A 57,671-nucleotide genomic window follows, 5' to 3' on the forward strand; every position below is an offset into this window, starting at 1 on the left:
ACGCCCTTGCCATTCGGATTATCTTCCCCTCAGTCAGGGTGATTCAGGTTTCTTTCAACCTGACGGGTTTGCCAGCTTCGCTGGGCAAACAAAAAAGCCGCTTTTTAAAGCGGCTTCTATTTAATAGCAGTATATATGCGCTAGTTGAGAGCGGACTCCAAAAAGGCCCACTGGTCGGCATACCCTTCTATTTGCATCCACGTTGGCGTACCCGCACCGTGACCAGCTCGAGTTTCAACACGAAGTAGAATTGGGTTATCGCAGCTTTGGTCAGCCTGTAGTTGAGCTGCAAATTTATAGCTATGCCACGGCACAACACGGTCATCGTGATCACCTGTAGTAACTAATGTAGCTGGGTAGCACGTGCCCGGCTTAGTGTTGTGAAGTGGCGAATAAGCATAAAGCGCTTCAAATTCGTCTTTGTTTTCACTTAACCCATAATCAGAGGACCATGCTCGCGCATTTGCACTAGGTGTGTGATAGCGAAGCATATCTAACACGCCGACTGCAGGTAAGGCAGCAGAAAAGAGATCCGGGCGCTGTGTTAAGGTCGCACCAACAAGCAAACCGCCATTCGAGCCACCTTGAATACCCATTTTTTCAGGCGTGGTGTAGCCACTTTCAACCAAATACTCGCCCGCTGCGATAAAGTCATCAAATACGTTTTGCTTATCTAACTTAGTCCCAGCCTTGTGCCACTGTTGCCCATACTCACCACCACCACGTAAGTTAGCTATGGCCAGTACATTGCCCTGCTCTACCCATACCATGCGCGATACTGAATAGCGGGGCAGCAGTGAAATATTAAAACCACCATACCCGTACAGTAATGTTTTATTATTTCCATCTAGCTTCAAGCCTTTTTTATGCACAATAAACATGGGAACTTTTGTTCCATCTTTACTGGTGTAAAAAATTTGCTTTGTTTCGTAGTCATCATAATTAACACCTGTATCGATGGATTTAAATAATGATGACTCGCCGCTTTTTACGTTATACGCAAATACTTGGCCAGGGTTAGTGAACCCCGTAAGTTTATAGAACGTTGTATCGGCATTTTTGCTTCCGTAAAACCCGCTAACACTTCCAATATCATTAAACGCAATTTCATCTATTTTCTTGCCGTTTAAATCAAATACACTTACCTGCCCTTTTACATCTTTTAGATACTGAGCAAAAAGTTTTTCACCCAATAGTGAAACGCTCGACAAGGTATCAGATGTACTTTCAATTACGGTTTCCGTTGCTTTAACGCCACCATCGAAATCAACCTTAATAACCTTACCTGTAGGGGCATTTGCTGTAGATGTGAAAAATAACTCGTCGTCATGCTCGCCAATTAGGTCGTAACGGCCATCCCATTTGTCGAAAACCGGAACGAGCTCACTGTTATCATTTACCAGCGATTTAGCATAAACACCATTCGCCTGATATCCCTCGAACACAGAAATGAGCAGTGTTTTGCCATCTTGAACAACCGAAGGATAAGGGTTCCATGTAGGTTTATTGTCAAACGCAAAAACCTTTTTGTCTTCACTTTGCGCTGTACCTATTGCGTGAAAATAGATAGATACGGTTTGGCTATCATCATACTTACCAGCTTCACTTTGGGGGTAACGTGAATAGAAAAAGCCGCTTTCATCTGGCAACCACGCGATATTTGAAAACTTAATGCCTTTAATAGTGTCAGTTAAATCCGACTTCTTACTGGTGTCACGAACGTGAATAGTTTTCCAGTCTGTACCACCGTCAGAAAGCATGTAGGCCAAGAACGAGGCTTTAGGGCTTAGTTCAGTTGACGCCATAGACACTGTGCCATCTTCACTCAATGTATTTGGGTCAATCAGTACTTCAGGCTCACCGTTAACGCCGTCAGCCATATAAAGCACATATTGGTTTTGCAAGCCGTCGTTATAAGAATAAAACAGCTTGCCGTTTACCATATATGGCGTTGAGTATTTTTCGTAGTCCCACAGCGCTGTTAGACGTTCTTTGTATCTTTCTCTAGAGGGCAATTCAGCCAGGTAAGGACGAGCAAGGGTGTTTTGAGACTCAACCCAAGCACTTACCTCTTCGCTCTTTTCTTCTTCTAGCCAGCGGTATGGGTCGCTCACTACAGTGCCATGATAGTTGTCTTGCTGAGTCACAGTTTTGGTTTCTGGATAGTCGGACACTTTTGGCATGCCGCCACTTTGTGATTCACCTTGCACTGAACTAGTAGATTCGGTATACGAGCTTGTACACGCCAAGGTTAAACCTGCTGATGCCGCTACTATGGCAGCGTATATTAGATTTTTCTTCATTTTTATTCCTTAAACGAAAAATGCCGGTTTCAACCGGCATTTTCTATTTAGCTTTCTGTCGTAACTTGCGTATGTTTTCGACCTTTAAACACGCTTTTTAGGTCATTTAAAATAAGGTACAGCGCTGGGACAAGCAGCAAGGTGATCACCGTGGCGAACAAAATACCGAAGGCCAATGAAATAGCCATTGGGATCACAACTTGAGCCTGTAAACTGCGCTCAAAAACAATTGGCATAAGCCCCATAAACGTTGTTAGTGAGGTGAGGATAATTGCTCTGAAACGCTGAGTACCTGCGCTAATAGCAGCATCCATTAGCGACATGCCTTCTTTGCGCGCACGGTTAACAAAATCCACCATGATCAAGCTGTCGTTAACTACAACCCCAGACAACGCAATTATACCGCAGATAGAAAGTACGCTTACCGCCATACCTAATACCAAGTGCCCCACAATGGCGCCTACGATACCAAAAGGTATAACCGACATAATGATGAAAGGCTGGCTGTACGATTTAAGTGGAATAGCAAGCAAGGTGTAAATGGCAAAGAGTGCAAATAGAAGCCCCTGCATTAGGCTGATCATAGCGTCAGCCTGCTCTTTCGAGTTACCTTGAAGCTGGAAGTCCACCTTGGGATACCGCGCTAGTAGATCCGGCATCAGATTTTCAATCACATCATTGGTTACTTCTGACGGGTCAAGCAACGCTTTATCCACTGCACCAGTTACGGTTACCGAGCGTTTACCATCGACACGAATAATTGAATCAAAGCCCTGACCAACTGTAAATGTCGCCACCTGCTCAAATGGAATTTCTTGCCCATTTGGCGCGCGGATACGCATGTTTTCAAGATGCTCTATAGAGCTACGTTCCGTTTTCGGATAACGCACCATCACTTTGATTTCTTCATCGTCACGCTGGATACGCTGTACTTCCGCACCATAGAAACCAAAGCGAACCTGCTGACCTAAATCACGCAAAGAAATACCTAGCGCATCAGCCTGAGGTTTCAGCGCGAGTTGAATTTCTTCGCTTCCGCCTGAGAAGGTGTCGTTAATGTCGGTAACACCTTCGTATTTATCCAACGCTTCTTTAAGTTCATCACTTATCGAACGAAGGGCCTTAATATCGCTTGAGCTAAATTCAAAGCTCAGGTCTGAACCACCACCTGGGCCACCCGGAGAGCTAATATTAAACGACTTAACACCTGGGATTTCTGGTAACTCTTGACGCCACATGGCTTGAATTTCAAAGTCTGTCAGCGTACGCGTTTCACCCTTGGTGAGCTCTGCGAAAATCTCGCCCCCAAGATTGCCGTTATCAAAGGCAATGGCGTGCTTTATAACGTTTTCACCCGACTCTTCAGCTACTTTTTCATCCATACGATGCATGGCCTCGCGAAGCGTAGTCAGTACATTATCACGCTGTTCAAGCGATGAGCCTGGCTCAAGCTCGAAACTTGCAATCATAAAATCGCTAGGAATATTCGGGAAAAATACAAAACGTACAATACCACCACCGAACAGGCCTACTGTGAGGATCAGCATAGCCATAAACACAGCAACAGTGGTGTAGCGATTTCGTACAGCTGTAGCCAAAAATGGCGCGTATTTATTGTTTATAAACGTCTTAATACCTTCGCTGAAGAAATCTCGGAACTTTTGAAATCTGTTCGCCTTTTCAGGATCGTATGGCTTAAGCTTCATGTGCACCAAGTGAGCCGGCAATATTAGTTTGGACTCAATGAGCGAGAAAATAAGGCACACGATAACCACCATACCGATGGTTTTCCAAATAATTCCAAACGGCCCAGATACCATCAGCATGGGCGAGAATGCTGCAATGGTTGTCAACACGCCAAATGTCGCTGGCATAGCGACCTTTTTGACGCCCGCTATCACGTTTTCAGCGCTATGGCCTTTTTTGTCTATTTCAGAATACGCCGATTCCCCCATGATAATGGCGTCGTCAACCACAATACCCAGCACAAGAATAAACGCGAACAGGCTAAGCATGTTGATAGACACGCCAACCATATCTAGCGGCATAACTAACAAGGTGCCAAGAAAACAAACCGGCAAGCCCACAATGACCCAAAACGCGAGCTTAATTTTTAAAAATAAAGAAAGTACCAAGAAAACCAGCAGCGCGCCGAAGAACATGTTTTCCAGCATCATGTTGAGTCGGTCAGCTAAGTAGAACGAACTGTCGCCCCACGTATCAGCTGTAATATGCGCCGGAAATTCCGATTTCTGACTCTCAATATAGGTATTAACTTGCTCAGAAATTTCTAATGCGTTTTGATCACCTACCGCACGCACTCGCAAACTAACAGCGGGTTTATCGTCGAATAGCGCATATTGGTTATTTTCAATAAAACCATCGTTGATATACGCCACATCACCTAATGTCACGCGCGTGCCGTTACCGTTTGTTACTAAAACAATCTGCGAGAAATCCCAGCCTGTATAGGCTTGCCCTTTCGTTCTAAGCAGAATATCGCCATTTTCAGTGCGAATTGAGCCGCCAGGTAAGTCGACGCTGGTTTGACTTAAACGCGCAACGACATCGGCGAATGTAAGGTTGTATTTTTGCAAATCGACTTCCGAAAGCTCAACGGAAATCTCATAGTCCCTTGCCCCAACAACTTGAACACTTGAAATACCAGGTAGGTTAGCAATGTCGTCGCGCAAATCTTTGGCAAACTCTTTTAGCTCCCGTTCAGACGCGTCACCGTAAACCGAGAGCCAAATTACGTCTTGTTGTATTTTTTGACGGTAAATAACGGGCTTTTCAGTGTCTGCGGGGAAGCTCGGAATAGCGTCAACTTGTACTTTTACTTCATCAAGTAAAGATTGAACATCATAGTCTTCTTCCACCTGAATACTTACCGTACCCATACCTTCAACGGCTGTGGAATTAAGCTGCTTAATACCCTCTAAGTCTTTAATTGACTCTTCAATTTTAAGCAGTACGCCCTCTTCTACTTCCTGAGGTGCGGCCCCCAAATACGGTACGCGAACATTAATAACGTCTATCTCGAAATTGGGAAATACTTGCTTCTGAATACTGAAGGCACCAAATAATCCGCCAACTACAAGCAACCACATCAGAAGGTTTGCAGCTACGCTGTTACGCGCGAACCAGGCAATAAGCCCTTTATTGGTATCAATACGGCTCATTCGCTATCACCTTCGGTGGACGTGCTCTCTACTTTATCAATATCTTCGCTAGCATCTGATTCAGCTGCATCAGAAAGCACTGGCTCATCACCTGGTAGACGAACTTTCATGCCATTATACGGGTTTGGTACGGCACTTCTCACTACCAGGCTTCCATGCTCAATACCAGAACGAATAAACACTTCTTTAGCGGTTGTGCGCGCAACCTCAACAGGCTTTATTTCAATCTCACGATTGTCGTTAACAGTCAGTACGGTATTGTCTAAACGTAAAATGCTACGAGGCAACACCACCAATTCTTCATTCTGACGAGACGTGATTTCTGCTTCTACAAACTGACCAAAACGAAGGGGGGCATTGTGTGAAGATTTCAGATTGTAAGGATCTTGTACTTCCACAATGGCATATACTACTCGGCTGCCTGTATCTAAAATACCTTCTGAACGCACCAGTTTACCTTCCCAAGTACGTTTCACACCGCCCACAGAGGCCGTCAACGAAACCGGAGCGCCGTCATTGGATTGTCCAGCAATATTGATAAACATTAAATCGCTGTCAGTAATAGGCAGCCTGACTTCTGCAGTATCGGTGGAGTAAACGGTACCAAGTACTGCGCCCATTGATACAAACTGACCCAGGTCAATATTACGTTCAACCACAATGCCATTATAAGGGGCTGTAATTTGCGTTCTTGCCAAGTTGCGTTTTGCGCGCTCTAGTTTGGCTTCTGCAGCTTTAACGTTTGCTTGTTCTTTTGCCAGTTGCGGCTTACGTAAACCCAACTCAGGCGGTGCAACGCTACTCACCGAACGCCATTCTTGCTCTGCTACTTTGCCGCGAGCTATTTCTTCTTGAAGCGCTGCTTGCGCTTGAGCTAATTCAGCCTCTGCAAGCTTAAGATCCGTGCGATAATCATCTTGTTCAAGTGTTGCCAGCACATCCCCTTTTTTGAACGTACCGCCAGCTATAAATACATCAGACAAACTCACTACTTGGCCACTGACCTGCGCACTTAACGCAGTTTTATTTCGTGGAACAACGTTACCCTGAGATTTTACGATAAAGCTCACGGCCTCTGCTGTTGCTTCTTTCGCTTCAACCAAAAAAGCTGGAATTTCCACGGGTACTTGCTCTGGTGGCTTACGTGATTTGATCATGACTGTCGCGGCGATAAACGCGACCAAAACTATGATTAGTGGAATGCCACTTTTCATCAAGATGGAGTTTTTCATTTACTATCCCTAGGAACGAAGGAAATCCACGCGAGTGAAACGGACGCAACGATGTATTGCACTTTCACATACCACCTGATAACCCACGAAAATCTATTATTATTGTTTCAACACTAGTGTACTGATTTGTGGTTATTGTGCCCACTTAAGATTGTTAAATTTTGTGTCTGTTAATTGTTTTTAAAATACACATAAAAATCAGCCGCCCTAATATAAAAAATTATCAAAAGAATACAAAGTAAGATTGATAATTATCAGATTTTCGTTGATTATTTAATCACTCATTGGTTATGAGTTAACCGGCGGTTGTTATTTGAGCTTAGTCTTTAATGCGAAGTAGCCTCGGGAATGATTTCGCTACGTTGAAGGGAAAACACATTATGAGTCTTAAGAAACAATACCTTAAATCAAAACCTCTGTGCAAAGTGACATTTCGACTAAATGCGGAAGCGGCGCAAGACGCCAAAGAAGCAGCGTTGTGTGGTGACTTTACTGACTGGAAATCACAGCCACTAACGATGAAGAAACTGAAAAGTGGAGACTTTACGTTAACGGTGGATTTAGAGAAGGATCACGAGTACCAGTTTCGCTATCTCATTGATGGTGAAAAATGGGAAAACGATTGGGAAGCAGATGCTTATATTCCCTCACCTGTGAGCATAGAAGACAACTCAGTGGTGCGCGTTTAAATTATTGTTCCATTAAAAAACATACCCGTAACTACTCTAGGTATTTTATAACGATTCCCTACAAAAAAGGCTGCGTATACGCAGCCTTTATCTTCATTTTGCTAAACCTTAAAATTCGATTTACAACGAATTTTCCAGCTCTGGAAGTACATCAAACAAGTCGCCTACTAACCCGTAGTCTGCAACCTGGAAAATTGGCGCTTCCTCATCTTTGTTGATAGCAACAATGACTTTAGAGTCTTTCATACCTGCAAGGTGTTGAATAGCGCCCGAGATACCTACCGCGATATAAAGCTGAGGCGCAACAATTTTACCTGTTTGACCTACCTGCATATCATTCGGAACGAACCCAGCATCTACTGCGGCGCGTGATGCACCAATAGCAGCACCTAGCTTGTCAGCAATGCCCTCAAGAAGCTTGAAGTTGTCACCGTTTTGCATACCACGGCCACCTGAAATTACCACTTCTGCTGCAGTTAATTCAGGTCGCTCAGACTCAGTCAGCTCTGCCGATACGAAATCAGACTTATCACTGCCTTTTACAACGTCCACTGCTGCAACTTCTGCGCTGCCGCCTGTTGTTGCAGCATCAAATGATGCAGCTCGTACAGTAATGACCTTCTTCGCGTCAGATGATTGTACGGTAGCAATAGCGTTACCTGCGTAAATTGGGCGTACAAACGTGTCTTCACTCTCTACACCAATGATGTCAGAGATTTGCGCTACGTCTAATAAAGCCGCTACGCGAGGCATGAAGTTCTTACCTGTAGTGGTTGCAGCAGCAACAATGTGGCTGTAGTCAGCAGCAAGTTCTACAACTAGATCAGCCGTATTCTCAGCAAGCTGATGCTTGTAAGCAGCATTGTCAGCAACAAGTACTTTTGCAACACCGTCAATTTGCGCCGCGGCTTCAGCTACTGCTTGGCAACCTTCACCTGCGACTAGCACGTGAATATCGCCACCCATTTTTTGCGCGGCATTAACAAGCTTATGCGTTTCAGTCTTTAAGCTTGCATTATCGTGTTCTGCATATACGAGTACGCTCATGAGATCACCTTTGCTTCATTTTTTAACTTGTCTACCAACTCAGCAACATCTGCCACTTTAATGCCACCCTCGCGCTGAGGCGGAGGCGTCACTTTTAGCACCTTAACGTTTGAGTCAAGTGAAACACCAAAATCCGCAGCCGCTTTAACGTCTAACGGTTTGCGTTTTGCTTTCATGATATTTGGAAGCGATGCATAACGCGGCTCGTTCAAGCGAAGATCTGTGGTTACTACCGCTGGAAGCGAAAGTGCAACAGTTTGAAGACCGCCGTCAATTTCACGGGTTACATTTACTTTTTCGCCGTCAACAACGACTTCTGACGCAAAAGTGCCCTGTGGCATGCCAGTTAATGCAGCAAGCATCTGTCCTGTTTGGTTATTGTCAGAGTCGATACTCTGCTTACCAAGAATAACAAGCTGTGGTTGCTCTTCTTCAACTACTTTAGATAACAGCTTCGCCACTTGAAGTGAATCAAGATTTTGGTCGGTATCGATTTGAATACCACGGTCAGCACCTAGGGCTAGTGCTGTACGTATTTGTTCTTGGCAGCTCTTATCACCAATTGAAACAACAACGATTTCAGTGGCCACACCTTTTTCTTTTAATCGAACGGCTTCTTCAACAGCAATTTCGCAAAAAGGGTTAATGGCCATTTTTGCGTTGGTAAGATCTACGCCAGACTCATCGGCCTTCACTCTTACCTTAACGTTGTAGTCGATCGCGCGTTTGACCGGTACGAGTATTTTCATATTTACCTCAATTGTTGAGTTCGTCGGTGTCTATTACGTTTCATTAATAATTAACTATTAATAATTAAAAACGTATTACTTCACCACGCTTTTTGAAACTTTAACAATGTGCTCTACGTTAAAAAAGAATCCGTGGAACGTACGTTTTTTAAAGGCTAGCCTTAAAACGCCGTTAACACCACGTTTACGAGCAGTTATAATACACTGCCAGTTAACGTTAACGTAAACTGCTTTGCAATGTACTTACTGTTGACGTAAACGTCAACCTGCATTACCTTGCAAAACGACAATTAATTTACATGTTTTTGACACAAAGCATTATTTGTTTCATCAATAGTGCATTATAAAAATACAAACATAAGGAGCCTCCCGTGGAACGAGAATCGATGGAGTTTGACGTAGTCATCGTCGGTGCCGGCCCAGCTGGATTATCAACGGCTTGTAAGCTTATGCAGCTTGCAAATGAAAAAGACCAAGAGCTAATGGTTTGTGTGGTCGAAAAAGGCTCCGAGGTAGGTGCACACATTCTTTCTGGTGCCGTGTTTGAGCCGCGCTCACTAAACGAACTTTTCCCTGATTGGAAAGAAAAAGGTGCACCTCTCAATACACCAGTAACTGAAGACCACATTTACCTACTTAATGATGAGACTTCAGCGAAAAAGTTACCAAACGCTATTACCCCGAAAACCATGCACAACGATGGCAACTATATTGTGTCTATGGGTAATGTGTGTCGCTGGTTGGCAGAACAAGCTGAACAACTAGGTGTTGAAGTATTCCCTGGCTTTGCGGCCTCTGAAGTTATTTACAATGAAGATGGCAGTGTTGGCGGTGTACTTACCGGCGACATGGGCGTGGGTGAAAACGGGGAACCTAAAGACGGCTACATGCCAGGTATGGAGCTACGCGCTAAATACACAGTGTTTGCAGAAGGCTGTCGCGGTCACTTAGGGAAAGACCTCATTTCGCACTTTAAGCTGGACGAAGACAGTTCACCGCAACATTATGCCATTGGCTTTAAAGAGATTTGGGATATAGACCCATCCAAGCACCAGCCAGGGCTTGTGGTTCACAGTGCAGGCTGGCCACTTGACGATGCAACAGGCGGTAGCTATTTATACCACGCTGAAGATAACCAAGTGTTCGTTGGCCTAATCGTAGACCTAAACTACGACAATCCATACCTAAGCCCGTTTGATGAATTTCAACGGCTAAAGCACCACCCCGTATTTAAACAGTACCTTGAAGGCGGTAAACGTGTCTCTTATGGCGCCAGAGCTATCGCTAAAGGTGGGTTTAACTCATTGCCTAAAATGACCTTCCCAGGTGGTTTACTCGTCGGCTGTGAAGCCGGAACGCTAAACTTTGCCAAAATTAAAGGTAATCACACGGCCATGAAGTCGGGCATGCTTGCAGCAGAGAGTATTTTTGAAGCCATTTCAGAAAATGCTGAGGCTCCAGTAAAAGAGTTAACAAGCTTTACAGAGAAATTTAAATCATCGTGGCTATATGACGAATTGTTCCGCTCTCGTAACTTTGGCCCCGCTATCCACAAACTCGGAAATTTCTGGGGTGGCGCATTTAACACGCTAGAGCAAAATATCTTTAATGGTAATTTGTTTTTCACCATGAAAGACGAACATAAAGACTACGCACAGCTTAAAGAAGCGAAAGATGCAAAAGAGATTTCATATCCTAGGCCAGATGGCGTGTTAAGCTTTGATAAATTGTCTTCTGTATTTTTATCTAATACAAATCACGAAGAAGACCAGCCTTGCCACTTAAAATTAAAAGACCCGTCTATTCCTTTGCAGGTTAATTTACCTAAATTTGCAGAGCCAGCACAGCGTTACTGCCCTGCCGGGGTATATGAAGTAATTGAAGAGGAAGGTGAAAAACGGTTCCAAATTAATGCACAAAACTGTGTTCACTGTAAAACCTGCGACATAAAAGACCCAAGTCAAAATATTAAATGGGTAGTTCCGGAAGGTGCCGGCGGACCAAATTACCCGAACATGTAATTTAAAGTATTAATTTGCTATTTAACGGATATTTTTAAAAAGCGAGCTTGGCTCGCTTTTTTTTTGTGCTACTTTTATTTATTATCCAATAGAAATTAAGTACAACGTATTAAGGTTAATTAATGAGCGATTTTTTAGATATTTTAACCCATGGAAGACGTTTACAAGGTGCTGTTAAGGAATTAAGCATTGAAGAACTTGAACAAGTTCAAGAAAAACTTAGCGGTATAATTGAGAAAAGAAAAGAAAAATTAGTAGAACAAGAAAAGCTTGAGAAAGAAAAATTAGAGAAGCTCGCTGCTATTAAAAAGCAAATGGAAGAAGCGGGTTTAAATGTTGAAGATCTACAGGCATTAAATGTAGAAACAAACAAAAAGGTTGGCAAAAAACGTCCGGTTAAATACAAGCTTGTTGATAGCAAGGGTGAAGAACACCTTTGGACAGGTATAGGACGCATGCCTCGCGTTTATAAAGAAGCGCTAGATAGCGGTAAGTCACTCGACGATTACGCCATTAATTAATTGATATTGTGAATTAAACAAGGCCTGTTTTTACAGGCCTTATTTTGTTTGAACAGCATGTTCAGAAACGGATAAGTATATTGTGAAGTTGAACTACAAACTTTCGGAATGCGCTTCTACCTCTCCTTGGCTGATTCTCATTCATGGATTATTTGGAAATGCCGATAATTTAGCCGGCATTAAGCGCCACTTTGAGTCTAATTACAATGTGATCAGCATTGATCTGCCTGACCACGGTGAATCCCCGTGGACATCTTCATTTTCTGTCGACGATGCTGCAAATGCGGTGTTCGAGATTATACAATCGCTTAATATTAGAGAATGCGCGGTTTTAGGCCACTCATTAGGCGGCAAAGTAGCCATGAGATTAGCCTTAAACCACGGCGACTTTGTTTCTCACCTCATTGTCGCCGATATTGCACCAGTATCTTACGACCATAGCCACCAATCCGTATTTGATGGACTCAAGGCCGTTCCTTTAGATGCAATTCAAAGTAGAAAAGATGCTGAAAAAGAAATGGCTAAACATGTGAAAGAGCCAGGCGTTCGACAATTCCTATTGAAGAGCCTATATCAAGATGAAAATGGCGATTGGAAATGGCGTTTTAATGTCGATGGATTAATTGCCAGTTATTCACACATTATTGATTGGGAACAAACAAATCAAACATTTGATGGCGTAACATTATTCATCAAGGGCAGTGAGTCTGATTATATTACGCCAGCCTATCGCGATGAAATAACGCGTTATTTTCCTAAGGCTAAAGCACATGTAATAGAAGGTACTGGCCACTGGTTACATGCAGAAAAGCCAGCGGTCTTTAACGCCGTTGTAGAAAGAACGCTCAATAAATCGTCTTAAAGAAGGGTTTTCATCATCATTTAAGATGAGAATGACTATTATTACCTATTTTTGAACGTTTTAGGCTCTTACAGGCGTATATACTGTGATATAGTTGCGCCAGATTTTTTTAAGTAACAACACTATGCTTGCAGAAAATTACGAACTCATTGAGTCCATCATGCTGTATGGCGGCTTATCTATCCTTTTTGGGTTGATGGGTTTTGCTGTACACGATGTACTGCGTAAGAACGATGTGCCACTTATTGGACGAGTGGTAACGTACGGTGTGCTAGGTTTAGGCGCATTAGGGTTTCTTGCGAAGGGCATTATTGAATGGTTTTGGCTAAGCACAGGCGTTTAATTAGTAACGATTAATAGAGGTTAGATATGGCAAGCGTTGGCCTATTTTTCGGAAGTGACACGGGTAATACCGAACATGTTGCGAAAATGATCCAGAAGGAATTGGGTAAACAGCTAATTGATGTTAAAGACATTGCCAAGAGCAGTAAAGAAGACATCGCTGAATTTGATTTGCTTATCTTTGGTATCCCTACGTGGTACTACGGTGAAGCGCAATGCGATTGGGATGATTTCTTTCCTGAACTAGAGCAAATTGACTTCAACGACAAGTTAGTTGCTATTTTTGGCTGCGGTGACCAAGAAGACTACGCGGAATACTTCTTAGACGCTATGGGTATGGTACGCGATATCGTAGAAGCCAAAGGCGCTATCTTAGTGGGTCAGTGGTCGACTGAAGGTTATGATTTTGAAGCGTCTAAAGGTATGGCTGACGACAATCATTTTGTTGGTCTTGGTATCGATGAAGACCGTCAACCAGAACTAACAGAATCTCGCGTTAAAGCGTGGTGTAAGCAAATTCACGATGAACTTTGCTTGGCCGAACTTGCATAAGCTTAAAAAAAGACCGCGTTTCTATCGATCTGCGGTCTTTTTCATTACTTCTCTTTTATCCGGTGCATGCTGAAGCAATCCCTCCTAGCGTTTAATCTGTCTTACGAAAGGTGCTGTAGCAATCATCATCATTAAAAAGATGATGCCAGATGACGGTGCGGAAACCTGTGTAGTTACTCTTGCACTCCTCGCGTCAACATTGGTAAGGTCATTTCCTTGGCCATCGCCCAATAACAAAACCGTCAAGTCAAGATCGGTAAACTCCCCCATTTCTAAATCAATCACGTTAAAAGTTAGAGAAGCAAGTGTAGTTACGGTTGATTGCAAAAACTCAAGGTCACTTGAAAATAGAAAACTGAATAAATTCAAGTTTATTGAGTTTCCTGCTGCGTTAAGCCCGCTCATGGTGTCATCGGTGTAAGCATCAGCAGTTAAATCAAAGAAATCATTTGTAATTATACTTCCTAGCGCGTCGCTGTAGTCAAAACTAACAAAGCTAAGCACCGTATTATCAAATGAAACGTCAACATCAAATACGCCTATCGTAGTATCGATTGGGTCGCCAAGATCACCTGCTATGAGGTCAACAGTAACCACTTGCCCTGTACCCGAAACCTGAATAGAGGGTGACAGTGCAATAAATACAGCGTGCACAGGTAACGAAGCCGTCGCAAATAAAGCAGTAATCGAAAACAGCATTGCTTTAATGATTTTTTTCATAACACTTTCCTTATAGTCTTTATTGCGGAGCAGTCACTGCACAGCGCGCATTGGTACAAGAATCTACACACGCTCTTGCATCGAGCCTGTTTATTACTCCATTGTTATCAATATCTAACGGATCATTCGCAGCTGCAGGTCCAGACGCCGAAATAATCAGGTTTAAATCAAATCTATCAACGAAGCCATCTTCATTAACATCACACGCACCAACCTCTGCCAGCGTAGCTAGCGCTAAGTCTGAAAAATGGGGGCTATCACCATCATCATTGGGACGAAGCTCTACCCTCATTTGCATGAATCGGCCCACTGCTCCCAAACCAGGATTGCCATTCGACGCATCTTGATAACTGATAAGCTCTAACTGGTTTTCAACATCTGACGCTCTGTAACGTACTCGAATGCTTGAACCTGGAGGGATATCGCCATCGGGTTCATTGTTCCAAGAAACCATATCCCATTCAGTACCGGGGCTACCACTATCTCTTGTCACTATCCAAATACCGCTTCTATCGGTTACATTTCGTGCAGCAAAGCCTGTAGAGTCACTGTAGGTGTAAGGGTTTGCACCGACGGGTTTAATGAGTAACTGATTACCTGTTGCTCCATCAAATTTCGCCACATTATTACTATTTAAGCCCATAACCCAAACATTTTGGTTACTGTCCACAGCTACCCCTACTGATGTTGAAGTTGGGTTCGGCGTAGACCAGACTCTTGTGCCGTCGGGCCGTGTTTTAATTACAGTGGATAATCCACCTATTAAGTTACCATCTCCATCTGAAGATATTCCGTATTGAGTATTAAAATTTGGAGCTAGCGTAAACTCACCAGTTAGAGGGTTTCCATCATTGGCAGGAGCGGCTCCCTCAGGTGCGTTAGGATCATATTCATTAAAATCTCGACCTGAGCGCCCGAAGTACACCTTATCGTTAGCCAACGCTATTCCATATCCACTGGCGCGAATAGACTTTGTCCCCAAGAAAGGATCACTTGCAGTGTTCACTAAGTTTGTATCAACTACAGCCATAACTGAAGAAAGCGTTGCGCTCCACAAGATTCCATCGCCGTCAATCAAGCAACCATAAGGCCTATGGCCGGGGGTTCCAATAGGTCCGTTCAGTACCGTACCATCGTCAGAATCGACTCGATAATATTCAGAAGCGTTATACATTCCCAACCAGATATTTCCATCTGGGGCAATACATAGTGAACGGCCTAACCCACGGTCCCCACCTATCTGTTTGACCCAAGCAATTCGTTCATCAACTATTTCATCTGCGTCATATATACCATTACCATTACTATCAACAGGCATTGGCATTTCGTTCGGATCGTTTCTATCAATAGAGCAATCTCCATTTACATCTCTTGACGTGTCAATGACCCCGTTGCCATTTCTGTCAATACCGCCCTCAGCCAAAATTTTCATAACACTAGGTGGCTTGTTGTCGAAATGACGGTTAGCAACGTACACGTTGCCTTCTATATCGACTGCTGTTCTTGAAGGAGCAGGTCCTGAGTAGGCTCCATGAAAGTTAGTAAAAAACCAAGTACTGTACCGTGCTTCTTCGCAATCAGTATCTGTGTTTATTTTTGATACCGAGTCCTCACCTGCATTTGCTACCCAAAGTACTGGAAAAGTAGAGCCTGTTTCACTAAGTACCAGCGATTCTGTAAGTGCATCGTATTCCAGCGAATTAAGGCTACCCTGCACAAAGTCGCTATCTATGGTGTAAACCACTTCCTGAGAAGAAACTGCACTTGAGGCAATTGCTAACGTCAAACCTAAAGAAACAAAAAGTGATGGTTTTGCTTTTCTAATCATTTTCATAATTACATCCTCTGTTTTCTCTATGCCTTATTGACGTGCACTAATTGATGACACTTCTTTTCCATCAATAACAGCTGTTATCCTCACTGTACTCGCGTCACTCAATGCTCTGAACGTTAATTCAAATTGGCCAGAGCTATCTGTATACACTGTCTCTTCAGATAAGAGTGCACCGGAAGAATCATCTAAGGCTTTGATATCAATGTAAGTGCTAGAAGGTGCACCTCCTCCACTGACTTGAATGTCTTCGTTCATGGATAATACGGATGGGGAATTTAGCCAGGCTGCCTCTGCAGCATACGCGTACAACGTTATCGAGTGTGCTGCGAAAACTATCCCCGAAAGGGCCAGTAATTTTCGCTTCATTGGAAAGTCCTTTATGCAATATTTAAGTAAGTCTTAACGCACTACTAAGACATTAGACCTAATGCATATACCAAGCCATATCGATAAACAGCTCATTTTTTAACCACTTACAGTTTTTCGGTAAACCTTTAATTAAAAAAATGCAAAAAAAGCTGACAGCATTAGGGTTAGGAAAACTTTGCAGGTATCTACAGTAGCTACTCTCTAGGAATTGGCCTTACTTTTGGCAATAAATGGAATCCGCTATCTGTAGGCGAAACTGGGGTGTGAGTATCTGTATTAATCTCAAATAAAACGCTCGTGAACCTTCCTTCTACATACTGCGTGTAGGTTACGATCTTTCCATCACTTGACCATGATGGATTCATTATTTCTATACCGGAAGGTGAAAGTTGTTCGGATAATTTGCTTTCTAAGTCTAATAAATACAGCTGTCTAGTTGTACCATCAAGCCTTGAGCTCAAGAATAACAAATTATTCGGAGGGAAAAACCGACCTTCAATATCGATGAAGGGACTTTCAACGATTAAATCTAATTGATTGTTAGAAATATCTAGGTGGTAGATGTTTATGTTTTTTTCATACCTAGCCGTTACGTACAGCGAAGAATCAGACTCGCCCCAATCAAAGTCTAATATTCTGTACTGAGTAGGTACTATTTCTGACTTTATACCTTGCTTGGTTAATATCGTTATATTGTCATTTTCAATAACTGCTATTCGGTTTCCGTCCCGTGAAAATTTAGGTGATATAAGTTCGGATTTCTCTGAGGTGTAAACTGTTTGGATATTGGACATTAAATCCACTGTTTTCACTGATTGTTTTTCGTCATCAGTACCAATGAATACTAAAAGATTCTCATTGGGAGAAAACTCTATCCAAGTTGGACTATGCACCGTGTCTACTAGTGTTTTTCGCTTTCTGCTAGCAACGTTATAAAGCTCAATAAATGTTGAATTAAGCGTTCTACCCAGAAACGCCAAGTGGTTTCCATCGAAACTCCATGTAGGATTGAGGTCGTCAAGCTCATTGTTTGTGACTTGGTTAACTTCCTGAGATTTTATGTTTTTGATATAAATATCTAAATTACCATCTGCATTAGACAAGTAGGCCACGCTTTGCTCACTGTCAGCCACTTTTGCTGAGCGCTCATCTGTCGCGCCACAACCGATTAAACCGCAAAGCGAAAAAAAAAGTAGTGTCAATTTACGCGTTGTCATTTCTCTCTCCCTGTAGATAAAAGTAAACTTGCCAACATTTCCATTTTGTTGTACAAAAAAAATACAATTTAGTAAAGAGTCGTTGCTTTATTGATATCATTTACAACAAAGGAAGTTACGATGAATACGAAACTACGCACCTCTAAAGTTAAATTTTACACGTTAATTTTAACCAGTTATTTAGGTATTTCCTCAAGCTCTTACGCAAACGTTTTGCTAGAAGATGACGTCGAAGTTATTGAAATTACTGGAAGTAAGACCTTTGACACTATTTCAACACTCCCCTATACCGCCTACGTGTTAGATAGACAGCCAATAGAAAAGGCAAATTTCAGAAATATCATTGACAACTTCAAGTTAGTACCTGGCGTTCTTGTACAAAAAACCTCTCACGGCCAAGGCTCTCCGTTCATTCGTGGTTTCACTGGATACCGAAATTTGATGCTGATAGACGGGATCAGACTGAATAACTCTACATTTCGCTCTGGCCCCAACCAATATTGGAGTACCATTGACATAGGTTCTGTGCAGCAGATTGAAATAATTAAAGGCCCGCAAGGCGTCGAATACGGATCTGATGGAATTGGCGCTATCGTTAATGCTTCAACAATAACACCAACGTTTAATAAAAACTCACTGCGCTTTATGACGCGACTCGCCGAAGGCGAAAATTCGAATATATTCGGGTCTCGATTAAATCTTTCAAGTTCAGCAGATAGCGCACTCACCATGGGGGTTACGAAAAAAGACTTTGGCGACTTCCAAATGGCTAGCGGTACGCTACAAAACAGCGGCTACGACGAACTAGCTTACGACATCAAGTGGCAAAAGCAATTGGCTAACAGCACAGTCACAATTGCGCACTACGCGGTTAAACAAGATGATGTTCCAAGAACGCATAAAACAATATTTGGCCATTCTTTCGCTGGTACGACAATTGGCAGCGAATTACAAAGAGATCACGACCAAACTCGAAACCTTACCTATGCTAAATTTAGTCATCAGCCATTATCAAACCCTTTTTATACCGACCTAGACCTTACTTTATCCTATCATCAGCAAGATGAAGAGCGCACGCGATTGAGAACAGGTGACAGGTTTGATCAACAAGAAACGAATGTAGCAACGACAGGCATAAGCGCTACACTCTCTAAACACATCAACGATGCTCTTCGTTTCAATTACGGACTTGATGCCTACCATGATGATATAGAAAGCTACGCCAGTAATAATCCCATTCAAGGGCCTGTTGCTGGGGATGCCGATTACCTAAATAGCGGTCTTTTTGCCAAAGTTGTCGGTAACCCAATGGAACAACTCACGTTAGCGCTAGGGGCAAGATATACCTACATTTCTGCAGAATCAGATAAAATTCAAAGCCCTATTACTTCAGATGTCATTTCGCTTGATAGAACGTGGAATAACGTTGCACTAGCATTAGAAGGTATCTACGCCTTGAGCCATAACGCGAGTGCATATCTCACAGTAGCCGAAGGTTTCAGAGCGCCAAATTTTTCTGATTTAAGTCGCTTTGACTCTGCAAGAAGCAACGAATTTGAAGTGCCATCCACCAATCTCGAGCCTGAACAATACTTGAGTACAGAACTTGGACTTCGCCTGGCTTATCAAAGCTGGAAGCTCAACACAGGTTTTTATTACACTGATATAGAAGACCAAATTGTTAGATTTCCAACAGGGACCGTAAACTTTGATGGGGAATTTGAGATTAGTAAAGCTAACGCCACTAGCGGAGAAGTCTATGGTTGGGAGTTTGATTTTCTAGCTCAGTTAAACGAACAGTGGTCATTTAGAATTTTTGGCTCTCTTAACTATGGAGAGACGTTCCAATTTCCAGAGTCACTGAGCGAGCCTAAGAAAGAGTACATTGGCCGGCTAATGCCACATAACGTAGGAGGTATCGTTAACTATGAGTCTAGTGATAAACGTTGGTATGCCCAAGCTGAAATTTTAGCTCAGCAGAGAGCCGATAGGCTTTCAACTCGCGATATCAGAGATACAGACAGAATCCCCCCTGAAGGTACGCCAGGCCATGTGATTGTGTCTTTACGGGCAGGCTACACAGTTTCAGATACGCTGAACTTAGCTGCAAGCATTGAAAATGTTGCCGACAAAGATTATCGCATCCATGGTTCTGGCCAAAATGAAGTAGGCAGGAACATCAGTGTAGCGCTTAACTGGGATGTCGAATTTGATTAAAGCTGAAAGCGCTCAACCGCTTTTCTCAAGCTTTCTGTCTGCGCATCCAAGAGCATCGTTGATTCGTTGGACTGGCGCGTGCTTTGCGCACTGGAGTCGGCTAAAGCAACTATGCGGTTCAAACTTTTCGCAACATCACCAAGTAAAACATCTTGTTGTTCGGTATCAGCGACAATGTGTTCATTAATATCGCTTAACCGCTCAATGATTTCTCTAATACTCTCTACTTGTTGAGATACTTGCTGGGTAATTTCCACCCCTTCTTGCGCTTGTTCGCGCCCTGCATTAATTGCTTTTACTGCCTGCGCAGCATCTTTTTGTAAGTTCCCAATCATCTGCTCAATTTCTTCCGTAGAGTCATGGGTGCGGTTGGCTAGCGTTCGCACTTCATCCGCAACAACCGCAAAGCCTCTACCTTGTTCACCAGCTCTTGCGGCTTCAATGGCTGCATTCAATGCTAACAAGTTGGTTTGCTCTGCAATCGTTTTAATCACGTCTAAGATACTGCCAATATTACGAGAGTTGTCGTCCAAACGATTAATTATCTGCGCCGAAGACTCCGCCTGTTTGGCTTGATTACCCACCTGCTGACTGCTTTTTTGTACCAATTGACCAATGTCTGTACTTTGCTTTGTTATATCGCGTAGGGCGTCCATTGCTTCATTAATTTGGGCGAGGTTGCTGCGGCTTTTTTCCTGTACATGTTTTGTATTCGTAGACGTTACCGTTACTTGTTCACGTTGCTTGTCTACCTCAGATAAGCTCTTATTACCCAGCTCTACGCTTTCTTTTGTAATGTCTATAAGGCGTTTTTCTTGCTCTAATATATTGCCCACTAGCTCTCGTAAACTATCGGTTAGGCTGTTCACTTTTGCGGAAAGGGCAGAAAACTCGTCATTGCCCTCTTGAGGCAATTTGGTGCTTAAATCCCCTTTACTTAGCTGACTTAAGCCTTTATTGATACGGCCAAGGGGTTTGGAAATACTACGTGTTACAATAACCGCTAAAAATATTGCAGCAACCAAGCCCAGTGCCGCGACAATGATATTGCGCACAAGGTTGGCCTGAACAGATTCAAGAATGGCGTTCTGTCCATCAAGAGATTGCTTCTGGACAGCGTCAAACAAAGTATTAATGTCGGCAAGTGCGGTTTCTAACGCTTCTTTTGCTTCCTTCTGAGCTTTCGCAGCTTTGTCTACTTCAGAAAGTTTTTGTCGCTGCAAAGCAATTAATCCATTTGTGCCGTTTACCGCTTCCATCAGTAAATCATACTGTTCGTTAAAAGATGCTATCGTACCGCCATCATCAACACCCGTGGCTAAACGGTTTACATAGTCTTTATCTACTTGCAAATTGCTTAACTGATACTCCAAATCCTCAATGATATTGGCGCTTTGTGTGGCACTGTCGGTTTCTGCAAGTTCTATGAACGAATCGTTCATGGTTAGCAATTTGTTGTCTATTGCAGTACCCGCACCAATAAGCGTTTCAATGCTGGGGTTATCCCCTTCTAAATAAGAAAGGTCTAGCATTAGGGCACTGGCTTCATCAGCGGTCATCAAAACTTTTTCTAGCTGTGTAGCAAGGGCCTTTTCGATATTCATTCGTTCGTTGATGGCGGTATACATGTCGTTACTACTATTAACGTAGGCTAGACTAACGTCGACAGCGTTACTGGCTACCGCGTTATTTGGCATAAGTGAGTTTAAACGAGACAAGTCGTCAGAGAATGCGGAAGATAAAGTATCAAACGTCTCTTTGTTTGCGACCAGCTCTTCTCTATTTTCGACATGATATCCGTTGGCAGTAATCACTGATAAAGAGAGGATCTCAGTCTTTACTTTTACCATGCTGGTCTGAACTGGCATCTTTTGCTCTACAACGTCTTGTGCAGAATCTTTTATTCCGCTAAGACCAAAATAGGAAAGAATACTGGTAAGTAATAATAAGCAGCCGAATAAGCCAAAGCCTAACGTGATTTTATTTATAATTGTTAACTGCATGGGCACTTCCACCAAAAAAACATGCCAAAAAATAAAAAGGGTTGTATCGCCTTTTTAAGTTTAGTTTAACAGGATGTTAATTCAATGCATCAAAAGTTTTATTTATTTTGCACATTTGTTAGATAAATCTTGCACTTACAATCTGGTCAGGCCAGACACCATGCGGGCTGTATCGAAGTAACAATTTTTATCGCACCAGTGCAATGGATAAATTTTCAGCGAGAAAACAAAGTTTCCACGGTTTTGCTTTTAAATTGTTTCAACTTACCTATAATAACCACCAAATACTTATTCACTCGTTCTTAGTAGGTTGTAATGGATCAAAATAAAGAATTGAAAAAAGCAGGGCTAAAAGTCACTCTGCCTCGCCTTAAAATTTTACAAATTCTGCAAGAGCCAGAAAACCAACACATCAGCGCTGAAGACGTTTACAAAATCCTTATCGAACAGGGTGAAGAAATTGGTCTTGCTACCGTGTACCGCGTGTTAAACCAATTTGATGATGCAGGCATTCTCAATCGCCACCATTTCGAAGGTGGAAAATCTGTATTTGAGATCAGTCACAAAGATCACCACGACCACCTTGTGTGTCTGAAGTGTGGCAAGGTCATTGAGTTTGAAGATGACATTATCGAAGAACGCCAAGAGATGATCGCAAAGCAACACAAGATGAAGCTAACGCATCACAGCCTATACTTATACGGTGAGTGTACAGACGGTAACTGCGACAACTTACCTGAATAAGTAACAGTTTTATTCTAGCAAAAGGCCCGCTTTAAGCGGGCCTTTTTTCGTTACGCTTTAAACTTATATGCGTGGTAAGCCTTAATTGCTTTCTCCCACACGTCACCCACTTCCCCTGTGCCAATAGGTTTTCCGTCTACTTCAACTACCGGGGCAACTTCTTTGCTTGAAGAGGTTAACCATACTTCATCTGCCTCCAGCAACTCATCTTTGCTAAACCAAGTTTCTGTAACAACCAGGCCTGCCTGTTTAAATGCTTCAATTGCAATGGCGCGAGTAATACCGGGAAGAAGTTCATGGTTTAAGGGGGGCGTAGATATACATCCGTCTTTCACCATAAACACGTTGCATGAACTTGCCTCTGTTATCATACCTTCGCTGTTGTACAAAATAGTTTCGTTAACGCCTGCGTCAACACCTGCTTGATAGTGCATTACATTGCCTAACAAGGATGTGGATTTGATATGGCAGCGTTGCCACCTTTTATCCTGTTGAAGCGCAACTTTGAAAGGCCTTGCTTCAGATTTTGCTGTGGGCTGTGGTGGCGCTATTTCAAAAGCAAACCCGAATACCGTAGGTGCTATATTCTTAGGGTATGCATGAAAACGTTTTGTATCGGTGCCACGGCTTACGTGAAAATAAACACCAATGTTTCCGCTTTCTATAAATGCTTTGTTTTTTTCGACCAAGCTGGTCAAAATGTCTTGCCATTCTTCTGCTGAATAAGGGTTAGCGATTTCAATAGCTTTAAGGCCTTGCGCCATACGCGATGTGTGCCCCTTGAAGCCTACTGCGCTACCAGAATACGTTGGAATGACTTCATAAATACCATCACCAAAAAGGAAGCCTCTGTCCATCGGAGAAATTTTAGCCTCAGAAAGAGGCATATACTCACCGTTTAAAAACGCAATCGTCACAATATTTCTCCTTGTAGTCGGCGACGCCTACTTGTCATCAGTAGCCAGTCTGCCCTTGCTTCTTCTTCATGTTGAAAAACAAAATTCACTTTTTCGCCTGGCACGGCTTGGGCCAAGCGACTTATATCACAGGGGCTTACACAGCCAAGTTTTGGATAACCCCCTAATGTTTGTCTGTCGCGCATCATTACAATAGGCTGCCCGTCGCCGGGAACTTGAATTGCACCTAAATTAATTGCCTCTGAGCGCATGTTTTCTATATCGGCAGCAACTGATTCACCGGTCAACCTAAAGCCCATGCGATCGATAGCCGATGAAACCGTATAGCTGCTTGTTTCAAACGTGCGTAAAGCAACAGCGCTAAAACTCGAAAACTGATACCCGGGAATAACCCGAATAGACTCTAAAAAACCATAGTTGTCTATGTGCTGCCGCGAGAGAGTGCGCATTCTAGCGGTGCTTTTAATTCTGCTGTTAGCTGAAATGTCGATGCAATCGCCATCTTTTAACGCGCATCCCTTACCATCCAACCCACCAAGTTGTTCGCGTACTACCGTACATGCACTCCCTACCGCTTTTGGCACATGCCAATTTCCACCTATTGCCAAATAGGCTTTGCTACCAAGTAGAGCGCTGCCAAACGTAATAGTTGCACCTGCCGGTACATGTTGGCTCTGGTATGTTGCTTTAACGTTTCCATCTACATCGAGTGAGGGCTCCCTGCCAGTTACCGCAATAATACAATCTTCATCAACCCGTAATCGCATTTCACCAATCGCTTCGAAGCATGGCGTACCGTCTAAATTGAAGGCTAGAAAATTGGCCCAATCATAGGCGTTACTATCCATAGGGCCTGATTCACAAAATCCATCCCGTTGTCGCCCTACCCGTCCGTTATCTATGATAAGGCTAAACAATCCTTTACTGAGTACTTCAATTCTCATCGCTCAACCTGCAATCCTGCTCTATATTCCTGTTCAGTAACTGAAACAAACCTAACCACATCACCTGCTTTTAACCGCGCTTCACTTTGCTCATTTTTATGAATGAGCATGTCGAATGCCGTAAGCCCCAATAAATTCCATCCTCCAGGTGATTCACTGGGGTAAACAGCAGTTTGCCTGTCAGCGATTGCAACCGCACCTTTAGGTACGCGTTTGCGCGGTGTGCCTAGTCGCGCACATTTGAGCGCTTCCGGAATATCACCCATGTAGGCAAAACCCGGAGAAAAACCCACTGCGTATACTTTATAAGTCGTGCTAGTGTGCAATTCGATAATCTCTTCAATAGACAGTGACGTTTTCTTACTCACTACACTTAAATCACTTGCATTAGGCGCACCGTACCAAACAGGAATTTCAATCACGGCGCTACTTTCATTCTCTTTTGCTTGCAAAGAGAATGATTGCAGGCTCATGTCTTCAGCGCTTAGATTACTTATGGCACGGTATACACCGTGGCTATCAATTAATGCCATATCAAAAATAATCAACAGGCTGTCATAGGAAGGCACACACTCACGCAGCCAAGCCCACGAATCGCTTCCCTTTTTGCTATCTATCGCTGCCAGCATGTGATGACAGGCATTATTCGCGTCGTCCAGGTTTGCGCCATCAAAGTACAAAATAATGGCGTCTGCACTTGCTGTAACTATTCGCTTAATGCGACCGAAAGCTTGCATCTACTGTCCTTGTTATTTAAACGGCTGTCAGTGCTTGGTTCTGAGTACTTAGTTTTAGATATACCACTCTCAGCACAACAGTGGGTAACAGCCTCTTGTATTGTTCTTGTAAAATGTGTTTTTTATGAGGCAGGTTTATAGAAATGTTCTGATTTTCTTTGCAATATTCACCGCCCCTTTAGTATCACCATGTACACACAGAGAATCCGCTTCTATTGCAAGTGTTGCTCCCGAGGCTGTCGTTACTGTTCCCGATGATATAAGTTGTTTAGCTTGGAGCAATGCGTCGCTCTCGCTTAACACGGCACCTTCGATCAAGCGAGATTGCAGTAAACCTTCATCGGTATAACGCCTGTCTGAAAATGCTTCAAAATACAACGGCAGCTCCCACTCTTGCGCAGCTTCTTTAATCGCTGCATTTTGCGACGTAGCCTGTACCATTAGTGCGAGGGGCGAATTTAACGACTGCATATTTATTTCGGCTATGCTTTGCATTACTGTGCGCATGACAGCTGTATCTTTCATCATGTCATTGTAAAGGGCGCCATGAGGTTTCACATAGCTCACGTTGGCCCCACATACCTTTGCCATTCCACTCAATGCACTTACTTGATATTGAATCATAGCGCTGAGTTCATCAGCGGCAATCGCCATACTTCTGCGACCAAATCCCTGTAAGTCTGGATAGGCTGGATGGGCACCTATGTCCACATCATGTTGTTTGGCTAACCGAATAGCCTGCTTCATCACTAACGGATCACCCGCATGAAAACCACAAGCAATGTTGGCCTGATCAATTTCTGCCATAATGGCCGCTTCCACCGGCATAGACCATGCGCCAAAACTCTCACCTAAATCGCAATTTAACTTCATAATGGTTTAGCTCTTACGTTCATTCCAGTATCATGTTACCTGTTCTTTTTAAAAAGTCAGTGCTGATGATAAATATTGGAAAAATTAATACATTACGCGTGGTAGCCCAATACCCTTTTGGCTACGCTTTAGCGCCACTTGTCGAAAACAACGACGAAAACGACTGCGTAATAGAAATAGATGATGCTGAAGAGCTGCAAACTGTGACCCTTGCGATTGACGAAGTAGAAACTTCCCTCGCAGAAGGACAACAGATAGACGTATTTGTAGCCACAGATCAGCGCGGCGATCTCTATGCCACCATGAAGAAACCTTTGATTCAAGTTGGTGAAACTAAGGTACTTAAAGCGGTATCTGCCACTAACTTTGGTGCATTTTTCGACTGGGGTTTAGACAACGACCTTTTAATGCCCAACGACTACCAAGCCCAACCTGTCAATCCAGGTATGTACTATGTTGTTCACACCTTTTTTGATGATAAAACCCAGCGTATTTTAGGTGCTACCAAGCTTCACTATTTTCTAAAGGAAAGTAGTGCCTATCTCAACGAGGGCGACACAGTGCAATGCTTGGTTTATGCCAAAACTGATTTAGGTTTTAAGGTCGTTATCAATGAAAAAAGCTTAGGTCTTATTTTCCATAGCGATGCTTTTAAGCCACTTAAAGTCGGGCAAGCTACTGAAGGGGTAATTAAAACAATTCGTGACGACGGCAAAGTGGACGTAGCCCTTCAGCGCATAGACAAAGGTGGCCGTGATGCACTTCAACAAGCCATTTTGGATGACTTAGAAGCCCACGGTGGGATTTCTACGCTAACAGATAAGAGTGCGCCAGAAGCCATTTACTCTCATTTTAACGTGAGTAAAGCGGCGTATAAAAAAGCGTTAGGGGCGTTATATAAGCAAAAGAAAATCACGCTTAGCCCAGATGCAGTTCGCCTTAACAAATAAACGCACATGTCACAGCTGCATTGAAGCGCTAAACTGGCCTGTCTTGCAGCTTCCTTTTTTATTTTTATGACATTAGGACAAACAATGAAAGCACGTGTTTCTTGGGATCAAGATTTAACTTTTACAGGAACTACAGACAGCGGTTACAAAACGGTGATGGACGGCAGCGGTAAGGCTGTATCTCCGATGGAATCAGTGCTGTTGGCAGTTGGTGCATGTTCAAGTATTGACGTGGTAGATATTCTTAAAAAAGGGCGCTTTAACATTGAAGCCTGTAACTGTGAATTAGAAGCTGAACGCGCTGAAGAGCCGCCTCGTGTATTTACTAAAATTCACGCGCATTACACAGTGTCAGGTGAAGGCATTAGTGAAAAGGCCCTTGCTCGCGCTGTGCAGCTTTCTGCAGAAAAATACTGTTCCGTCATGCTAATGCTAACGGGTAATGTTGAGATCACTACAAGCTATACTTTGGTTTAATAAACTATAGTAGAACCAGCCTCTTTTTAGCGATTCTCGCTAAGCATTAGTAGAAAAGGCCAACCACTTGGGTTGGCTTTTTCGTTGAAACTGTTTGCTACACTCATAAGTGATTGATATTATTAACAATTAACATTAGTTAACATCTTTGGCATATTAGCTGCTGTATATGGTCATTATTATATAACGACAACTACGTTAGGGTTATTGACCATGGAAACTACAACGCACAGCAACACCTCTTTTTCACCATCACATTCTTTATTACCGTTTTCGCCAACATCACTCAAATTACTTGTTGGAAGCGGTATTGTTGCCCTCTCTCTCTCGATGACAGCATGTTCTGATGCTGATGCCATTAATGACCAAGCCAACGCCACCGAAGTTGAAGAAACCGTTTTTGCTATTCCCGTTGAAACCCAAACCATTGTTACTGGCGACATTACGTCCACTTACGAAACAACCGCTATTTTAGAAGCCCGTGAAGAAGCATTTGTGGTTGCGCGAGCATCTGGAATTATCGAAGAAATTTTTGTAGAAGAAGGTGATTATGTTGAAAAAGGCCAGGTACTGGCGCAGCTCGATAAGCGCCGCTACGAGCTAAACTTATCAAAAGCACTGGCTGATTTAGCCGGCATTGAGAGTGAGCTTGAAAAGGTTAATAAAGTATATTCTAAAAAGCTTATCAGCGATGACACTTACGACAAACTCACGTCGCAGTTTGAATCAGCAAAAGCATCTGTACGCTTAGCTGAACTTGATTTGAAAGAAGCAACGATCACAGCCCCAATTGATGGATACATTGCAGAGCGAAACGCCAAAGTAGGTAACTTAACTGAATCGTTCCAACGGGAGAGAATGTTCCATATTGTTCAGCAGCGCAATCTGCAAGGTATTGTGTATTTACCCGAAAACGAGCTGCCTAACGTGGTCATTGGGCAAGGCGCTAAGTTGACAGTTGCGGCCTTAGGCGACAGAACGATTACAGCCAACGTAGAGCGAATTAGCCCGGTTATCGACGCGACCACCGGCACGTTCAAAGTAACGTTAAAAGTACCTAACGAAGATAACAAACTTAAAGCCGGCATGTTTACCGATGTGTCACTTGAGTACGCAACACATGCTAACGCCACGTTGTTGCCTCGTAGAGCGCTAGTTACCATCGATAATAATCATAGTGTATTCGTTGTCGACAACGGCAAAGTTAAAAAAGTTGATATTTCTACAGGCTTTGAAAACAACGAAGTCGTTGAAGTTATCAATGGTTTAAAAGGTAATGAAGAAGTGGTTACCGCAGGCCACCAAAATCTGAAAGACAGCGCCCCTGTTGAAGTAGTTAACAGCTAATTCGGCCTAACAAGGAACTCACACAATGCGTATTGTAGATATTGCTGTAAAGCGCCCTGTTGCCGTTAGTATGTTCACTTTTGCGGTATTGCTATTTGGTATGGTGTCGTTAGGCAGACTGTCGGTTAACTTACTGCCTGACTTATCTTACCCTACTCTCACCATTCGCACCGACTACAACGGTGCAGCGCCAGGCGAAGTCGAACAACTGGTTTCAAAACCCATTGAAGAAGCCATCGGTGTGGTAAAAGGCGTACGTAAAGTTACGTCCACATCGCGCGCAGGCCAGTCTGACGTAGTGCTTTCATTTGCATGGGGTACTGACATGGATTTCGCGAGCTTAGAAGTGCGCGAAAAACTCGATGTTTTACAACTTCCCCTTGATATAGAAAAGCCAAGACTTCTTCGTTTTAACCCAAGTTTAGATCCAGTTATTAAACTTGGGCTTACGGCACAAAGCGACACGTCAAGTTTAAGCGTAGCGCAAATGAAGCGACTTCGTTTATATGCCGAACAGCAGGTAAAACGAGCTTTAGAGTCGGTAGAGGGTGTAGCAGCTGTGCGCGTTGGCGGTGGTTTAGAAAACGAAATTCACATTCTTATCGACCAGCAAAAAGCCAGTCAGTTGTCTATTCCTATTACCCGTATTATTGACCGGGTAAGTGCTGAAAATATTAACGCGGCGGGCGGTCGAATTGATAACGCAGCCCAGGCGTTTTTGGTCAGAACCCTGAATCAGTTTGAAACGCTTAGCGATATAGAAAACCTGTTTATTGGCCGTTTTGAAGGCAAAAACATCCAGCTTAAAGATATTGCCACGGTAGAAAGTGCGTATAAAGACCGTGATGTGGTAACGCGCTTTAACGGCAATGAAGGCATTGAAATTGCCATTTATAAAGAAGGCGATGCTAATGCGGTTAACGTTGCGCAAAAAGTGGCTAACCGGTTAAATGAGGTCAACAACAATCTGCCTTCTAACTACACGCTTAGCGAAATTTACGATCAAAGTGTGTTCATCAAGCAAGCCATAGACAACGTGAAGTCAGCGGCAGTGATGGGCGGTATTTTAGCCATGTTAGTGCTTTACCTTTTTCTTAAAGACTTCTGGGCTACCGTTATTATCTCGGTTTCTATTCCGGTATCAGTAATTGCCACCTTTAATCTAATGTATGCCAACGATATAAGCTTAAACATGATGAGCTTAGGTGGTATCGCGCTTGCTGTTGGATTATTGGTAGATAACAGCATAGTTGTGCTTGAAAATATCGATCGTCATAAGAAGTTAAAAATGGCTGGAAGTGATTACGCTACAGCTAATGAAAAAACGACGGCAGAAGCCACAGAAACTGAGGCATCTGCCGCTAGCGAAGGAACAAAAGAAGTCTCTGGCGCAATTGTGGCTTCTACACTGACCACTATGGCCGTGTTTGTTCCGCTAATATTTGTAGAAGGTATTGCAGGTCAGCTGTTTAAAGACCAAGCGTTGACCGTCTCATTCGCTTTAGCTGCATCGCTTGTTGTCGCGCTTACACTAATTCCTGCGATGGCACACAAGAAGAAAAAGCAACAGCTCGACCACGAAGAGGTGTTCACTACACCAGCGCCTACCCCTCCTACGTCAACGTTTGGCAAAGTTATGTATTATCTTACCCTGCCTATTCGTTGGGTATTCAGACTTATCTTTGTATTTTTACCTGCAGCTTTGGTCACCTTGGTGATAGGCGCTTGGCATATCGTCAGCAAATTACTGAGCGTTGCCTTTAAACCACTTATTTGGGTATTTAATAAAGCGTTTGACCTTCTCGCTTCCGCCTATGAAAAACTGCTACGTATAAGCCTTCGAGCAAAAGCACTGGTACTAGCCATTGCCTTTGTACTTGCTGCGGGCGCGGTGTTGCTGATACCGAGATTGGGCATGGAACTTATCCCAACCCTATCTCAAGGCGAGTTCTCGGTAGAAGTGACCCTTCCAGCGGGATCGCCACTAGCGCGTACCGACGCTATTATCAGCGAACTTGCAGCGGTTGCAGTAAATAACAATGATGGCGGCGAAACCAAAGTGCTTCGCACGTATGCCATGTCTGGTACAGGAAGCCTTATCAGCGCAGCGCCTAACCAAGGTGGTGATCATTGGGGTCGTTTAAACATTGTCATGCAGCCTACGGCGACAGCTGGCGATATGGACGCAGTAAAGCGTGCCCTTCGCGATCATTTAGCGTTTAAACCTCAGGTTCAGGCAACGTTTTCAGAGCCAGAGCTATTTAGCTTTGCCTCGCCTATTCAAATTGAAATTGCAGGTTATGACCTTAATCAATTACAGCAGTATGGCGACGCCATTGCGACAAAACTTGCCAGTTACAGTAATTTTGCCGATGTAACTACTAGCATTCGTGACGGAAACCCAGAGCTTAAGATAGCCTTCCATCACGCTAAACTTGCTCGACTTGAGCTTGATGCATCAACCGTTTCTCAGCTTATTGCAGCAAAGGTGGGTGGCCGTGTCGCTACACAGTATAGTGTTGAAGACAGAAAGGTAGATGTGCTGGTAAGAACGCAAGAAAACCAGCGAGATGACATCGCTAGTGTGCGCGCCATTGTTGTTAACCCAGGCTCTGCACAACCTATTCCATTAAGTGCCGTTGCAGACGTATACATGAGTGTAGGTCCTAGCGAGATCACCCGCGTTGGACAGCAGCGTGTAGCGCTGGTATCTGCTAATCTAGCTAAGGGTAAGCTTGATGAAGCAGTTGCCGTTGCCAATAAGGTCATTGCTGAAACTCAACTTCCTCTATCTTTGAGTGCAGAAGTAACCGGACAGAGCGAAGACATGCAAAGCAGCTTCCGTTCGCTACAGTTTGCTTTGGCACTTGCGGTGTTCATGGTGTATTTGGTTATGGCTTCTCAGTTTGAGTCGTTACTGCACCCACTGCTTATCCTATTCGCAGTGCCGCTTGCTGGCGCGGGTTCTGTGTACGGGTTGTGGCTTACCAATACGCCGCTAAACGTGGTGGTATTTATCGGTTTAATTATGCTCTGCGGTATTGTAGTGAATAACGCTATTGTATTAGTTGACCGTATAAATCAGTTACGCCGTCAGGGAGTAGAGAAAGATACAGCTATTCTAGATGCTGCTAAAACCCGCCTGCGCCCTATTGTGATGACCACACTTACTACGGTACTGGGTTTATTGCCTATGGCGTTTGGTTTTGGTGAAGGTGCTGAAATTCGCACGCCAATGGCCATCACCGTTATTTACGGCCTTCTGTTTGCAAGCTTGCTCACCCTCATTTTACTGCCAGTGCTTTACAGCCTGTTCGACGTTAAGAAGAAAGCGCCTGTGAAAGATAATTCTCGTGAAAACGTAGGCTTTGGTGACAAGGAAGTAATGCCAAAAGGAGGTGTACTATGAGTACACCTTCTCACAACGCTAATAACAGTTCTGAAACCCACACTGACAAGCGCCAAACACGTGACCCGAATCAACGCGAGACAGACATAGTTTCACAGCCGCACCTTTCAAAAATTGCAGGTATAGGCGCCTCGCTTGCACGCTTTGCGCTAAATAAGCCCGTTACCATCGGAATGCTGTTTTTGTCTATGTTGCTGTTCGGCATTGTATCTGGCCGCTTATTGCCTTTAGAGAAATTCCCAGGGATTGATATTCCAGAAATGGTAGTGCAGATCCCCTACCCTGATGCGACTCCAGTTGAAATTGAAACGATGATAACCCGTCCGGTTGAAGAGGCTGTTGCTACCATGTCGGGGATAAAGCGATTAAGGGCACGTTCCTACGACAATATGGCCGAGGTCATTGTGGAGTTCGACTGGGATGAAAACCTTAAAGCCAAAAGTATTGAAGCACGGGAGAAGATTGACGCTATTCGCCATGAACTCCCTGACGATATAGAGCGGATCATGGTGTACAAGTTTAACACCAACGATATGCCTATATTCCAGCTGCGTGTATCGAGCGACCGCGACTTATCGAATGCTTACGACTTGCTTGAGCGTAACCTTAAGCGACCTCTAGAGCGTGTTCCGGGTGTATCGAAAGTTGAGCTATACGGCACCATGAAGCGTCAAATTACTATTCGCTTAGATCCTAAGAAAATGGCGGCCTACCAAATAGACGGTACACGCTTAGAGCAGCAGCTTCAAAACGCCAACTTCTCGCTAACCGCGGGCTATATGTACAATAACGGTGAAAAAATTCTGGTTAACCCAACTGGCGAATTTACCGATGTAAACGACTTTAAAAATATGTGGGTTACCCGCAGCGTTCGCTTGTCTGATATTGCCAGCGTGACTTACGAGCTTCCTCAACGCAATGAAGGACGTCATTTAGATCGCACCTTTGCGGTAGGCTTTAACGTATTTCGCGAATCGGGCAGCAATCTTGTAGAAGTTTCCGACGCGGTAATGAAGGTTATCGAAAAAGCCAAGGAAGACCCTGAGTTTACAGGCATTAGTTTATTTGTAATGGACGACACCGCGAAAAGCGTGACTTCGTCGCTGAGCGATTTGCTAAACGCAGGCCTTTTAGGTGCGTTACTTTCAGTTATTGTGCTGTACTTATTTTTGCGCCAGCTTACCACCACCTTAATCGTCGTGCTTTCAGTGCCATTCTCAATTTGTATTACCTTAGGTGTGATGTATCTATTAGGTTATACACTCAACATCTTATCGTTAATGGGCCTCATGCTAGCGGTAGGTATGCTGGTAGACAACGCCGTGGTGATCACTGAAAGCGTATTTCAAGAACGCCAACAAGAGGGAGACATTAAGCGAGCCACCCAGATTGGTGTAAACAAAGTCAGCCTTGCGGTCATTGCTGGAACTGCAACCACGGCAATAGTGTTTTTACCTAATATTATTGGGGTAAAAATAGACGTGACTATTTTCCTAGAACACGTTGCTGTGGCTATCTGTATATCCCTGTTTGCGTCGCTTTTCATTGCTAAAACACTTATTCCCTTACTGACAACTAAGGTAAAGATCCCTGTTGTAAAAACGCCTAAAACGCCGTCCTACATAAAAGGCTATGGTCGTGCGCTTAACTGGATGTTGAAACACCAGGGCGTAACTTGTGTTATTGCTCTGCTTATTCTCGCGTCGACCTTTGTGCCGATGCAGGTGGTTACGTCTGACGATGAAGGTAACGACAACCAAGAGCGTATTTGGCTTAATTACCATGTGACGCAAAACTTCACTCTAGAAGAAGTGGAAAAAACAGTCGATAAAATGGAAGCATATCTTTATGAAAACCAAGAACGCTTTCATATTAAGCAGGTGTATACCTATTTTACTGCCGGCCATGCGGTAAGTGGTATCACGCTTAATGATGAATTGCCCGTAAGTGTAGGAAAAATCAAGGAGGATATTCGTGAAAACATGCCTTCATTTGTGCGTGCTCGCCCCTCTTTCCAGTGGGATAGCGGCAACGGTGGTGGCGTTAGAGTAACGCTGTTGGGGGAATCTTCAGAAACCTTGCTCACTATTTCAGAGCAAATCATTCCTATTCTTTCCACCATAGATGGGTTGGAAGATGTAAAAGCCGACACGGGATCTACCCGTGATGAGGTTCAAATACGCATAGACAGAGAGAAAGCAAACCGCTTTGGCATACAAGTAAACGATGTGGCTAAACTTATCTCTACGGCACTACGCGGCAGTAATTTACGTACATTCCGCTATGGTGACGCCGGAGAAGTGGCGGTGCAGCTTAAGTTTGGCAGCGATATTCAAGCCTCGCTAAGCGAACTTAAGAACATCAATATTGGGTTTACGCAGGGTCAATCGGTAACGCTGAACATGATTGCAGATTTCACTGTGGTGCCACAGCTTTCGCAAATTAACCGCAACTATCGTCAAACAGCGCTAGCTATTGGTGCAAATCTAGAGGGTGAAACCACCACCGAACAAGCTCGTGAACGCATAGAAAAAGCATTAGCTAATATCGAATTGCCGACAGGCTATAAGTGGACGCTAGACGGTAGCTTCTCTCGCCAGGATGAAGCCAATGCCGTAATGCAAATGAATATGCTATTAGCTCTTTGCATGATATACGTTGTGATGGCCGCGCTGTTTGAATCGCTAATTCTTCCAACATCTGTAATTACGTCACTACTGTTTTCCTTTACAGGTGTTTTTTGGGCATTCATGGTTACAGGCACATCTATGTCTATCATGGGGATGATTGGCATGCTGATTCTGATGGGTATTGTGGTTAACAATGGCATCGTATTGGTAGACAGAATTAATCAGCTCATCAATGAAGGTCTGTCGCTGTATGACGCAGTAATTGAAGGGTGTATGACACGTATCAGGCCTATTCTGATGACAGTAGCCACTACAGTTCTAGGGCTTATTCCACTTGCGATGGGGAGTACTCGAATTGGCGGCGACGGCCCTCCCTACTCGCCAATGGCCATTGCAATCATTGGTGGGCTGGTGTTCTCAACACTAACCAGCTTGTTCTTAGTACCACTTGCTTACGTGTTGCTACTAAAGCTTAGGTTTAAAACGCAACGTTTGTTTAAAACCAGTAAAGCGCGTGTAGCCACGTATATTAAAATCGCTAATTAAGGCGCATTTTAAAGCAAAAAGTAAGACAAAAAGCGGGTCTAGTTTTCACCATTTACGTCAACGTGATTGACGATGAGTGCAAGCTAGCCCGCTTTTTCTGGATTTATCGTTACCGCAGTCAACGCCTTAGCTACGCGACGTTAAGTATTCGTGTACCGCATCAGCGTGACGCTCTACTGAAAACTCAATTAGGCTACTGCCATTGCACGTCAACCCTTCTTCAGACGTTACCATACGCAACACTTCACGCTGACTAGCACCAATGCGTCCTACGTTACGTGAAAGACTAGAGCGAAGTACTCTAACGTCATCATTTATCACAGCTTTACAAAACCCTGCAAATTGGGTTTCGCCTACAAAGCGTATGTCTTTTTGTGGTGCTGCGGCAGTTGCGTTTACGCTAAATGCTACGGTTGCAGTTACAACTAGAACTTTTACCGCGTTGGCTAATTTCGATTTAACTGGTTTCATGTTTAATTCCTCAATGTGTAGATAAAGGCTTTAATCAAGTTTGTGGCAAACTCTTAGTTTTTGGTTGAACAAAGCTGAACAATCAACAATTCGCTCAACGCCCTTTATTTATGCATCAAGAATTAAAACTTTTCTGTTGAATGATTGTGTAATGGGGGTAAATGTGTGGTAAATCAGTTTGTTACACCATTGTTACGAGGCTAAATCACTGTTTTATCGAGATTAATTTAGATTACATATTACTAATATATCTAGCGATGGAACTTGTAGGAAGAAAGAAATATAAGACTTAAGTATAAAAAGGCCCCTTTCGGGGCCTCAAAACTGTAATTTTAACAAAATATATAATGATAAAGCGTATTTAATAAGCAGAAACACTCGCCCTTTCCGTAATTAAATTACAGAAAGCGAACGCAATTACTCATATTTGCGTTCGCGCTTAGTTTCAATGGCATCAATATAAGCATGCCATGACGCGTAGCCGACAATGGGCATCAATACAATAAATCCGACAAAGCCGGTAACAAAGCCAATCGCAACAGTGGTGAAGATGATAGCCCCCCAAATAAGCATAGGGACTTTGTTTAACCAAACAGCGTTAACGCTGGTTAATACGGCGGTAGCAAGGTCAACTTTACGTTCCATCAAAATAGGTTGGGTAAACGCCGTAATGAAAAGCATAGCCAATGTAAAACCCGCACCAACAATTGTGCCTAGCGCTAAAAACGGTAACAAGCTTTCTAAGTCGTTTTCTATATAAGGCGGATAAAGCGCGTGGATTAGCGATGCGACACGTAACCAAAATATCATCATCACCATAAGCAGTATGGCAAAGCCCCACTCGTTAAATGCATTTCGGCGCATTGCGCGTAAAGAGTGGCGTAGCGTGGGCTTGTGGCCTTTTTCCATTTCCCAGCTCACATCATAAAGACCAGCAGCCAGAAATGGACCTACCAACATAAAGCAAACAATGGCGGGTAAAATAACTAAGTGCCAACCTGTCATTTCAACCAAGTACATAATGAACCACGGAATAACCGCGAAAAGAACGCCATAAAACAATGTGAGACCTGGTGCGCGCATAGCGTCTCGTAATGCCAATGACAACCATTTTATAGGGTCGCCAACGTCTAATTCTTTACAGGGAATAACGCGTGCTATACCGCTTTGCGTGATTGCATTCTCTGGTGTTTCTTTGAAATGGTGCGACATATTCTTATCACCTCTGCTTGTTAGCCTGTTTGTTACTAACGCGTTTTTTATACACGCCTTACTACTACGATAGGCGCTGAATGAAAAGTTCACAAGCTATTAACATAAATTTTATACTTAAGTGACAAGCGGATCATTCATCTCGTTATGTGGTTAATAAATAACCACTTGGTGAAAAAAGTAGTGCTTAATGCAGAAATACTGCAAAAAGGCCATCGCATATGGCTCTGTATTGCGATAATCTCAGGGTATGTAAATCAACCAGATAGACCATGAAAACTGTATCTCGCTCACATAAATTAGATAACGTTTGTTACGACATTAGAGGCCCAATCGCTGCGCAAGCACGCAAAATGGAAGACGAAGGACACCGCATATTAAAGCTGAATATCGGTAACCCTGCCCCATTTGGATTTGAAGCCCCTGACGATATCGTAAAAGACGTTATTCATAACCTGCCTACGTCTCAAGGATATTCAGACTCGACAGGAATTTATGCTGCCCGTGTGGCCGTGATGCAGTACTACCAGCAGCGAAACATTAAAGACATCCGTGTAGACGACGTTTATATTGGTAACGGCGTATCTGAGTTAATTATGATGGCAATGCAGGCGCTACTTAATCATGGCGATGAAGTGCTTATTCCAAGCCCTGACTACCCGCTTTGGACAGCAGCAGTTAGCCTCTCGTCAGGTTCACCCGTTCATTATCGCTGCGACGAGCAAGCAGGCTGGTTCCCAGATATTGACGACATAAAAAGTAAAATCACCAGTAAAACCCGCGCGATCGTACTGATCAACCCTAACAACCCAACCGGCGCAGTTTACGACAAAGCCCTTTTACAAGATGTGGTTGAAGTCGCCCGCGAACACGGACTTGTTGTATTTAGCGACGAGATTTACGACAAAATTCTTTACGATGAAGCAAAGCACACCAGTATTGCTTCACTGGCTGACGATGTGTTTTTTGTTACCTTTGGCGGCTTGAGCAAAAACTACCGCGTGGCGGGCTTTCGTTCAGGTTGGCTAGTTGTCAGCGGAAATAAACGCCTGGCATCGGACTATATTGAAGGGCTTAATATTCTGTCTTCCATGCGGATGTGCGCTAACGTACCTTGTCAAAGCGCTATCCAAACGGCATTAGGCGGCTATCAGAGTATTGACGATTTGGTAAAGGAAAACGGGCGTTTACGCATTCAGCGTGACGTGACTACAGATATGCTAAACGGCATTGACGGTATTTCTTGCGTTAAACCTAAAGGTGCCATGTATTGTTTCGCTAAAGTGGATGAGAAGAAATTCAACATTCAAAACGACGAACAAATGGTGCTGGACTTATTAAGCTCTGAAAAAATTCTGCTGGTACATGGTCGCGCGTTTAACCTTACTGAAGGCACGTACTTCCGATTAGTATTTTTACCGCACAGCGATGTATTGGTGCCTGCGCTGCATCGTATTGGCAACTTCTTTAGAACGTATAAGCAAGGGGCGTAATGTGTCTGATAAAAGTCACTTTTTTGCGCACCTGGCGCGCTTAAAGCTTATTAATCGCTGGCCGCTAATGCACAACGTACGCACAGAAAATGTGCAGGAGCACAGTTTGCAGGTGGCCATGGTTGCCCATGCGCTTGCTTTAATAAAAAATAAGTTTTTTGGCGGCACACTGAACCCTGATCGTATTGCTACCATGGCAATATTTCACGACGTGTCGGAGGTACTCACCGGAGACCTCCCTACCCCAGTGAAATACTTTAACCCTGCGATTAAAGAAGAATATAAAAAGATCGAAAAAATTGCAGAGAACAAGCTAATTGAAATGGCACCAGAAGCATTTCGAGAAGACTACGCTGCGCTTATTGATCATCACTACCATAGTGAAGAAGAAGCTTTTATTGTCAAAGCAGCAGACGTACTTTGCGCTTACCTTAAAACCCTTGAAGAATTAGCTGCTGGTAACCAAGAGTTCAAGCTGGCTAAGAAAAGATTAGATAAAACCCTTAAAGAATATCATTCTGAAGAGGTGGACTACTTCTTAACGCGTTACGTACCAAGCTTTTCTTTAAGTCTTGATGAAATTACGCAAGACGATATGTGAGCGAGGCGGCTAACAGCCTATAAATCACTATACTGACGAATAGAAGTAGCATACACAGCAAGGCAGCGAGGTTTTTTTGGCAACAAGCGATTGGGAATTAGCATTACACGAGCGTCGTTTACCCCGTAGCGAAACAAGAGACGGCGATCATCGCAATCCATATCAACGTGATAAAGCGCGCGTTCTTCATAGCGCCGCCTTTCGTAGATTGCAGGCAAAAACCCAGGTGCTCGGTGTGGGGCTGAGCGACTTCTATCGCACTCGACTAACACACTCTCTAGAAGCCGCCCAAATTGGCACCGGTATTACCGCCCAACTTTGGGTGAAATTTCCAGATATTGCCTCGACGTTAGCGCTTGATCCTACGTTAATCGAAACCCTCTGCTTGGCTCACGATATTGGTCATCCCCCATTCGGCCATGGTGGTGAAATTGCGCTTAATTACATGATGCACCAATACGGCGGGTTTGAAGGAAACGGGCAAACCTTTAGGATCATCACTCAGCTAGAGCCCTATACCGCCGAACACGGCATGAATTTATGCAGAAGAAGCGTGTTAGGCTTGGTTAAATATCCGAATTTTATCGATGCCCTTCATAGTAAAGGACCTACGCCAGAGCGCCCTGTTTCACTTCGTCAGGTAAAGGCCCACGACTGGCATCCGCCAAAAGGTCTGTTTCGCTGCGATGAGCCCCTATTCGACTGGCTACTTGCGCCATTTAGCAATGAAGATAAAGATGGGTTTATGCAGTTTACTGCAAAACTGAATGCACACAGTAAAACGCAATTTAAATCGTTCGACTGCTCAATTATGGAGCTGTCTGACGATATCGCCTATGGCATTCACGACTTAGAAGATGCCATTGTAATGGATATGGTCGACAAGCATCACTTTGTCGAGGATGTAACCACGCCGCTAAAAGCGCTAGATGTACCGTGGCTGTCAGACAATATAGAAGTGCTAACCAATAAGCTATTTAGCGCTGCACATCACGAAAGAAAAAATGCCATAGGCGCGCTGGTAAATAGCTTTATTACAGCTATTGAAATAAGAGGCGTTGAGGGTTTTGCTCATCCGTTACTGGCGTTCAACGCTGTGATGCCTGAACAATTTGCGCAAGCTCTAGAGCTCTTCAAACGCTTTGTGTTTAACAAAGTAATACGCCGCCCCGATGTGCAGCTTCTTGAATACAAAGGACAGCTGGTGGTTATGGAGCTTTTTGAAGCCTTTGCATCAGATCCCGACCGCTTACTTCCCGAGAACACGCAAGTTCGCTGGCGCAAGGCCTGTGAGAGCGGCAATGGTATGCGCGTTCTCGCCGACTATATATCGGGTATGACCGATGAATTCGCATCTCGCCTATACAGCAATATCTTTTCACCTAAACAAGGCGGTATTCAAGATAGTTTGCATATGTAGATTGTTTTGTTTTTCCAAATTAATTGAAATGAAAAGACCGTACTCTCGGTCTTTTTTATTATGTTGAACTTACTCGTTACATTAACGTAGCTAAATGTACTGGGCGAAGTGACGACCATTTCTCATAGTCTTATCATAATTTAGGTGACGTAATGCCAAAACCATTTAAACCCTCAGTAAAATTAACCGATAACGACGTAACTAATGAAGACGTTTACAAGAGTCGCCGTACATTGCTCAAATCTATGGGCTTTGTGGGAGCGTCTACGCTGTTGGCGAAGTCGGCAGGCGCTGCCGGTTGGTTTTGGGAAGATGAAGAAGAGAAGGCAGCGTTTAAGGGAAAGGCGCTGGAGTTTAGTCAGCCCCCTAAGTTTCAAATAACGGAAACCCGAACGCCTGAAGATAAAGTGACCAGCTACAACAACTTCTATGAGTTTGGCACATCTAAAGATGCACCAGCCAAAAATGCGACTGAATTTCAAACTAATCCATGGACGTTAAAAGTTGACGGGATGGTTAAAAACCCCATTGAGCTTGATCACGATGCCTTAACAAAGCGTTTTCCCCTTGAAGAACGCATTTACCGCTTGCGCTGTGTGGAGGCATGGTCGATGGTGGTTCCTTGGATTGGGTTTGAGTTGGGGGCGTTGTTAAAACAAGCCGAGCCATTAATGTCAGCCAAGTATGTGGCGTTTGAAACCCTATACGACCCTGAGCAAATGCCCGGTCAACGAAGCCGCTTTACCGGTGGTGGTATTGATTACCCTTACGTAGAGGGTTTGCGTCTTGACGAAGCCATGCACCCGTTAACGCTCATGTCGGTTGGTCTTTACGGGAAGACCTTGCCACCTCAAAACGGCGCGCCTATCAGGCTTGTTGTACCGTGGAAGTATGGTTTTAAGAGCATTAAGTCTATTGTGAGAATTCGCCTTACCGACAAGAAGCCGCCTACTACATGGAATCGACTGGCCGCCAACGAGTATGGCTTTTACGCCAATGTGAATCCAAACGTGTCGCACCCAAGGTGGAGCCAAGCCAGCGAGCGTAGAATAACCACAGGTGGGCTACTCGCCAGAAATCGCATCGATACCCAAATGTTCAATGGCTACAGCGAAGTCGCGCCGCTATACAAAGATATGGACTTATCCCGTTATTACTAGCTTGTACTTTTTATTGGGCTACGAGTGAATAGCTAGCCCTTCTTATCAATATCACTTAACTAGAGTTTTTAAATATTATTATTAAGTTGTTCATTTAATGCCGTTAAGAAAAAAACCATTTCGACTCGCTGTATGGCAGCGCCGCAGCCTAAAAGGTCTTATTCACCTTTTCGCATTGGGCTATATCGCCTGGTTGTTTTTTGCAGGGGTAACCGATCAGCTTGGTCCAGACCCTGTAAACACGCTCATCAATGAGACTGGAACTTGGGCAATTCACTTTCTTTTACTAACGCTTACTCTTAGCCCACTTGCAAAATGGCTACCAAGCCCAGAACCGATGCAATTCAGACGTATGATTGGCGTATACACCTTTGTGTACGCCTTTGCACACCTGCTCACATACATTGTGTTTGAAATCCAGCTTGATATGGCACTAGTGGCTAGCGAGATAGTAAGCAGGCCATACATCATTGTTGGCATGGCAGCGTTACTTCTTCTTTTTGCTCTCACCGCTACGTCGTTCAAGCGTATCCAGCGCAACATGGGAAAAAAGTGGCAGAAGCTTCATAACAGCATTTACCTGATCCTGCCCCTTGCACTACTTCATTTCAGCTGGTCGCAGAAGACGTTTTGGCAAGAGCCCGTTTGGTATTGGATGATTGGACTGATATTAATGAGCCCAAGAATGAAGCAGTGGTATGTGACGTATCAGAAGAAAAGTCAAAAGAAGTCGAGAGACAAAAACGCAGTGGCGTGAAAAAACTAAAGTCGAAAACCTTTTAAACGAGCACGTAAAGCAGCGCAGCATAACGCGCTGTTTTGCTAAGCGTTACCGCAAGAATAAAAAACCAAAATGGGCTTCTAAGTACACCTGCTACTAAAGTAATAGGGTCGCCAATAATAGGTACCCAGCATAAAAACAAGCTCCACTTCCCCCACTTTGTAAAGGTGTAGCTTGCACGGTTAAACGCTGCTTCGCTCACTTTTAACTTATCGGTCGCAATTTCTTTTCCGAACTTGAAGCCCAATGCATAATTAACCACCGAGCCGAGTACATTTCCTAACGAAGCAACAACAAGCAACAACACCCAGCTCAACCCACTACTGTATAAAGCACTAAGCACAATTTCAGAACTAAAAGGCAATATAGTGGCAGCCAAAAATGCCGATAAGAACATCCCCAAGTAGCCTAAATGTATTAATGCGCTCAACGCTCCTCCAGCTTTATACAGTAGTTTTCTATGTAAAATTCGCGCGCATCTTACCTTAATCGGAGTATGAATACTTCCTTCAGAATTCGAAAGCACAAAAAAAACATTATCTTTTATATAGTTACTGACAAAGCACCAATTTGTGTGAAAAAAGTACAACTAAATACTTGCCAAATCCCTCTTTTATGAATACTGTATAAACATACACACTGTATAAGTAACCAGTATCAATTAATAACAATATTCCTGAAGTTCGATTTATGAACTTAAGGGCAAATGCATAAAGGGTTTTACTATGAACACATCTTCAGTTTCACGATTTAATGCTTTGCGCGCTTCGGTTTCAAATGTTGTTCAACTACCTTTGCCGATAGAAGGGTTTCCTGGCGAAAAACAAGGTAATGGAAAAGGAAATAACGACAAAGGTTGGAATTATCTGCTTTCAAATACGGTGTCGTTTTCTAAATCTGTAGATCACGCTATCCGTATTCAGAAACCTGAAAAAGAAAAAATGCCTGAATGGATCAGTAAGCTGATTACAGGTGGCCAGTGTAAAACACTGTATGTGGAAAACATCGATTTAGACCTTCAACCAACAGACAGTGAAATGATTAGAAAGCTGTGTGAGCTTTACTCTGTCAGCCTGGTGAATGTGCGTGTTAACAGCATTAATGACGAACAAAACGTAGCATTAGGCCCTTGGTAATACAAAGCCTGTTTATGCTTACATTTTACGTTTGCCTGAGTAGCGGTGCGTAAACAAAACCTAAATATTTATTTTCATACAACTCTTTGGCGTGGAATCTCTGACATGTACCCTTTGGCATGGACCGCCAAGGAATCTTTGAATATCGGCAACATTTACGTTTAAAAAAGTTGGGGCTCACGCAACTTATACTTATACTGTAGCGCTTTGTTTTACTCTTAAACTGCGAGTTGTCTTATGCGCTGTTACTGTTGCTCATCAAAACCCTTCGACGAATGCTGCGAGCCTTTTATTAAGGGTGATAAACACCCTAGTTCTGCAGAGCAACTTATGCGCTCCCGTTTTTCAGCCTACGCTAAAGCGCATTATCAATATATTCTTGAAACCTACACCAAAGAAAAGCAGCAGGGTCTTTCTGTAGAAGATTTGGCGCAAAGCGCACAAGGTGCGACATGGTTCGCGCTTAAAGTACACCCCACTCTAGCGGCTAGCTCCGTAGATAACTCCGTAGATAGCTTGGTAGGTAACTCGGTCAGTAGTACTGAAGAGAGTTCGATAGACAGTTCTGTACATGCTGACGCTAAAGTCGAAGCGCAAACCAACGCCGAGGCAATCTCTAAGACTAATTTAAAGTCCATCTCCAAACCCATCACCAAACCCAATAATGCCATTGTTGAATTCACTGCTTACTATTTTGAAAATAAAAGCATGTATCAGCTTCACGAAACGTCTAATTTTAGTGTTGAAGACGGTAAGTGGCGTTATCACGACGGCGTATTACACGACGACTGCGGCAAAATTAAATACGGGAGAAACCTACCTTGTGTTTGCGGTAGCAACAAAAAATTCAAACAGTGCTGCGCAACTAAGAGCCGCTAACCCAGTGGCAATAGCTAACCTTACTCCCTTCCCTGCGCATCTTGATTGTTCATCTTTTCTCTCGCTCCCACATAAAATAGGACACACTATGAAGATGAAGAAACATGCGGCAGGCGTTTTAATAGGCGCAGCACTGAGTACATTAAGTTATCAAAGCTATGCCGACGTTATACTACACGCATTTAACTAGACCTACGACGACGTAGCCGCAAAAGCCCAGGAAATTGCGGACCTTGGTTACACCAAAGTACTTGTTTCGCCTGCTTATAAATCGACAGGTGATCAGTGGTGGGCACGATATCAACCACAAGACTATCGAGTTATTGATAATCCACTTGGTGACACTGCTGACATTCAAGCGATGGTTATATGACCAACTATCATATCAACGCGGTGTTCGACAGCAATATAAAAAACGGCGCGCATGTTTTCGGAGAAATAATTACCACAGGCGGTGCAGGCTCTAGTGAGTATGATAACTTCCTTGCACCTTATTTATCAGCAACAGGTCACTCGGCCTACGACTTCCCGCTTTTCGCGCAAATACGCAGTGCATTTAGCTTCGGTGGTTCGATGAATGCGTTAGTTGACCCAGGTGCATACGGTCAGGCTTTATCAGGCGACAAGGCCATCACATTTAGTATTACCCACGACATCCCGCTAAACGACGGCTTCCGCTACCAGTTACTTGACCCTACCGACGAACATTTGGCACATGCCTATGTACTAGGGCGTGACGGTGGTGTTCCATTACTGTACACAGATAACAATGAAAGTGGTGATAATCGTTGGGTAGATTTGTACAAGCGTGATGACATCAAGGGTATGGTTAAATTCCATAACGGAGTTCAGGACAGTGGCATGCAAGTGGTAAGTCATAATGACTGCGTTATTTTCTTCAAGCGTGACCATCAAGGCGTTGTGGGTATTAATAAATGCGCAGACGGCCAAGATATATGGGTAGATACATCTACGGACAATTTGTGGTGGTATAGAAATTACCGCGATACGTTAAGTAATGATGTGCAATATATTACAACTCAGTGGCACAAGTTCTATGTACCAGGAAGAAGCGCCCGAATGTGGCTTATGGAATAACCCACTGTTAACAAGAAAAGCCTGAACATCGATTGTTCAGGCTTTATTGTTAAGTTACCCACGTGTCAGGCTTGTAGGATCAGGGCACAAGCACCATCTTACCTTTCACTTCCCGGTTCATTACCTTGGCCATGGCTTTCGTTGCTTGTTCTAAGGGTAATGCTTCATCTACGACCACCTTAACCTTACCTTGCACATACCAAGTTAAAAGCTCTTGCATGTTTTCCGCGAAGCCTTTTGGATCGTGCTGAGTAAACGAGCCCCAAAATACGCCCATAACCGAATAGCCTTTTACCAGCGCTAAATTAACCGGGAATTTCGGGATCTCACCGCCAGCAAAGCCAACCACAAGTAAACGACCTTCCCATGCCATACTGCGGCTGCAAGCGTGGAATGTGTCACCGCCAACGCATTCATAAACTACATCGACACCTTTGCCGCCTGTGACTTCTTTCAGCGTTTCTTTGAGATCTTTTTCTTTGTAGTTAATTAAAACGTCTGCGCCATACTCTTTAGCAAGCGCCAGCTTTTCTTCTGTTGAGCAAACTGCAATAACTTTAGCGCCCATAATCTTGCCTATTTGCACTGCTGCTAAGCCAGTACCACCCGCTGCGCCGGTTACAACCAGTGTTTCGCCTGGCTGCAGTTTTGCGCGCTGCTTTAACGCGTGATGTGCTGTCGCATGCGCAGTTACAAGAGCAGCCCCCTCATTAACATGGATGGGATCAGGTAACGGCATAACATGAATGGCAGGGATCAGCGCTTTTTCTGCGTAACCACCTAAGTTAGACAACGCAATAACTCGTTGCCCTTCTTTTAAATGGCTTACGCCCTCACCTACTTCAGATATGGTGCCTGCCACTTCATTGCCAGGAATAAACGGGAAGTCTGGCTGCATTTGATACAGACCTTGCACCAATAGTCCGTCTGGAAAGTTCACCCCTGCGGCTTCAACATTTACGACTACATGCCCTTTTTTTACTTGCGGGTCTGCAACGTCTTTAAATTGAAGTTCTTCAAGTGGTCCAAAAGATTCGCATACAATTGCTTTCATACTGTCTCCAGTTGCTTTGTTCGACGAGCACGCTATTGATAGCATGACCTGTCATTAAATAGGTTATATGGCGTTTATTCGCTTTGGTGAATGGTTTGGTTCGCAATTTGCGCCAGAGGTCGCACCATTGCGCCTAATTGCATAGCCTTCTCGCTTGACGCATTGCCATCGTGTGCGCGTTTTACCACGCCTTGTAAAATAGCGGCTAAACGGAAAAAACTAAATGCGAGGTAAAACGTCCAATTGCTAATGGCATCAATACCTCTTCGCTCGCAATACGCATTGATATATTCTTGTTCACTTGGAATGCCTAACTGCTCTCTGTCTAAACCACCTAACCCAGCTGCGTGCGCAATGTCAGAGGGAAGGCGCAACTGCATACATTGGTAAGCCAAATCGGCATACGGATGCCCCAACGTTGATAATTCCCAATCAAGCACCGCGACTACTCTTGGGTTTTTAGGGTCAGACATATCAAACATCATGTTGTCTAAACGAAAATCGCCATGGACCAACGAGACTTGACCATCATCTTTTGGCAGGTTGGCCTCAAGATACTGAATAAGACTTTCAATTTCTTCAACATGCTCAAGTTCAGATGCACGATACTGTTTTGTCCACCTGCTTAGCTGACGTTCAAAGTAGCTGCCAGGCCTTCCATAATCGCGTAAGCCTGCGCTTTCAATATCTACACTGTGAAGCGCTGCAAGCACTCGGTTCATTTCATCATACATGGCACCACGAGTAGCAGAAGATGCTATTTCAGGCAGTGCGCTATTCCAGAAAATGTCACCTTCAACATAGGCCATAATGTAAAACATGCTACCGATTATGCTGGTATCTTCACATAAATGGTACGCTTTGGGCACAGGCACTTCTGAGCCCTGCAACGCGTTGATAACGCGAAATTCTCGGTCAACTGCATGGGCCGATTTCAGTAATTTGCCCGGAGGTTGACGGCGTAATACATAAACGCCGTTATCCGTAGTAAGTTTAAACGTCGGGTTCGATTGCCCACCCGCAAATTTCTCAGCGCTTTTGACGTGCCCAATACTCGGGCACGCAGAAGATAAATACGAATTCAGCACTGCTAAATCTATGACATGTGGGGCTCTCGCATTGTCTTTAGACACATTCACTCCTTACCCGTAATTTTTTGTATTGTTTATTTACAACACTGACTTATTCAGCGACTGCTTTTTCAGCAATAAGATTACGACCTAACTGCATCATGTGAACCTGATCAGGGCCATCTGCCAGCTTGATAGTACGCGCATAAGCGTACATGGCAGACAATACGAAATCTTGGCTTGTACCTGCAGCGCCGTGCATCTGAATGGCTTGGTCGATAACGTTACAGGCCATAGTAGGTGCAACTATCTTGATAGCAGCGATAAGGTCGCGCGATACTTTGTTGCCATAGCGATCCATCTTATCAGCCGCTTTCAACGTAAGCAGACGCGCCTGTTCAATATCACAGTGCATCTGCGCAATGCTTTCTCTAACCGATTGCTGTTTTGACAACGGCTTGCCAAACGCCACTCGGCTTTCAACTCGTTCACAGGCCATATCGAGCGCGCGCTGTGCACAGCCAATAAGGCGCATACAATGGTGAATACGGCCTGGGCCTAAGCGCCCTTGTGCGATTTCAAAACCACGCCCTTCACCAAGCAGTAAGTTTTCTGCCGGTACACGTACGTTTTCAAACAAGACTTCAGCATGACCAATAGGCTCGTCGTAATAGCCCATTGCTGCCATTGGGCGAACAATAGTTACACCCTTGGTGTCCATAGGAACTAAGATTTGAGACTGCTGCTGGTGACGAGGCGCATCGAAATCAGTTTTGCCCATTACAACCATAATCTTACAGTTTTTATTCATAGCACCGCTGGTGTACCACTTACGGCCGTTGATAACGTATTCATCACCATCGCGCTTAATGGAAGTTTCGATGTTAGTCGCGTCACTTGATGCCACTGCAGGCTCTGTCATAGCAAAGGCTGAGCGTATTTCCCCGTTTAAGAGAGGCTCTAACCACTGCTTTTTCTGACTCTCGTTACCGTATTTCGCCAGCACTTCCATATTGCCGGTATCTGGCGCACTACAGTTGAAGATTTCAGAGCTAAATAAAACTCTGCCCATTTCTTCACAAAGTGGTGCATACTCTGCGTTAGTCAAGCCCGCGCCATATGGCTTATATTCTTCAGGTAAAAATAGATTCCAAAGACCCGCTTCTTTTGCACGCTTTTTCAATGTATGCATCATTTCAGGCGTTTTCCAACGACCTTTGCCATTGTTGGCAGAGCCATTTTCTACGGCGTGAATGTATTCCTTTTCAATTGGATACACTTCTTCTTTCATAAACGCTTTTAGTTTTTCTAAAAGTGCTTGGGTCTTTTCATTATATTCAAAGTTCATAACTGCCCCATTTAGCTGTAGGTAATGGCGTGTAACCTGTCAATCACATCCAGGTGAGGTACGCTGTTGAAGTTATTAAGGTGAACGCCTCGCGCATTGGCAAAGCATTGAGAAAAACTGGCATTTCGGATCTGCAAATTCATATTCACAACGGTGGCCGCATCGTAGCCAAGAATGTGTTTGAGCATCATGGCAATTGCACCGCCAGAACTCACAACGAGAACACGCTTCGCATCTATACTTTGAAGGTGCGTGAGCATACTGTGAACTCTGTCTTCGAACTGACCCCATGTTTCATCAAGGAGTTCATGCGCCAATTCGTCTTGCGACCAGGCAAGCATTGCTTTTTTTAGCAATCGGTAATATTCAGAAGGCGAAGCACCTTCAGGTACTTTTGCTTCTGGGTAGCGTGTTAAATAGGCGGTAGCCACTGCCTGAAAATTGAATTCATTCAGTGCGCTATTCACTGTAACTTCAGGTAGCGTATAGTCTTCAGTAGCAATACCCGAGGCAATACCGTCTTTGGTTTCGTGATGCCTTACCATGTCGCCAGAGAAAACTGCATCAAATTCAACATTGCGATGCTTGAAATAGTCACCAAGCCAAATGGCCTGTTGCCCACCCAGTTCACTAAGTTTGTCATAGTTCGCTTTGCCAAAAGACGCTTGACCATGTCGCACTAAATAGATGTCTGTCATACCGCTGCCTGATGTTATTAATATGTTAACTTTCAACCAACATACTAAGGAAAACAGCGATATAAGTTTAATTGATATTTTGAATGAGTATGCATCATGTGAAACTATTCACTGCCAAATATCTGTTCGCTTTTTGCACGTTGCGAACAAAATTTGACATGATAGCTTCAAATGCGTGCAATATATGTTCATTAGATTGTATAGTGAAAAGGCACTACACGACGTCATAGGGAAGTTGGCGTATTTAAAATGTAAAGGACTGTACGCATTTGGACGCGACCTTGTCGTGATTAATTTTGTTTAAAGCCCCCGCTTTTGAAAAATAAAAAGAACCAAAATGAAGTCACTTGCACACGCTTTGTCTTGTAATAGCTTAAGCATATCTACACCACAAAACGCCATTACGCGTTGCCTGTGTAGTTCGCCGTTTATTGCCTCTATTGTTTCGTCGACACTTGCTTTGGCTCCCCACGCTCACGCCGATGAGAATGCTCTATCTACTCCGCATAACAAAAAGGCGCTGGAACACATTGTTGTACAGGCGCAAAAGACCAGTCAAAACTTGCAAGATGTGCCCGTTGCGGTCACTGCGCTTTCAGGTCAAGACCTAGTTGAAACAGTTAGCCGAGATGTGTTTGACCTGCAAAACTACGTACCTGCTTTTGGCGCGTTTCAAAATCAAAGCGTAACAAATTCAGGGTTTTCAATACGCGGCATTGGCACGTCTTCACAAAACTTCGGCTTCGAGTCTTCGGTGGGTTTATACGTAGATGGTGTGTACCGAGCACGACAAAACGCGTTAATAAACGACTTAGTCGATATTGAATCCATAGAAGTGTTGCGTGGGCCACAGGGCACACTATTCGGAAAGAATACCGCCGCTGGCGCAATGACGTTAACTACGGTCGCACCTTCACACGACGAGCGCGACGGCTTTGCCGAAGCCATCATCGGCAATGATAACTTGGTTCGTTTAAGCGCTGGCTCGTCGTTTTCGCTAATCGACGATGTACTCGCCATGCGAGTATCTGGCTTTAGTTCTCACAGTGACGGTTTCATTACCGACGAGCGCAGCGGACAAACCCTAAATAACCGTAACCGTTCTGCGATAAAAGCACAGTTGCTTTACACTCCAACAGATGAAATTAGCGTGCGACTTATTGCTGATTACGGCGAGCTAGACGAACGATGCTGCGGCGCACTTACTTTTCAAAACAATATTCAGGCTAATGACATAGCGGGTAAATTCGGCACTGATGCGCTGCTGCTACAACCGCCGTTTAATGCAACTATTTACGGGCGCGATAACTTTTATGACTATAAAACCTCGCTGTCGCAAACTCCCCTTTCAAAAATGAAAGACAAAGGACTATCAGTTCAAGTAGATGTGGCATTAAACAAAGCATGGGATTTTGTGAGCATAAGCGCGTACCGCGCGTTTGACAGCTTAGATACGGTAGATACCGACTTTTCTGATGCGGACCTTCTTACTGCCACTAACGACGCCAAGCAGCAGTCGTTTTCTCAAGAAATTAGATTACATTACACCAGTGAAAATGTACGCGGTTTAATAGGTGTTTACTATTACAGCCAAAACTTAGATCTAACCTTTGATACTACCACGCAAGATGATTTTAGTGCGTTCTTTAATGCCGCCGCGCCCGATCTGCTGCCTTTGGCTAACGCCATCAACGAGCTATCTGCAGTTACATCAGGCTTTATTGCGCCTGCTGCAGCACCCGCGCCGTCCGGTACTGCTTTCGCGCACAGCGCCTATCAAGAGCAAGATAGTATTGCTTTATTCTCTCAGCTGGATTGGCTGTTAAACAGTGATTTCACCTTAACAACGGGCTTACGCTATACCCGCGAAGAAAAGTCGATTATCGGAGCCTACGATGAGCAAGGGCCTGGTATTGATGGACTAACTCACGACCCAGCGCAATGGCCTAATGTAGGTCGTGCTGTAGTGGGGTTACAAAACATCGCTGCTGCGTTAGCGGCGGGACAAGCTCCTACAGCACAGTCCCTTAACGCAATAGCACCATTTCAACAAGCGGGCTGGGGATATTTTTTCTTGGGATCTGCAGCGGTTATGCCGCGCCCTGACTTAAACGAAGAGCTTGATGATTCACAGTTAACCGGCACGGTAAAACTGGCTTATCACCCTAATGACAACACGCTAACCTACGCTAGTTTTGCGACTGGTTACAAAGCTGGCGGTACGAATACCGACAGAATCTTACCTTCGCTTAGCCCGCTTTTTGATGCTGAAAAATCGCGAAGTGCTGAAATAGGTATAAAACACGATTTTGAAGAATACGGCGTGCGCGTAAATGCTGCGGCGCACTATACACAAATTAGCGACTTTCAGGCGACGACCTTTACCGGAACGGGGTTCAACCTGCAAAATGCGGGCGATATCATAGTCAAAGGTGTAGAACTTGAAGCAACTTGGCTAATGACTGAAAATACCGAATTACACGCTGTTGCATCGCGCACATTGGCGAACTTTGATGAGTTTAAACGCGGTACGTGTTGGGTTGCTTACACGTGGCACACGGGCATTGACGATCCGGGCCGAGTGGAGCCGAACGACCCGTTCTGTTCAAGAGACGGAGACCGCGTAGGCTTCGAGCCTCAGAACTCACTATATCTTATGCTGAATCACTATTTCGAAGTTGGGAATTATCCAGCCTCCGCCAGTATTGACTACCAATACACGGGCGACGTATTTCTTGATGATGCGAACGACCCGTACAAATACGCTGACGACTTTTCATTATTTAACATTCGCGTAAGTTTCACTATCCCACAATGGGATAGCGAAATTATTGCGTGGTCGCGCAACGTTTTCGATGAAGAGTACGTTGCACGAAGTGGCTTTGATGTACCCGTACAAACCGGAAAGATCATGGCCTACCCAGGCGCGCCGAGAAGCTTTGGCGTTACCTTCAGAAAGTCTTTCTAACGCTTTAAATGCGTAGGTTTGGTATGAAACACCGCATGGCACTGAGCAATAACAGACAGTGCTATATGTTCTGGTAGCTCACCACCAATGTCGAAACCAGCGGGGCTTGCGAAATACTGAGTAAAGTTGGTATCGCCAAGCCCGGCTAAATCCATAATTTCCTGCTTACGGTGCAGTGGACCGAGCATTGCCGTATAGGTTAACGATTGCTTGCTTAGCACCTGCAGCGCCTTTGCATCAATTTCTCGATGATGGGACATAAGCACCGCCGCTTGAATGTTATGTTCGCCCATGTGAAGACGTAAGCCTTCAGTAGACGGGTCTTCAATCAAGTAATTTACCTCGGGAAAATGTTCAAGTCTTGCTTGTGCAGGCCTTGGATCCCAAAGACTTACTAAATAGCCCTGCAAACTAGCAAGCTTGGTCATAAAGGTAGCGTCGTATCCACCTCCAACAACAAGTAGGTGGATAGGCGGCAGCATCAAAACCGACAACATGCGCTTGCCATCAACGGTGTCTAGCACAGCTTTTCTAGGTTTAGCAGAATGGTCTTCCAATTCCGTGCAATCACCTAAAGTACCGTCTACCGCGCAGCGCCACTCACACGCTTTTCCGTTTGATAAGCTTTTGCTAACCACATCCAACGATAAATACTGGTTACTCTGGTTAACTGGTACGAGTGCTAAGTGCACCACACCGCCGCATCCTACACCTAGTTTAAACGCGATGTCTTCTTCATCTTCATCGTCGTAAACCGCGGTACGACTAACGCCGTCGGTCATTACTCGCTGGGCTTTTTTAACGATGTCACTTTCTAAGCAGCCGCCGCTTAATATACCTAGCTGATGCCCTGCATCACTAAACAACATCATGGCGCCTGCTTTTCGATAGCATGAGCCTTCGGTTTTAAAAATGAAACCTAGCACCCATTTGTGCTTGTTTTTAAGTGGAAGCCACTGGGCCAACAAATGGTTAACGTGATTACTCATAACTACCTCTACACCCGTTTAACCTGCTTATTGCTGTGATGCTGCTTGGGCAATAAATGCAGCCAATGTTGCTGGCTCTTGCGCACCAGCCACACCCTGATTACCGATCACAAAAGTAGGTACACTTTGGATACCGCGCTGCATCCAAATAGTTTCCTCCTCACGCACTGCTTGCGCGTATTTTTCACTTTTAATTACTGCTTCAGCTTCGGTTTTGTCGAGGCCCACAGACTCGGCCAATTCTACTAGCACACCAAGATCGTTCACGTCTTTACCATCAGTGAAGTAAGCGTTAAACAAGCTAAGCTTCATTTCTTCTTCAAGACCGTTTTGTGCTGCAAAGTGAATAAGCTGATGGGCTTTAAAAGTATTCTGCATACGGGAGTCGTCAGTGAAATTAAATGCAAAACCCAACTCTTTACCCGCTTGTACAAGTCGTGCTCGGTTCTCCACGCTTTGCTGCTCACTAATGCCGTATTTTTCCATTATATGCTCGCGAAGGTTTTGCCCGTCTTCTGGCATATTGGGGTTTAACTCGAACGGGTGAAACTTAATATCTACTTCAATGTTATCAAGGGTTTTAATGGCTTCTTGCAAACGCTGGTACCCAACAATACACCATGGACATACTACGTCAGAAACCATATTAACTGTTACACTCTGCATACCGCTCGCACTTTGTACACCTTGCTCATTTGCTGCCATGATAGGCCTCGCTTTTTTTTGAATTCATGAAGATATAAGGGCTTAGATAAGGTTACAAAAAGAAACTTCAACCCCACACTGCGATTATTTCGTCGCAGTTACATCAGTTTCTGCTGTGACTTTTGTTGTCGTGCCCATTGTGGTGCTGTAAAGCGTGGAAAGTTTTTCAAGGGCTGAGTGTGCCCATATTTCATAGCCTTTCGTGGAGGGATGAAAGCCATCTTCTGCCATCAAACCACTTTGCTGAATATCCGTCATAGTTCCGCTCACATTAAGTGCACTAACATATAATATGTCTGCGTTAGCCCGGGCTGTTACGCTATCAGCCAAAGCTTGGTTTAGTAACCACGCGCGGTAACCTAATAGTGCACGCAAAGGTTGCGGAAGCGCTGGAAAGCAATGAATTGGCGGTAGCGCAGTAAATAATATTGTTTCGCACCCAAATTTATCTGACAGTAGCGTACTAATAGCATCGATGTTTTGTCGCCACCGTTTCAACGGTACAAATTTGGTCACATCGTTAACACCAATAGAGACGAGCACCGACGAAAAGTACTCGGCAGGCATTTCATGAAGAAGCTTGAGCACATCTTCACTTTTAAAACCTGTTTTAGCATTCAACGTCACTCGCGTTGGCCCATGCTTAACAAGGTTTGAGTACAGCAGACCTGTGAGTGCCCCCATTTGCGTCGTTGCACCAACACCAGCGGCGGCAGAATCGCCTATAACCAAAACGTTATTAGTTAGCAGCAATTTACTATCGGCAGAGGTTAATACCCGCTCGCCGTCGGGCTCTGGTAGTACAGCGGTCTTCTTCCTCACCCACAATGCTTGAAGCAAAATGACTGGAAGAAGTAAAACAATTATCAGGTTTAATACCAAAACCTTGAAGTAGATCAAATCAGCCTCCTAAGCAATCCATTAAGCTTTAACCATCGAATTGAATTCGCGCCTAGATATCTACATATAAGTGCAGAGCCAATATGACAATAATTGCCGTACAACAACGTCCTGTATCAATCATTACCAAATATGCGTTGAATGCTCCTCGCTATACCTCTTACCCTACTGCACTTAAATTTGAACCGCTACAAGATGACATACTTCCACAAGCACTTGCAGTGTCAAAAGCGCCGGCAGTAAGTCTCTACGTGCACATTCCATTTTGCAAAACGCTGTGCTACTACTGTGGCTGCAATAAAATGGTGACACGTCACAATGAAAAAGCGGACGAATATTTAGATTACATAGAAAAAGAAATTCTGTCTAAGCGTTATTTAACCGACGGCAGGCGCGCAGTTTCTCTGCACTTGGGTGGCGGTTCACCCAGTTTTTTGAGCGAGACTCAGCATACTTATTTAATGTACCTGCTTAAGAAACACTTTACCTTTGAAGCAGGTGCTGAACTGTCAATTGAGTTAGATCCCAGAAATATCGATAAACGCTATCTTCAAAACTTAAAATGTCTCGGCTACACACGCATTAGCTTTGGTTTACAAGATACTGATTACAATGTTCAGAAAACCATAAATCGCGTACAAAGCACGTCTCACATTGCCGATTTAGTATTCGAGGCTCGGTCGCTAGGTTTCGACTCAGTCAACTTAGATCTAATTTATGGTTTACCGAATCAGTCAATTGAAACGTTCTCATCAACCATCGCCGCAACAAAAGCCATGATGCCAGATCGTATTTCGCTTTTTAGCTATGCACACCTTCCCGAGAGGTTTGCAGCGCAGCGTAAATTTGCTGAAGAAACACTGCCAAGTAGTGAAGAAAAAGCGGCGCTCTACAAGCTTGCCGTTAACAGCTTTACAAACATAGGTTATGAAATGATTGGTCTTGATCATTTTGCCTTAAGCAAAGACTCACTGGCTATTGCGAAAAATAAAGGCGAGCTTCACCGCAACTTTCAAGGGTATACCTTACGTGGCGACACCGACCTTATAGGGTTCGGCGTATCAGCCATTAGCACGGTAGGTAATGCCTTTGCGCAAAATGCTAAGGAGCTAAAAGAATATTACCATCGCTTAGACAACCACCTGCCCAATGCGAAAGTTGGACTGTCATTAAGTGTCGACGACCTTATTCGCAGAGACGTGATTTCTAGCTTAATGTGCAATTTAGCGGTAGACAAGCAAGCAATTGCCGACAAGCACCACATCATTTTTGATGAATACTTTGCTTCAGCCTTAAACAACCTTGAAGAACTTAAAGAAGACGGGCTTATCGAAACGACATCTCGGTATATTCGAGTGCCAGAGTCTGCTCGCATTTACATTCGGGCTATTTGTGCGCGTTTCGACGCTTATTTGAACGCAAGTGAAATACTCAGTAGCTACTCCAAAGCCATTTAAACCTAGGGCAATTTAAACCGCGCAATCACTTGCATCCCTACATCAAGCTTAAGACGCGATAGAGAGATACAGCTAATGCTGGCATAAAGGGATTGGTTACTGCCTAGTACATCAAGTTTTAACAACACTTTCGCGCTGTTTACGGTCGCTAGCTTTTTAGAAGTTAACTTTGTATCTGCGAGTTTTGTATCGGCGTTATTTTCAGGCTCGTTCAGGGGACTGAGTGGATTCACCACGGGTTCGATGCTAGATATAACACATGGCAGCGCATTTAAAATACTGATTGTGCGGGCATTGCCAAAGTCAGCAATATTGGTATCGATACTTACATCACAAGCTTTAACTGCAAAACGAACAAAAACTTGCTCACCGCTTTGCTGAGGCAAATAGGACACTGATTCTGCAGTGACGAATATCTCGTGCCCCGCTACCTCAACGCGCTCAATGCCGTTTTCCGACTGGCACTGCTCATTGCCTTGTAAGGTTAGAACATTTTGATCTTGTTGCATTTGGCTACCGTGTTTGTAGCTGACAACGGCGTTTTGTGACTGGTTGCCGTCGTGTGCTTCGCTTTGCCCAGTAACTTTAAATCCCTCAAGTACGCTAGACGGTGTCGCAAATCCCTCTTTTGCGAATACTTGAGTCAATACATCGCGCGTTTTTCCACAAAGCTCGGTGCGACCTTGGTCAATAAAAACCAACTCATCGCTGAACAAGGCAAGGTCATCTAAATCGTGAGAAATCACAAGGCATATGAGCTTCCCCGACACACACAAATTGTTCAAAAACTGGTAAAT

48 protein-coding genes (1 of these 48 running past the window's edge) are annotated in these 57,671 nt (G+C 44.0%); 23 read left to right on the forward strand and 25 right to left on the reverse strand.

The features are described 5' to 3' along the window. Nucleotides 1–140: 140 nt before the first annotated feature. Genes MHN02_RS12525 through MHN02_RS12535 form a run of 3 tightly spaced genes read right to left on the reverse strand, consistent with a single transcriptional unit; the run spans nucleotide 141 to nucleotide 6,717 of the window. Nucleotides 141–2,303 carry a prolyl oligopeptidase family serine peptidase gene (locus MHN02_RS12525; protein ID WP_239246443.1) on the reverse strand — a complete coding sequence of 721 codons (2,163 nt, stop codon included), beginning with the start codon at nucleotides 2,301–2,303 and terminating at the stop codon, nucleotides 141–143. A gap of 47 nt (nucleotides 2,304–2,350) precedes the next feature. Continuing rightward, on the reverse strand, nucleotides 2,351–5,485 hold the full coding sequence (locus tag MHN02_RS12530; RefSeq protein WP_239246446.1) for an efflux RND transporter permease subunit: 3,135 nt from the start codon (nucleotides 5,483–5,485) through the stop codon (nucleotides 2,351–2,353). Beyond that, on the reverse strand, nucleotides 5,482–6,717 hold the full coding sequence (locus MHN02_RS12535) for an efflux RND transporter periplasmic adaptor subunit (protein ID WP_239246449.1): 1,236 nt from the start codon (nucleotides 6,715–6,717) through the stop codon (nucleotides 5,482–5,484). Before MHN02_RS12535 ends, MHN02_RS12530 begins: the two co-directional genes overlap by 4 nt. A gap of 380 nt (nucleotides 6,718–7,097) precedes the next feature. Between MHN02_RS12535 and MHN02_RS12540 the strand changes: the two genes are divergently transcribed. Then, nucleotides 7,098–7,406, forward strand: coding sequence for an isoamylase early set domain-containing protein (locus tag MHN02_RS12540; protein WP_014949733.1), 309 nt, complete (start codon nucleotides 7,098–7,100; stop codon nucleotides 7,404–7,406). Nucleotides 7,407–7,526: 120 nt separating this feature from the next. Here MHN02_RS12540 and MHN02_RS12545 read toward each other — a convergent pair whose 3' ends face one another. Both MHN02_RS12545 and MHN02_RS12550 read right to left on the reverse strand, forming a co-directional pair. Next, nucleotides 7,527–8,453 carry an FAD-binding protein gene (locus tag MHN02_RS12545; RefSeq protein ID WP_014976738.1) on the reverse strand — a complete coding sequence of 309 codons (927 nt, stop codon included), beginning with the start codon at nucleotides 8,451–8,453 and terminating at the stop codon, nucleotides 7,527–7,529. Further along, a complete protein-coding gene (locus MHN02_RS12550) occupies nucleotides 8,450–9,202 on the reverse strand; it encodes an electron transfer flavoprotein subunit beta/FixA family protein (protein WP_014949735.1) in 753 nt (250 codons plus the stop codon). The genes MHN02_RS12545 and MHN02_RS12550 overlap by 4 nt, the downstream gene beginning before the upstream one ends. A 371-nt stretch (nucleotides 9,203–9,573) precedes the next feature. Between MHN02_RS12550 and MHN02_RS12555 the strand changes: the two genes are divergently transcribed. The 5 genes from MHN02_RS12555 to fldA all read left to right on the forward strand — a co-directional run bounded on the left by MHN02_RS12555 (nucleotide 9,574) and on the right by fldA (nucleotide 13,500). Beyond that, on the forward strand, nucleotides 9,574–11,223 hold the full coding sequence (locus MHN02_RS12555) for an electron transfer flavoprotein-ubiquinone oxidoreductase (RefSeq protein WP_171338719.1): 1,650 nt from the start codon (nucleotides 9,574–9,576) through the stop codon (nucleotides 11,221–11,223). A gap of 122 nt (nucleotides 11,224–11,345) precedes the next feature. Further along, nucleotides 11,346–11,744: an H-NS family nucleoid-associated regulatory protein gene (locus MHN02_RS12560; RefSeq protein ID WP_014949737.1), complete on the forward strand. Its 399-nt coding sequence runs from the start codon at nucleotides 11,346–11,348 to the stop codon at nucleotides 11,742–11,744. An 82-nt stretch (nucleotides 11,745–11,826) separates the two neighbouring features. After that, entirely contained in the window at nucleotides 11,827–12,606 is a 780-nt protein-coding gene (locus tag MHN02_RS12565; RefSeq protein WP_171338278.1) for an alpha/beta fold hydrolase, read from the forward strand. Between the two features lie 124 nt (nucleotides 12,607–12,730). After that, nucleotides 12,731–12,949 carry a DUF2788 domain-containing protein gene (locus MHN02_RS12570; protein WP_012519093.1) on the forward strand — a complete coding sequence of 73 codons (219 nt, stop codon included), beginning with the start codon at nucleotides 12,731–12,733 and terminating at the stop codon, nucleotides 12,947–12,949. 26 nt (nucleotides 12,950–12,975) lie between these two features. Continuing rightward, complete coding sequence (fldA, locus tag MHN02_RS12575; RefSeq protein WP_014998614.1) at nucleotides 12,976–13,500, forward strand: flavodoxin FldA; 525 nt, start codon at nucleotides 12,976–12,978, stop codon at nucleotides 13,498–13,500. Nucleotides 13,501–13,584: 84 nt separating this feature from the next. Here the strand turns inward: fldA and MHN02_RS12580 are convergent, their stop codons facing one another. From MHN02_RS12580 to MHN02_RS12595, 4 genes are all read right to left on the reverse strand, one after another. Then, entirely contained in the window at nucleotides 13,585–14,220 is a 636-nt protein-coding gene (locus MHN02_RS12580) for a hypothetical protein (protein ID WP_171338279.1), read from the reverse strand. Between the two features lie 19 nt (nucleotides 14,221–14,239). Beyond that, a complete protein-coding gene (locus MHN02_RS12585; protein WP_171338280.1) occupies nucleotides 14,240–16,054 on the reverse strand; it encodes a hypothetical protein in 1,815 nt (604 codons plus the stop codon). 27 nt (nucleotides 16,055–16,081) lie between these two features. Further along, on the reverse strand, nucleotides 16,082–16,420 hold the full coding sequence (locus tag MHN02_RS12590; protein WP_171338281.1) for a hypothetical protein: 339 nt from the start codon (nucleotides 16,418–16,420) through the stop codon (nucleotides 16,082–16,084). Between the two features lie 197 nt (nucleotides 16,421–16,617). Further along, nucleotides 16,618–17,640: a PD40 domain-containing protein gene (locus MHN02_RS12595; RefSeq protein WP_171338282.1), complete on the reverse strand. Its 1,023-nt coding sequence runs from the start codon at nucleotides 17,638–17,640 to the stop codon at nucleotides 16,618–16,620. A 120-nt stretch (nucleotides 17,641–17,760) separates the two neighbouring features. On the opposite strand from MHN02_RS12595, the gene MHN02_RS12600 reads away from it, so the two are divergent. Further along, nucleotides 17,761–19,857: a TonB-dependent receptor gene (locus MHN02_RS12600; protein ID WP_171338283.1), complete on the forward strand. Its 2,097-nt coding sequence runs from the start codon at nucleotides 17,761–17,763 to the stop codon at nucleotides 19,855–19,857. Here MHN02_RS12600 and MHN02_RS12605 read toward each other — a convergent pair. After that, nucleotides 19,854–21,860, reverse strand: a complete 2,007-nt coding sequence (locus MHN02_RS12605) for a methyl-accepting chemotaxis protein (RefSeq protein ID WP_171338284.1) — start codon at nucleotides 21,858–21,860, stop codon at nucleotides 19,854–19,856. The genes MHN02_RS12600 and MHN02_RS12605 overlap by 4 nt on opposite strands. 315 nt (nucleotides 21,861–22,175) lie before the next feature. Here MHN02_RS12605 and fur point away from each other — a divergent pair, with 315 nt between their 5' ends. Continuing rightward, nucleotides 22,176–22,604 carry a ferric iron uptake transcriptional regulator gene (gene fur, locus MHN02_RS12610; protein WP_014949741.1) on the forward strand — a complete coding sequence of 143 codons (429 nt, stop codon included), beginning with the start codon at nucleotides 22,176–22,178 and terminating at the stop codon, nucleotides 22,602–22,604. A 50-nt stretch (nucleotides 22,605–22,654) separates the two neighbouring features. Here the strand turns inward: fur and MHN02_RS12615 are convergent, their stop codons facing one another. From MHN02_RS12615 to MHN02_RS12630, 4 genes are all read right to left on the reverse strand, one after another. Beyond that, nucleotides 22,655–23,521 carry a D-amino acid aminotransferase gene (locus tag MHN02_RS12615; RefSeq protein WP_014949742.1) on the reverse strand — a complete coding sequence of 289 codons (867 nt, stop codon included), beginning with the start codon at nucleotides 23,519–23,521 and terminating at the stop codon, nucleotides 22,655–22,657. Beyond that, nucleotides 23,518–24,465 carry a biotin-dependent carboxyltransferase family protein gene (locus tag MHN02_RS12620; protein ID WP_239246452.1) on the reverse strand — a complete coding sequence of 316 codons (948 nt, stop codon included), beginning with the start codon at nucleotides 24,463–24,465 and terminating at the stop codon, nucleotides 23,518–23,520. Before MHN02_RS12620 ends, MHN02_RS12615 begins: the two co-directional genes overlap by 4 nt. Continuing rightward, entirely contained in the window at nucleotides 24,462–25,202 is a 741-nt protein-coding gene (gene pxpB, locus MHN02_RS12625) for a 5-oxoprolinase subunit PxpB (protein ID WP_014949744.1), read from the reverse strand. Before pxpB ends, MHN02_RS12620 begins: the two co-directional genes overlap by 4 nt. Nucleotides 25,203–25,337: 135 nt before the next feature. Beyond that, nucleotides 25,338–26,075 carry a 5-oxoprolinase subunit PxpA gene (locus tag MHN02_RS12630; RefSeq protein ID WP_239246455.1) on the reverse strand — a complete coding sequence of 246 codons (738 nt, stop codon included), beginning with the start codon at nucleotides 26,073–26,075 and terminating at the stop codon, nucleotides 25,338–25,340. A 65-nt stretch (nucleotides 26,076–26,140) separates the two neighbouring features. Between MHN02_RS12630 and MHN02_RS12635 the strand changes: the two genes are divergently transcribed. The 5 genes from MHN02_RS12635 (at nucleotide 26,141) to MHN02_RS12655 (ending at nucleotide 35,434) form a co-directional block, all read left to right on the forward strand. After that, on the forward strand, nucleotides 26,141–27,025 hold the full coding sequence (locus tag MHN02_RS12635; protein WP_239246458.1) for a S1-like domain-containing RNA-binding protein: 885 nt from the start codon (nucleotides 26,141–26,143) through the stop codon (nucleotides 27,023–27,025). An 84-nt stretch (nucleotides 27,026–27,109) separates the two neighbouring features. Continuing rightward, entirely contained in the window at nucleotides 27,110–27,502 is a 393-nt protein-coding gene (locus MHN02_RS12640) for an OsmC family protein (RefSeq protein ID WP_014949747.1), read from the forward strand. Nucleotides 27,503–27,715: 213 nt separating this feature from the next. Next, nucleotides 27,716–28,849 carry an efflux RND transporter periplasmic adaptor subunit gene (locus MHN02_RS12645; RefSeq protein WP_239246461.1) on the forward strand — a complete coding sequence of 378 codons (1,134 nt, stop codon included), beginning with the start codon at nucleotides 27,716–27,718 and terminating at the stop codon, nucleotides 28,847–28,849. 25 nt (nucleotides 28,850–28,874) lie between these two features. Then, nucleotides 28,875–32,258 (forward strand): efflux RND transporter permease subunit, encoded by a 3,384-nt coding sequence (locus tag MHN02_RS12650; RefSeq protein ID WP_239246464.1) that lies wholly within the window; start codon nucleotides 28,875–28,877, stop codon nucleotides 32,256–32,258. Continuing rightward, nucleotides 32,255–35,434: an efflux RND transporter permease subunit gene (locus MHN02_RS12655; RefSeq protein ID WP_239246467.1), complete on the forward strand. Its 3,180-nt coding sequence runs from the start codon at nucleotides 32,255–32,257 to the stop codon at nucleotides 35,432–35,434. Before MHN02_RS12650 ends, MHN02_RS12655 begins: the two co-directional genes overlap by 4 nt. Before the next feature lie 126 nt (nucleotides 35,435–35,560). Here MHN02_RS12655 and MHN02_RS12660 read toward each other — a convergent pair whose 3' ends face one another. Continuing rightward, entirely contained in the window at nucleotides 35,561–35,905 is a 345-nt protein-coding gene (locus tag MHN02_RS12660) for a DUF3718 domain-containing protein (RefSeq protein ID WP_039216460.1), read from the reverse strand. Between the two features lie 417 nt (nucleotides 35,906–36,322). Beyond that, nucleotides 36,323–37,117 (reverse strand): DUF2189 domain-containing protein, encoded by a 795-nt coding sequence (locus MHN02_RS12665; RefSeq protein ID WP_039216461.1) that lies wholly within the window; start codon nucleotides 37,115–37,117, stop codon nucleotides 36,323–36,325. Nucleotides 37,118–37,389: 272 nt separating this feature from the next. Here MHN02_RS12665 and MHN02_RS12670 point away from each other — a divergent pair, with 272 nt between their 5' ends. From MHN02_RS12670 to MHN02_RS12690, 5 genes are all read left to right on the forward strand, one after another. Then, the gene (locus tag MHN02_RS12670) at nucleotides 37,390–38,610 is read left to right on the forward strand and encodes a pyridoxal phosphate-dependent aminotransferase (protein WP_014976750.1); all 1,221 of its coding nucleotides are present in this window, start codon (nucleotides 37,390–37,392) and stop codon (nucleotides 38,608–38,610) included. Nucleotide 38,611: 1 nt separating this feature from the next. Further along, nucleotides 38,612–39,211, forward strand: a complete 600-nt coding sequence (gene yfbR / locus MHN02_RS12675; protein ID WP_012519109.1) for a 5'-deoxynucleotidase — start codon at nucleotides 38,612–38,614, stop codon at nucleotides 39,209–39,211. 76 nt (nucleotides 39,212–39,287) lie between these two features. Next, nucleotides 39,288–40,631 (forward strand): anti-phage deoxyguanosine triphosphatase, encoded by a 1,344-nt coding sequence (locus MHN02_RS12680; RefSeq protein WP_239246469.1) that lies wholly within the window; start codon nucleotides 39,288–39,290, stop codon nucleotides 40,629–40,631. 152 nt (nucleotides 40,632–40,783) lie between these two features. Next, entirely contained in the window at nucleotides 40,784–41,791 is a 1,008-nt protein-coding gene (gene msrP / locus MHN02_RS12685) for a protein-methionine-sulfoxide reductase catalytic subunit MsrP (protein WP_039216463.1), read from the forward strand. A gap of 97 nt (nucleotides 41,792–41,888) precedes the next feature. Continuing rightward, nucleotides 41,889–42,548 carry a protein-methionine-sulfoxide reductase heme-binding subunit MsrQ gene (locus MHN02_RS12690; RefSeq protein WP_039216464.1) on the forward strand — a complete coding sequence of 220 codons (660 nt, stop codon included), beginning with the start codon at nucleotides 41,889–41,891 and terminating at the stop codon, nucleotides 42,546–42,548. A 22-nt stretch (nucleotides 42,549–42,570) separates the two neighbouring features. On the opposite strand, the gene MHN02_RS12695 is transcribed toward MHN02_RS12690, so the two are convergent. Beyond that, the gene (locus MHN02_RS12695) at nucleotides 42,571–42,969 is read right to left on the reverse strand and encodes a YqaA family protein (protein WP_014998633.1); all 399 of its coding nucleotides are present in this window, start codon (nucleotides 42,967–42,969) and stop codon (nucleotides 42,571–42,573) included. Between the two features lie 328 nt (nucleotides 42,970–43,297). Here MHN02_RS12695 and MHN02_RS12700 point away from each other — a divergent pair, with 328 nt between their 5' ends. From MHN02_RS12700 to MHN02_RS12710, 3 genes are all read left to right on the forward strand, one after another. Beyond that, nucleotides 43,298–43,708: a hypothetical protein gene (locus MHN02_RS12700; protein WP_039216466.1), complete on the forward strand. Its 411-nt coding sequence runs from the start codon at nucleotides 43,298–43,300 to the stop codon at nucleotides 43,706–43,708. A gap of 237 nt (nucleotides 43,709–43,945) precedes the next feature. Next, a complete protein-coding gene (locus MHN02_RS12705) occupies nucleotides 43,946–44,587 on the forward strand; it encodes a YchJ family metal-binding protein (RefSeq protein WP_272492361.1) in 642 nt (213 codons plus the stop codon). Nucleotides 44,588–44,956: 369 nt separating this feature from the next. Further along, nucleotides 44,957–45,685 carry a hypothetical protein gene (locus MHN02_RS12710; RefSeq protein WP_239246473.1) on the forward strand — a complete coding sequence of 243 codons (729 nt, stop codon included), beginning with the start codon at nucleotides 44,957–44,959 and terminating at the stop codon, nucleotides 45,683–45,685. A gap of 79 nt (nucleotides 45,686–45,764) precedes the next feature. Here the strand turns inward: MHN02_RS12710 and MHN02_RS12715 are convergent, their stop codons facing one another. The 4 genes from MHN02_RS12715 to MHN02_RS12730 all read right to left on the reverse strand — a co-directional run bounded on the left by MHN02_RS12715 (nucleotide 45,765) and on the right by MHN02_RS12730 (nucleotide 49,855). Next, nucleotides 45,765–46,739 carry an NADPH:quinone oxidoreductase family protein gene (locus MHN02_RS12715; protein ID WP_239246475.1) on the reverse strand — a complete coding sequence of 325 codons (975 nt, stop codon included), beginning with the start codon at nucleotides 46,737–46,739 and terminating at the stop codon, nucleotides 45,765–45,767. 74 nt (nucleotides 46,740–46,813) lie between these two features. Next, a complete protein-coding gene (locus MHN02_RS12720) occupies nucleotides 46,814–47,872 on the reverse strand; it encodes a phosphotransferase family protein (RefSeq protein ID WP_239246477.1) in 1,059 nt (352 codons plus the stop codon). 49 nt (nucleotides 47,873–47,921) lie between these two features. Further along, nucleotides 47,922–49,157 carry an acyl-CoA dehydrogenase family protein gene (locus MHN02_RS12725; protein ID WP_239246479.1) on the reverse strand — a complete coding sequence of 412 codons (1,236 nt, stop codon included), beginning with the start codon at nucleotides 49,155–49,157 and terminating at the stop codon, nucleotides 47,922–47,924. Between the two features lie 11 nt (nucleotides 49,158–49,168). Beyond that, nucleotides 49,169–49,855 carry a histidine phosphatase family protein gene (locus MHN02_RS12730; RefSeq protein WP_014949763.1) on the reverse strand — a complete coding sequence of 229 codons (687 nt, stop codon included), beginning with the start codon at nucleotides 49,853–49,855 and terminating at the stop codon, nucleotides 49,169–49,171. A gap of 337 nt (nucleotides 49,856–50,192) precedes the next feature. On the opposite strand from MHN02_RS12730, the gene MHN02_RS12735 reads away from it, so the two are divergent. Then, nucleotides 50,193–52,823, forward strand: a complete 2,631-nt coding sequence (locus MHN02_RS12735; protein WP_239246481.1) for a TonB-dependent receptor — start codon at nucleotides 50,193–50,195, stop codon at nucleotides 52,821–52,823. Here MHN02_RS12735 and MHN02_RS12740 read toward each other — a convergent pair. From MHN02_RS12740 to MHN02_RS12750, 3 genes are all read right to left on the reverse strand, one after another. Beyond that, nucleotides 52,820–53,812, reverse strand: a complete 993-nt coding sequence (locus tag MHN02_RS12740; protein ID WP_239246483.1) for an XdhC/CoxI family protein — start codon at nucleotides 53,810–53,812, stop codon at nucleotides 52,820–52,822. The genes MHN02_RS12735 and MHN02_RS12740 overlap by 4 nt on opposite strands. A gap of 27 nt (nucleotides 53,813–53,839) precedes the next feature. Continuing rightward, on the reverse strand, nucleotides 53,840–54,517 hold the full coding sequence (locus MHN02_RS12745) for a DsbA family oxidoreductase (RefSeq protein WP_239246486.1): 678 nt from the start codon (nucleotides 54,515–54,517) through the stop codon (nucleotides 53,840–53,842). 84 nt (nucleotides 54,518–54,601) lie between these two features. After that, nucleotides 54,602–55,417: an SGNH/GDSL hydrolase family protein gene (locus MHN02_RS12750; protein WP_061486008.1), complete on the reverse strand. Its 816-nt coding sequence runs from the start codon at nucleotides 55,415–55,417 to the stop codon at nucleotides 54,602–54,604. A gap of 83 nt (nucleotides 55,418–55,500) precedes the next feature. Between MHN02_RS12750 and hemN the strand changes: the two genes are divergently transcribed. Then, nucleotides 55,501–56,874, forward strand: coding sequence for an oxygen-independent coproporphyrinogen III oxidase (gene hemN, locus MHN02_RS12755; RefSeq protein ID WP_239246489.1), 1,374 nt, complete (start codon nucleotides 55,501–55,503; stop codon nucleotides 56,872–56,874). Nucleotides 56,875–56,876: 2 nt separating this feature from the next. Here the strand turns inward: hemN and MHN02_RS12760 are convergent, their stop codons facing one another. After that, a protein-coding gene (locus tag MHN02_RS12760) for an ATP-binding cassette domain-containing protein (protein WP_239246491.1) crosses the window boundary here: on the reverse strand, nucleotides 56,877–57,671 show its 3' portion. It continues 447 nt past the right edge of the window; only the last 795 of its 1,242 coding nucleotides appear in the window; its start codon lies beyond the right edge, outside the window; its stop codon occupies nucleotides 56,877–56,879.

The sequence above is a fragment of the Alteromonas sp. CNT1-28 genome (assembly GCF_022348345.1).
In the GTDB taxonomy this organism is placed as follows: domain Bacteria; phylum Pseudomonadota; class Gammaproteobacteria; order Enterobacterales; family Alteromonadaceae; genus Alteromonas; species Alteromonas macleodii.

Bases quoted from the DNA above. Each gene is read 5' to 3' on its own strand.
- MHN02_RS12525 (WP_239246443.1), bottom strand. From the start codon at position 2,303: ATGAAGAAAAATCTAATATACGCTGCCATAGTAGCGGCATCAGCAGGT.
- MHN02_RS12530 (WP_239246446.1), bottom strand. From the start codon at position 5,485: ATGAGCCGTATTGATACCAATAAAGGGCTTATTGCCTGGTTCGCGCGT.
- MHN02_RS12535 (WP_239246449.1), bottom strand. From the start codon at position 6,717: ATGAAAAACTCCATCTTGATGAAAAGTGGCATTCCACTAATCATAGTT.
- MHN02_RS12540 (WP_014949733.1), top strand. From the start codon at position 7,098: ATGAGTCTTAAGAAACAATACCTTAAATCAAAACCTCTGTGCAAAGTG.
- MHN02_RS12545 (WP_014976738.1), bottom strand. From the start codon at position 8,453: ATGAGCGTACTCGTATATGCAGAACACGATAATGCAAGCTTAAAGACT.
- MHN02_RS12550 (WP_014949735.1), bottom strand. From the start codon at position 9,202: ATGAAAATACTCGTACCGGTCAAACGCGCGATCGACTACAACGTTAAG.
- MHN02_RS12560 (WP_014949737.1), top strand. From the start codon at position 11,346: ATGAGCGATTTTTTAGATATTTTAACCCATGGAAGACGTTTACAAGGT.
- MHN02_RS12570 (WP_012519093.1), top strand. From the start codon at position 12,731: ATGCTTGCAGAAAATTACGAACTCATTGAGTCCATCATGCTGTATGGC.
- fldA (WP_014998614.1), top strand. From the start codon at position 12,976: ATGGCAAGCGTTGGCCTATTTTTCGGAAGTGACACGGGTAATACCGAA.
- MHN02_RS12580 (WP_171338279.1), bottom strand. From the start codon at position 14,220: ATGAAAAAAATCATTAAAGCAATGCTGTTTTCGATTACTGCTTTATTT.
- MHN02_RS12585 (WP_171338280.1), bottom strand. From the start codon at position 16,054: ATGAAAATGATTAGAAAAGCAAAACCATCACTTTTTGTTTCTTTAGGT.
- MHN02_RS12590 (WP_171338281.1), bottom strand. From the start codon at position 16,420: ATGAAGCGAAAATTACTGGCCCTTTCGGGGATAGTTTTCGCAGCACAC.
- MHN02_RS12595 (WP_171338282.1), bottom strand. From the start codon at position 17,640: ATGACAACGCGTAAATTGACACTACTTTTTTTTTCGCTTTGCGGTTTA.
- MHN02_RS12600 (WP_171338283.1), top strand. From the start codon at position 17,761: ATGAATACGAAACTACGCACCTCTAAAGTTAAATTTTACACGTTAATT.
- MHN02_RS12605 (WP_171338284.1), bottom strand. From the start codon at position 21,860: ATGCAGTTAACAATTATAAATAAAATCACGTTAGGCTTTGGCTTATTC.
- fur (WP_014949741.1), top strand. From the start codon at position 22,176: ATGGATCAAAATAAAGAATTGAAAAAAGCAGGGCTAAAAGTCACTCTG.
- MHN02_RS12620 (WP_239246452.1), bottom strand. From the start codon at position 24,465: ATGAGAATTGAAGTACTCAGTAAAGGATTGTTTAGCCTTATCATAGAT.
- pxpB (WP_014949744.1), bottom strand. From the start codon at position 25,202: ATGCAAGCTTTCGGTCGCATTAAGCGAATAGTTACAGCAAGTGCAGAC.
- MHN02_RS12630 (WP_239246455.1), bottom strand. From the start codon at position 26,075: ATGAAGTTAAATTGCGATTTAGGTGAGAGTTTTGGCGCATGGTCTATG.
- MHN02_RS12635 (WP_239246458.1), top strand. From the start codon at position 26,141: ATGATAAATATTGGAAAAATTAATACATTACGCGTGGTAGCCCAATAC.
- MHN02_RS12640 (WP_014949747.1), top strand. From the start codon at position 27,110: ATGAAAGCACGTGTTTCTTGGGATCAAGATTTAACTTTTACAGGAACT.
- MHN02_RS12645 (WP_239246461.1), top strand. From the start codon at position 27,716: ATGGAAACTACAACGCACAGCAACACCTCTTTTTCACCATCACATTCT.
- MHN02_RS12650 (WP_239246464.1), top strand. From the start codon at position 28,875: ATGCGTATTGTAGATATTGCTGTAAAGCGCCCTGTTGCCGTTAGTATG.
- MHN02_RS12655 (WP_239246467.1), top strand. From the start codon at position 32,255: ATGAGTACACCTTCTCACAACGCTAATAACAGTTCTGAAACCCACACT.
- MHN02_RS12660 (WP_039216460.1), bottom strand. From the start codon at position 35,905: ATGAAACCAGTTAAATCGAAATTAGCCAACGCGGTAAAAGTTCTAGTT.
- MHN02_RS12665 (WP_039216461.1), bottom strand. From the start codon at position 37,117: ATGTCGCACCATTTCAAAGAAACACCAGAGAATGCAATCACGCAAAGC.
- MHN02_RS12670 (WP_014976750.1), top strand. From the start codon at position 37,390: ATGAAAACTGTATCTCGCTCACATAAATTAGATAACGTTTGTTACGAC.
- msrP (WP_039216463.1), top strand. From the start codon at position 40,784: ATGCCAAAACCATTTAAACCCTCAGTAAAATTAACCGATAACGACGTA.
- MHN02_RS12690 (WP_039216464.1), top strand. From the start codon at position 41,889: ATGCCGTTAAGAAAAAAACCATTTCGACTCGCTGTATGGCAGCGCCGC.
- MHN02_RS12695 (WP_014998633.1), bottom strand. From the start codon at position 42,969: ATGTTCTTATCGGCATTTTTGGCTGCCACTATATTGCCTTTTAGTTCT.
- MHN02_RS12700 (WP_039216466.1), top strand. From the start codon at position 43,298: ATGAACACATCTTCAGTTTCACGATTTAATGCTTTGCGCGCTTCGGTT.
- MHN02_RS12705 (WP_272492361.1), top strand. From the start codon at position 43,946: ATGCGCTGTTACTGTTGCTCATCAAAACCCTTCGACGAATGCTGCGAG.
- MHN02_RS12710 (WP_239246473.1), top strand. From the start codon at position 44,957: ATGACCAACTATCATATCAACGCGGTGTTCGACAGCAATATAAAAAAC.
- MHN02_RS12715 (WP_239246475.1), bottom strand. From the start codon at position 46,739: ATGAAAGCAATTGTATGCGAATCTTTTGGACCACTTGAAGAACTTCAA.
- MHN02_RS12725 (WP_239246479.1), bottom strand. From the start codon at position 49,157: ATGAACTTTGAATATAATGAAAAGACCCAAGCACTTTTAGAAAAACTA.
- MHN02_RS12730 (WP_014949763.1), bottom strand. From the start codon at position 49,855: ATGACAGACATCTATTTAGTGCGACATGGTCAAGCGTCTTTTGGCAAA.
- MHN02_RS12735 (WP_239246481.1), top strand. From the start codon at position 50,193: ATGAAGTCACTTGCACACGCTTTGTCTTGTAATAGCTTAAGCATATCT.
- MHN02_RS12740 (WP_239246483.1), bottom strand. From the start codon at position 53,812: ATGAGTAATCACGTTAACCATTTGTTGGCCCAGTGGCTTCCACTTAAA.
- MHN02_RS12745 (WP_239246486.1), bottom strand. From the start codon at position 54,517: ATGGCAGCAAATGAGCAAGGTGTACAAAGTGCGAGCGGTATGCAGAGT.
- hemN (WP_239246489.1), top strand. From the start codon at position 55,501: ATGACAATAATTGCCGTACAACAACGTCCTGTATCAATCATTACCAAA.